The 57671-nt window shown below is 70.5% G+C and carries 43 protein-coding genes and 1 pseudogene (2 of these 44 running past the window's edge); 27 read left to right on the forward strand and 17 right to left on the reverse strand.

Annotated features, from left to right (window positions below; all coding sequences use genetic code 11):
• Positions 1-624: the start of an ABC transporter substrate-binding protein gene (locus tag FBZ33_RS07145; RefSeq protein ID WP_088946925.1), read on the reverse strand. Its footprint begins 705 nt before the window's first position; the window shows 624 of its 1329 coding nt (coding positions 1-624); it begins with the start codon at positions 622-624; the stop codon falls past the left edge of the window.
• Positions 625-906: 282 nt separating this feature from the next.
• Here FBZ33_RS07145 and FBZ33_RS07150 point away from each other — a divergent pair, with 282 nt between their 5' ends.
• The 3 genes from FBZ33_RS07150 (at position 907) to FBZ33_RS07160 (ending at position 4815) form a co-directional block, all read left to right on the forward strand.
• Positions 907-2910, forward strand: coding sequence for a beta-galactosidase (locus FBZ33_RS07150; protein ID WP_141908431.1), 2004 nt, complete (start codon positions 907-909; stop codon positions 2908-2910).
• Positions 2911-2947: 37 nt separating this feature from the next.
• Positions 2948-3724: a DeoR/GlpR family DNA-binding transcription regulator gene (locus tag FBZ33_RS07155; RefSeq protein WP_141908432.1), complete on the forward strand. Its 777-nt coding sequence runs from the start codon at positions 2948-2950 to the stop codon at positions 3722-3724.
• A 146-nt stretch (positions 3725-3870) separates the two neighbouring features.
• Positions 3871-4815 carry a sporulation protein gene (locus tag FBZ33_RS07160; protein WP_141908433.1) on the forward strand — a complete coding sequence of 315 codons (945 nt, stop codon included), beginning with the start codon at positions 3871-3873 and terminating at the stop codon, positions 4813-4815.
• Positions 4816-4887: 72 nt separating this feature from the next.
• Here FBZ33_RS07160 and FBZ33_RS07165 read toward each other — a convergent pair whose 3' ends face one another.
• Positions 4888-5265: a hypothetical protein gene (locus FBZ33_RS07165; protein ID WP_141908434.1), complete on the reverse strand. Its 378-nt coding sequence runs from the start codon at positions 5263-5265 to the stop codon at positions 4888-4890.
• 179 nt (positions 5266-5444) lie between these two features.
• Positions 5445-7487: a glycerophosphodiester phosphodiesterase family protein gene (locus tag FBZ33_RS33265; RefSeq protein ID WP_185755228.1), complete on the reverse strand. Its 2043-nt coding sequence runs from the start codon at positions 7485-7487 to the stop codon at positions 5445-5447.
• Between the two features lie 190 nt (positions 7488-7677).
• Between FBZ33_RS33265 and FBZ33_RS07180 the strand changes: the two genes are divergently transcribed.
• Positions 7678-8097 (forward strand): hypothetical protein, encoded by a 420-nt coding sequence (locus FBZ33_RS07180; protein ID WP_141908436.1) that lies wholly within the window; start codon positions 7678-7680, stop codon positions 8095-8097.
• Between the two features lie 102 nt (positions 8098-8199).
• Here FBZ33_RS07180 and FBZ33_RS07185 read toward each other — a convergent pair whose 3' ends face one another.
• Positions 8200-10494 (reverse strand): ATP-binding domain-containing protein, encoded by a 2295-nt coding sequence (locus FBZ33_RS07185; protein ID WP_141908437.1) that lies wholly within the window; start codon positions 10492-10494, stop codon positions 8200-8202.
• A gap of 146 nt (positions 10495-10640) precedes the next feature.
• Between FBZ33_RS07185 and FBZ33_RS07190 the strand changes: the two genes are divergently transcribed.
• On the forward strand, positions 10641-11276 hold the full coding sequence (locus FBZ33_RS07190; RefSeq protein WP_141908438.1) for an SGNH/GDSL hydrolase family protein: 636 nt from the start codon (positions 10641-10643) through the stop codon (positions 11274-11276).
• A 67-nt stretch (positions 11277-11343) separates the two neighbouring features.
• Here the strand turns inward: FBZ33_RS07190 and FBZ33_RS07195 are convergent, their stop codons facing one another.
• Entirely contained in the window at positions 11344-12483 is a 1140-nt protein-coding gene (locus FBZ33_RS07195) for a sigma-E factor regulatory protein RseB domain-containing protein (protein ID WP_141908439.1), read from the reverse strand.
• Between the two features lie 95 nt (positions 12484-12578).
• Between FBZ33_RS07195 and FBZ33_RS07200 the strand changes: the two genes are divergently transcribed.
• Complete coding sequence (locus tag FBZ33_RS07200; protein WP_088946934.1) at positions 12579-13235, forward strand: response regulator transcription factor; 657 nt, start codon at positions 12579-12581, stop codon at positions 13233-13235.
• Between the two features lie 74 nt (positions 13236-13309).
• Positions 13310-14686, forward strand: coding sequence for an ATP-binding protein (locus FBZ33_RS07205; RefSeq protein WP_141912460.1), 1377 nt, complete (start codon positions 13310-13312; stop codon positions 14684-14686).
• Between the two features lie 309 nt (positions 14687-14995).
• Here FBZ33_RS07205 and FBZ33_RS07210 read toward each other — a convergent pair whose 3' ends face one another.
• Positions 14996-16621: a tetratricopeptide repeat protein gene (locus tag FBZ33_RS07210; protein WP_141908440.1), complete on the reverse strand. Its 1626-nt coding sequence runs from the start codon at positions 16619-16621 to the stop codon at positions 14996-14998.
• 57 nt (positions 16622-16678) lie between these two features.
• Positions 16679-17140 (reverse strand): MarR family winged helix-turn-helix transcriptional regulator, encoded by a 462-nt coding sequence (locus FBZ33_RS07215; RefSeq protein WP_088951553.1) that lies wholly within the window; start codon positions 17138-17140, stop codon positions 16679-16681.
• A 49-nt stretch (positions 17141-17189) separates the two neighbouring features.
• Between FBZ33_RS07215 and FBZ33_RS07220 the strand changes: the two genes are divergently transcribed.
• On the forward strand, positions 17190-17711 hold the full coding sequence (locus FBZ33_RS07220; protein WP_099851601.1) for a VOC family protein: 522 nt from the start codon (positions 17190-17192) through the stop codon (positions 17709-17711).
• 24 nt (positions 17712-17735) lie between these two features.
• Positions 17736-18620 (forward strand): hypothetical protein, encoded by an 885-nt coding sequence (locus FBZ33_RS07225; RefSeq protein ID WP_141908441.1) that lies wholly within the window; start codon positions 17736-17738, stop codon positions 18618-18620.
• Between the two features lie 73 nt (positions 18621-18693).
• Here the strand turns inward: FBZ33_RS07225 and FBZ33_RS07230 are convergent, their stop codons facing one another.
• Positions 18694-18873: a DUF4236 domain-containing protein gene (locus FBZ33_RS07230; RefSeq protein WP_053653605.1), complete on the reverse strand. Its 180-nt coding sequence runs from the start codon at positions 18871-18873 to the stop codon at positions 18694-18696.
• Between the two features lie 334 nt (positions 18874-19207).
• Here FBZ33_RS07230 and FBZ33_RS07235 point away from each other — a divergent pair, with 334 nt between their 5' ends.
• Entirely contained in the window at positions 19208-19768 is a 561-nt protein-coding gene (locus tag FBZ33_RS07235) for a flavin reductase family protein (protein ID WP_141908442.1), read from the forward strand.
• Complete coding sequence (locus FBZ33_RS07240) at positions 19765-20388, forward strand: malonic semialdehyde reductase (protein WP_141908443.1); 624 nt, start codon at positions 19765-19767, stop codon at positions 20386-20388. Before FBZ33_RS07235 ends, FBZ33_RS07240 begins: the two co-directional genes overlap by 4 nt.
• Before the next feature lie 71 nt (positions 20389-20459).
• Here the strand turns inward: FBZ33_RS07240 and FBZ33_RS07245 are convergent, their stop codons facing one another.
• Positions 20460-22184 (reverse strand): exo-alpha-sialidase, encoded by a 1725-nt coding sequence (locus tag FBZ33_RS07245; protein ID WP_141908444.1) that lies wholly within the window; start codon positions 22182-22184, stop codon positions 20460-20462.
• A gap of 358 nt (positions 22185-22542) precedes the next feature.
• Between FBZ33_RS07245 and FBZ33_RS07250 the strand changes: the two genes are divergently transcribed.
• The 3 genes from FBZ33_RS07250 to FBZ33_RS07260 all read left to right on the forward strand — a co-directional run bounded on the left by FBZ33_RS07250 (position 22543) and on the right by FBZ33_RS07260 (position 28834).
• Complete coding sequence (locus tag FBZ33_RS07250) at positions 22543-24885, forward strand: beta-galactosidase (protein ID WP_185755229.1); 2343 nt, start codon at positions 22543-22545, stop codon at positions 24883-24885.
• A gap of 242 nt (positions 24886-25127) precedes the next feature.
• Positions 25128-25907, forward strand: coding sequence for a DeoR/GlpR family DNA-binding transcription regulator (locus FBZ33_RS07255; RefSeq protein ID WP_088946944.1), 780 nt, complete (start codon positions 25128-25130; stop codon positions 25905-25907).
• 149 nt (positions 25908-26056) lie between these two features.
• Positions 26057-28834 (forward strand): TIM-barrel domain-containing protein, encoded by a 2778-nt coding sequence (locus FBZ33_RS07260; RefSeq protein WP_255508742.1) that lies wholly within the window; start codon positions 26057-26059, stop codon positions 28832-28834.
• A gap of 92 nt (positions 28835-28926) precedes the next feature.
• Here FBZ33_RS07260 and FBZ33_RS33270 read toward each other — a convergent pair.
• Positions 28927-29439 (reverse strand): annotated as a pseudogene (locus tag FBZ33_RS33270) (hypothetical protein); the annotation flags it as partial.
• 418 nt (positions 29440-29857) lie between these two features.
• Between FBZ33_RS33270 and FBZ33_RS07270 the strand changes: the two are divergent.
• Genes FBZ33_RS07270 through FBZ33_RS07280 form a run of 3 tightly spaced genes read left to right on the forward strand, consistent with a single transcriptional unit; the run spans position 29858 to position 32601 of the window.
• Entirely contained in the window at positions 29858-30877 is a 1020-nt protein-coding gene (locus FBZ33_RS07270) for a 1-phosphofructokinase family hexose kinase (RefSeq protein ID WP_255508743.1), read from the forward strand.
• Entirely contained in the window at positions 30853-31749 is an 897-nt protein-coding gene (locus FBZ33_RS07275; RefSeq protein WP_099851612.1) for an SIS domain-containing protein, read from the forward strand. The genes FBZ33_RS07270 and FBZ33_RS07275 overlap by 25 nt, the downstream gene beginning before the upstream one ends.
• Positions 31750-31758: 9 nt before the next feature.
• A complete protein-coding gene (locus FBZ33_RS07280; protein WP_141908446.1) occupies positions 31759-32601 on the forward strand; it encodes a class II fructose-bisphosphate aldolase in 843 nt (280 codons plus the stop codon).
• Positions 32602-32696: 95 nt separating this feature from the next.
• Here FBZ33_RS07280 and FBZ33_RS07285 read toward each other — a convergent pair whose 3' ends face one another.
• Together FBZ33_RS07285 and FBZ33_RS07290 are read right to left on the reverse strand one after the other, a co-directional pair.
• Positions 32697-33893 (reverse strand): ROK family transcriptional regulator, encoded by a 1197-nt coding sequence (locus FBZ33_RS07285; protein WP_210927640.1) that lies wholly within the window; start codon positions 33891-33893, stop codon positions 32697-32699.
• 103 nt (positions 33894-33996) lie between these two features.
• Complete coding sequence (locus tag FBZ33_RS07290; RefSeq protein ID WP_141908447.1) at positions 33997-36429, reverse strand: family 20 glycosylhydrolase; 2433 nt, start codon at positions 36427-36429, stop codon at positions 33997-33999.
• Positions 36430-36765: 336 nt separating this feature from the next.
• Here FBZ33_RS07290 and FBZ33_RS07295 point away from each other — a divergent pair, with 336 nt between their 5' ends.
• From FBZ33_RS07295 to FBZ33_RS07320, 6 genes are read left to right on the forward strand one after another with little or no spacing between them, the layout of a single operon-like run.
• Positions 36766-37581: an ABC transporter permease gene (locus FBZ33_RS07295; protein ID WP_210794293.1), complete on the forward strand. Its 816-nt coding sequence runs from the start codon at positions 36766-36768 to the stop codon at positions 37579-37581.
• Positions 37578-38360: an ABC transporter ATP-binding protein gene (locus FBZ33_RS07300; RefSeq protein WP_088946950.1), complete on the forward strand. Its 783-nt coding sequence runs from the start codon at positions 37578-37580 to the stop codon at positions 38358-38360. Before FBZ33_RS07295 ends, FBZ33_RS07300 begins: the two co-directional genes overlap by 4 nt.
• Positions 38357-39358 (forward strand): aliphatic sulfonate ABC transporter substrate-binding protein, encoded by a 1002-nt coding sequence (locus FBZ33_RS07305; protein WP_141908448.1) that lies wholly within the window; start codon positions 38357-38359, stop codon positions 39356-39358. Before FBZ33_RS07300 ends, FBZ33_RS07305 begins: the two co-directional genes overlap by 4 nt.
• A 28-nt stretch (positions 39359-39386) precedes the next feature.
• Positions 39387-40799, forward strand: a complete 1413-nt coding sequence (locus FBZ33_RS07310) for a sulfatase (RefSeq protein ID WP_221629436.1) — start codon at positions 39387-39389, stop codon at positions 40797-40799.
• A complete protein-coding gene (locus FBZ33_RS07315; RefSeq protein ID WP_141908449.1) occupies positions 40796-41182 on the forward strand; it encodes a YidH family protein in 387 nt (128 codons plus the stop codon). Before FBZ33_RS07310 ends, FBZ33_RS07315 begins: the two co-directional genes overlap by 4 nt.
• 32 nt (positions 41183-41214) lie before the next feature.
• Positions 41215-41538, forward strand: a complete 324-nt coding sequence (locus FBZ33_RS07320) for a DUF202 domain-containing protein (protein WP_141908450.1) — start codon at positions 41215-41217, stop codon at positions 41536-41538.
• A 69-nt stretch (positions 41539-41607) separates the two neighbouring features.
• On the opposite strand, the gene FBZ33_RS07325 is transcribed toward FBZ33_RS07320, so the two are convergent.
• The 4 genes from FBZ33_RS07325 to FBZ33_RS07340 all read right to left on the reverse strand — a co-directional run bounded on the left by FBZ33_RS07325 (position 41608) and on the right by FBZ33_RS07340 (position 52279).
• Positions 41608-44241 carry a discoidin domain-containing protein gene (locus FBZ33_RS07325; RefSeq protein WP_185755230.1) on the reverse strand — a complete coding sequence of 878 codons (2634 nt, stop codon included), beginning with the start codon at positions 44239-44241 and terminating at the stop codon, positions 41608-41610.
• Between the two features lie 75 nt (positions 44242-44316).
• The gene (locus FBZ33_RS07330; RefSeq protein WP_141908452.1) at positions 44317-46587 is read right to left on the reverse strand and encodes a family 20 glycosylhydrolase; all 2271 of its coding nucleotides are present in this window, start codon (positions 46585-46587) and stop codon (positions 44317-44319) included.
• Positions 46588-46615: 28 nt separating this feature from the next.
• A complete protein-coding gene (locus FBZ33_RS07335; RefSeq protein WP_141908453.1) occupies positions 46616-49399 on the reverse strand; it encodes an alpha-L-fucosidase in 2784 nt (927 codons plus the stop codon).
• 90 nt (positions 49400-49489) lie between these two features.
• Complete coding sequence (locus FBZ33_RS07340) at positions 49490-52279, reverse strand: glycoside hydrolase N-terminal domain-containing protein (RefSeq protein ID WP_141908454.1); 2790 nt, start codon at positions 52277-52279, stop codon at positions 49490-49492.
• Positions 52280-52571: 292 nt separating this feature from the next.
• On the opposite strand from FBZ33_RS07340, the gene FBZ33_RS07345 reads away from it, so the two are divergent.
• Both FBZ33_RS07345 and FBZ33_RS07350 read left to right on the forward strand, forming a co-directional pair.
• Positions 52572-53426, forward strand: a complete 855-nt coding sequence (locus FBZ33_RS07345) for an amidohydrolase (RefSeq protein ID WP_255508744.1) — start codon at positions 52572-52574, stop codon at positions 53424-53426.
• A gap of 50 nt (positions 53427-53476) precedes the next feature.
• A complete protein-coding gene (locus FBZ33_RS07350) occupies positions 53477-54148 on the forward strand; it encodes a FadR/GntR family transcriptional regulator (protein WP_141908455.1) in 672 nt (223 codons plus the stop codon).
• 53 nt (positions 54149-54201) lie between these two features.
• Here the strand turns inward: FBZ33_RS07350 and FBZ33_RS07355 are convergent, their stop codons facing one another.
• A complete protein-coding gene (locus tag FBZ33_RS07355; RefSeq protein ID WP_141908456.1) occupies positions 54202-54933 on the reverse strand; it encodes a FadR/GntR family transcriptional regulator in 732 nt (243 codons plus the stop codon).
• Between the two features lie 137 nt (positions 54934-55070).
• On the opposite strand from FBZ33_RS07355, the gene FBZ33_RS07360 reads away from it, so the two are divergent.
• The gene (locus FBZ33_RS07360) at positions 55071-56696 is read left to right on the forward strand and encodes an ABC transporter substrate-binding protein (protein ID WP_141908457.1); all 1626 of its coding nucleotides are present in this window, start codon (positions 55071-55073) and stop codon (positions 56694-56696) included.
• 102 nt (positions 56697-56798) lie between these two features.
• Positions 56799-57671 carry the 5' portion of an ABC transporter permease gene (locus FBZ33_RS07365; protein WP_088946961.1) on the forward strand. Its footprint extends 84 nt past the window's final position, so 873 of the gene's 957 nt are visible here — the first part of the coding sequence; the start codon lies at positions 56799-56801; its stop codon lies off the right edge, out of view.

A 57671-nucleotide genomic window follows, 5' to 3' on the forward strand; every position in this document is an offset into this window, starting at 1 on the left:
GATCGGGGTGAGGCCGTCCCTCTTCATCTGCGCGCTGAGCGCGGTGAGCTGGTCCAGGGTCGTGGGCACCTGGTAGCCGTACTGCTGCCACACCGACTTGCGGTAGAACATCGCCCACGGGTAGTACGACGAGGGCACGAAGTACTGCTTGTCGTCGTCCCCCGTGGACGCCTTCTTGAATGCGTCGGAAAAGCCGGAGAGCTTGCCCCACACGTCGCTGATGTCGCTGGCCAGGCCCTTGGCGGCGAAGAAGCGCATGCGGTAGCCGGCGAACCACATGTAGACGTCGTCCGGCTTGCCCTGCAGGTAGTTGTTGATGTTTTCCTGGTACGTGTTGTGGTCGACCGTGTTGATCGCTGGCGTGATGCCGGACGCGGTCTTGAACCCGTCCATGACCTTGGCGGTGACGTCCTTGGGCTTTGGGTCGGACTGGTTCGAGCCGACTGACACGTCCTTCGAGTCCGACCCGGAACCGGAGTCGTCGCCGCAGCCGGCGAGCAGGCCGGTGCCGAGCAGCGCGCCGGTGCCGGCAGCGCCGGCCAGCAGCGAGCGTCGGTTGAGGCCTGCGACCGAGGGTGGTACGAGCCGAGCCAGGTACTCGGCTTGGGATTGGGGACGGGACATCTGTGCCTCCTGCGGGTGAAGAGGTGCTACGCCCAAGGGTCATCAGGGTGGTGAAGGCAGAGCGGCCGTCGTGGTCAGCGAGCGGGATTCACCGAGAACCCACATTGACGAACACGAACGGCCATTGGGGGCTCAAAGTACCGCTCCGACGGGCGCTGTCAAGAGGGCGTTCCGCCTCCGCTAACCCAGTTGTGACATGGCCGTTACGAGGTAAACGTTGGAAAAAAATCCATGTTGGAACCTGTTGACTTGCGTGTCCGGGCCGGGGCACCCTCAGCTCTCATGCGGCGATGGCAGGGTGACGGCATCTATTTCGGCGGCGACTACAACCCCGAGCAGTGGCCCCAGCAGACCTGGTCCGAGGACATCGAGCTGATGCGCCGGGCCGGGGTCAACCTGGTCTCGGTCGGCATCTTCTCCTGGGCCCTGCTGGAGCCCACACCGGGCCGGTTCGAGTTCGGATGGTTGGACCGGGTGCTGGACCTGCTGCACGACGGCGGCATCCAGGTCGACCTCGCCACCGCCACCGCCAGCCCACCGCCGTGGCTGGCCCGCGCCCACCCGGAGACGTTGCCCCGCCGCGCCGACGGCGCGATCCTCTGGCCCGGCGGACGACAGGCGTACTGCCCCAGCTCGCCGGTGTTCCGGGAGCGGTCGCTGGAGCTGGTGCGAGCGGTCGCCGGCCGGTACGCCGAGCATCCGGCCGTGGTGATGTGGCACATCTCCAACGAGTTGGGCTGCCACAACGTGCACTGCTACTGCGACGTCAGCGCCGAGGCGTTCCGCGGCTGGCTGCGGGCGCGCTACGGCGACCTGGACCAGCTCAACGACGCCTGGGGCACCGCCTTCTGGAGCCAACGCTACGGCGACTGGGCCGAGATCAACCCGCCGCGTACCGCGCCGACCTTCGCCAACCCCACGCAGCAACTCGACTTCCTGCGCTTCTCCTCCGACGAGCAGCGCGCCCAGCTGCGCGCCGAACGGGAGGTGCTGCGGACGTTGGTCCAGCAGCCGGTCACCACCAACTTCATGATCGGCATGGGCGTCAAGCACATGGACTACCACTCCTGGGCCGACGATGTGGACCTCGTCTCCAACGACCACTACCTGACCGCCGCCGACCCGCAGGGACATCTCGGGCTGGCGCTCGCCGCCGACCACACCCGGGGCGTCGCCGGCGGCGACCCGTGGCTGCTCATGGAGCACTCCACCAGCGCGGTCAACTGGCAGCCGCGCAACGTGGCCAAACTTCCCGGACAGCTGCGCCGCAACAGCCTGGCGCACGTCGCCCGGGGCGCGGACGGCGTGCTGTTCTTCCAGTGGCGCGCCTCCCGGGCCGGCGCCGAGAAGTTCCACTCCGCGCTGGTGCCGCACGCCGGGCCGGACACCAAGGTGTTCCGCGAGGTCTGCCAGCTCGGCGCGGACCTGAAGGCGCTGGCCGAGGTGCGCGGCAGTCGGGTGGACGCCGAGGTGGCGATCCTGTTCGACTGGGACGCGTGGTGGGCGGTCGAGTTGGATTCGCACCCCAGCGCCGACGTCACCTACGCCGACCGGCTGGGCGCCCTCCACGGGGCGCTGTGGCGGGCCGGCGTGACCGCCGAAATCGTGCACCCGTCGGCGGACCTCAGCGGCTACCGACTGGTCCTGGCACCGACCCTCTACCTGGTGCGGGACGCCGACGTCGAGGCGCTGCACCGCTACGTCGAGGGCGGTGGCACCGCCGCCGTCACCTACTTCAGCGGCATCGTCGACGCGAACGATCACATCCGGCTGGGCGGTTACCCGGGCGCGTTCCGTGAGCTGCTCGGCGTACGGACCGAGGAGTTCTTCCCCCTGCGGGAGGGCGAACAGGTCCGGCTCGACGACGGGAGCACCGCGGACGTGTGGACCGAGTGGCTGCACCCCGAGGGCGCCGAGGTGCTGGCGTCGTACACCGATGGGCCCTTGCCGGGTGTGCCGGCGCTGACCCGCCACCGGGTCGGCGACGGCGCCGCGTGGTACGTCGGCACCCGGCTGGACGAGCCGGCCACCGACCGGTTGGTCGCCCGACTCGTCGACGAGGCAGGTGTCCGCCCGGCCGCGTCGGCACCGTCCGGTGTGGAGGTTGTCCGTCGACGCGACGGCGACCGGAGCTGGCTGTTCGTCATCAACCACACCGATGCCGAGGTGCGGCTCCCGGTGCGCGGCACGGAGTTGCTGACCGGGGCGCACTGCGCCGGTGAGCTGACCCTGCCGGCCGGTGAGGTGGCGGTCGTCCGGGAGGATCGGGCCGACGACCCGGCCTGACCCCGGCGACAGCCACGGCACGAAGGAGGTTCCCCAGATGCTCGCCCAGCAGCGGCAGACCGCCATCCTCGATCTGATCCGCCAACGCGGCGGCGTGCGCGTCAGCCACCTGGTCAGCCGGTTCGGTGTCTCCGACATGACGATCCGGCGCGACCTGGAGGCGCTGGCCGAGCGCGGTCTGGTGGACAAGGTGCACGGCGGGGCGACGCTCGCCGGGCCGGGTTCGGCCGAGGAGCCAGGCTTCGCGGCGAAGTCGATCCGCCAGCAGGCGGAGAAGCGGGCCATCGCCGAGCGCGCGGCAAGAATGGTGGAGCCGGGGATGGCCATCGCGCTCTCCGCCGGCACCACCACCGCCGCGCTGGCCACCCTGCTCTCCGACGTACGCGGGCTGACAGTGGTGACCAACTCCATCCCGGTGGCCGACGCGCTCTACCAGAACCCGCGCGCCGACCAGACCGTCGTGTTGACCGGTGGCATCCGCACCCCGTCGGACGCGTTGACCGGGCCGGTGGCCGAGGCGGCGATCAGCGCGCTCAACGTCGACCTGCTCTTCCTCGGTGTGCACGGGCTCAGCCCTCGCACCGGGCTCACCACGCCGAACCTGCTGGAGGCCGGTGTCAACCGCTGCCTGATCGGCGCGGCGCGTCGGCTCGTGGTGCTCGCCGACCACACCAAGTGGGAGATCATCGGTATCGCCACCATCGCCCCGCTGGAGGCCGCCGACGTGCTGATCACCGACCGCGGCCTGCCGGCGGAGGCGCGTGCCGCGATCGGCGAGCAGGTCGGCGAGCTGGTGATCGTGGAACCCGACTAGGCGGCGCGCAGGCAGGGTCATCCGGGCAGCGGACGCCGCGAGGGGCCCCGCGCTTCACAGCCACCTCACAGGGGTGCTGGATAGGGTGCCGTTCGAGTCAACGTCCGACTCCAGCCTGGAGCGGTCGGCGTCGCACAGGAGTTTCGATGGTCTTCAAGAAGATGTTGAGCGCGTTCGGTGTCGGCGGTCCCAGTGTGGACACCGTGCTGACCAACCCCAACACCCGGCCCGGCCTGACCCTCGACGGGCAGGTCAACCTCGTCGGCGGCGACGCCGAGGCAGCCATCGAGCAGGTGGTCATCGGGCTGGTCACCCGGGTCGAGGTCGAAGGACACGACACCGAGTACGCGGGCACGATGGAGTTCCACCGGATGGCGGTCAGCGGTGCGCTCAAGCTCGCCCCGAAACAGCAGCTCTCCATCCCGTTCCAACTGCCGGTGCCGTGGGAGACCCCGATCACCGACGTGTACGGCCAGCGCCTGCGCGGGATGACGATGGGCCTGCGCACCGAACTGGCGATCGCCCGCGCCGTCGACAAGAGCGACCTGGACCAGGTGGCCGTGCACCCGTTGCCGGTGCACGAGCGGATCCTGGAGGCGTTCCAGCGGCTCGGCTTCCGGTTCAAGCACGCCGACCTGGAGCGGGGCCACATCCGTGGTGTCCAGCAGACGTTGCCGTTCTACCAGGAGATCGAGTTCTTCGCCTCCCCGCAGTACGCGAGCACGATCAGGGAGGCCGAGCTGACCTTCGTGACCAGTCAGCGCGGCGTGGAGGTCATCCTGGAGTGCGACAAGCGCGGCGGGTTCCTCAGCGCCGGGCACGACGCCTTCGGCCGCTACCAGGTGTCGCACACCGACGCCGACCGGGTGGACTGGGCGCAGGTCGTCGACGGCTGGCTGCGCGAGACCACCTCCCGCTACGGCAGCCTCCGCTCCCAGTACGGCCCGAGCCACGGTCACAGCCGGGGGCACGGGATGGGCGGCATGGTGGCCGGTGCGGCACTCGGCGTCGCGGGCGGCATGATCGCCGGCGAGATGATCGAGGATGCGTTCGAGGGTGACTTCGGCGGCGACTTCGGCGGCGACGAGTAGTCGTCCAGACACGACGATGGCCTCCGGGAGGTACTCCCGGAGGCCATCGTGCGCTGTGCTCGCGCTACCCGCTTAGTGGCGGGCCTTGCGCTCCTCGCTGCTGCGCCAGTTGCTGCCGGCCTTGGCCAGGCCCCGGCTACCGAGGTAGCCGAGCGTCAGCAGGGTGATCAGGAACCAGGCGTTGTCGGCCCGGAAGATGTCCACCCCGGCGGAGTTCTTTCCGACGACCTGCGACGCGCCCAGTACGGCGGCCACCGCGATCAGGTAGATCCAGAACTCGGTGGTCTTGAACGCCTGCTTGGTCTCCGTACCAGGTGCCTGCATGTCGTTGCGATGCCCGTCGCGCATGACCGGCATCTGCTGGGTGGGCATGTCCCGCGTCGAGGCGGGGTTCTGCGGGTCGTTCATCGGCCGGTTCATCGGCCGGGTGGAAGCAGCCTGCGTGCTCATCTGGTCCTCCTCAGGATGCGATGAGTCGTACCTGCATTCCCTCGCCCCGCTACCGCGTTTCGGCCACGGCACGGTTCGCTTTCGTGGCGGGGACAACCCCCGACTACCCGAGGCCGGTGAGCAGGTAACACCGATCGCCGGCCGGAAAAATCCGGCCGGCGATCAGGTGGGCCTGCGTGTCAGCGCAGGCCGTTGCGGATCGCGACGCTCACCAACAGGTCCGGGTCGTCGGTGATGATGCCGTCGACACCGAGGTCGATCACCCGCTGCATGACCGCGGCGTCATCAACGGTGTACGGGATCACCTTCAGGTCGTCCCGCGTCTGGAGGGTCCGGACGTCCGGTCCGTGGAAGTACGCCGGGTTCTGCCGCAGGTACCAGTCCGCCGAGGCGACAGTGTCCTGCTTGGGGTCGTGCACCTGCCAGTTGGCCGAGACCGTGCCCGCACCGGCGGCCCGGGTCAGCTTGCCCAGGTCCGGGTGCTTCCACCAGTCCAGTCCACCGGTCCACGGGCTCTTCACCGACGGGTTCCCGTACACCGCCTGCAACGAGCACTCGTCGGCGAGGGACGTGCACTCGGCCGGGCCGTACTGCCAGACCAGCGCGACAGTACCGATCCGCCGGTCGAGCTGCCGCGCGTACGTGATGGTGCGCCAGTCGAACGACTGGATGGTGGCCCGGTCGGTGAAGCCGGCGCGCTGGATGGCGTCGACGAGCTTGCGGGTGAAGCTGCGGTACGGCTCGGTGTCGTTCACCACCGGGCTGATCTTCGTCTCGATGTTCATTCCGATGTCGGTGCGACCACTCGCCTTCACCAGGGCGAAGACCTCGTCCAGGGTCGGGATCCGGGCACCCGGTGCGGGCACCTGCGCGGGCAGCTCGGGCAGCGTCCTCGTGCCGCAGTCGACGGTCTTGAGCTGCGCCAGGGTCAGTTCGTGCACCGGCTTGCCGACGTACGGGAATTTCCGGTCTCCGGGGCGCAGCGGGGCCGTGTCGACGCAGTGCGACCCGTTGACGGTGCGGTCGTGCAGCACCACGAGCCTGCCGTCGGCGGTCACGCCGGTGTCCAGCTCCAGCGTGGAGATGGCCCGGTTGGACAACGCGTTCGAGAAGGCCGGCAGGGTGTTCTCCGGCCGGGTGGCCCGACCGCCGCGGTGCGCCTGGATGTCGAACGGCGCCGTGTACGCCTTCGGCAGCCGGTAGCCGCGCTGCGCCAGCAGGCCACGCAACCGGTCCGGGTAGTCGGTGATCATGCCGTCCACGCCGTCGTCGATCAGCTTCGCCATGGTCGGCACGTCGTCGACGGTCCACGGGATCACCTTGATCCCGTAGCGGTGCGCCTGGGCGACCATCTCCCTGGTGACGTACGGCTGGTAGCCCGGGTCGGTGACAGTGCCGTTCTGCGGGAAGCCGTGCACCGGTGAGAAGGCACTCGCGCCGAAGCTGCGGATCGCCCTGATCGGGTCGCCGCCGAAGTCGTCGATGTCCAGCCCGCCCAGCCACGGCGAGGCGCCCGGCTGTCCGGTCTGGAGGAAGTCGTAGTTGGTCAGGGCGACCAGCGGCAACTTCGGTTCGACCTGGCGCATGCGCATCAGCGCGCCCCAGTCGAAGCTCTGGATGGTGACCTGCTTGAGCAGCCCGGCGGCGCGGATCTCGGCTGCGGTGACCCGGACGAACTGGTCGCGGGGCGCGGTCTCGGTCGGTGCGCCCGCCTCCACCTTGGTCTCGACGTTGAGCTTCACGTCCTTCGCCCGGTAGCGGTTGACGAGTGCGAAGACCTCACGCAGCAACGGCATCCGGGCACCCGGGACGGCGAGCTGGCCGGGCTTGTCCGGCAGGGTCTTCGAGCCGCAGTCCAGCGAGCGCACCTGGGCCACGGTGAGCGTGTTGACGTACTTCCCGACGTACGGGAACTCCGGGTCGCCGGGCGTCACCGCGGCGGTGTCGACGCACTTGGCGCCACTGATCTTCCGGTCGTGGGTGACGACGGCCTGACCGTCCTCGGTGATCTGCACGTCCAGTTCGAGGGTGGTCACCCCGAGCTGGAGGGCGTTGCCGAAGGAGGCGAGGGTGTTCTCCACCCGCAGCCCGAGGCCGCCCCGGTGGGCCTGCACGTCGAATGTCCGGTCCGGTCGCGGTTTCGCCTGGGCGGGCACCGCGAACCCGGTCGTCACCGTCGCGGCCACCAGGGCCGCGACGGCGGTACGGCGTACTGTGCGCACGCTGTCATCCCCTCTGCCGGCGGGCATCTCCCACCGGTCGCCGGACAGCATGGACATCTCGGACTGCGGGCAGGCGGCCAGTGGGCGGCGCGACGGTGAACCGCCGTGGACGACCTCCCGGTCACGCCGGGTTTGGTCGGCGGGTGGCCGGGCACGCAGTCAGTTCCACAGCTTCTGCGAGGTGATGATCGTGCGTGAGGACGACATGCGGCAGGACGCCGCCCGCCAGGCCGAGGATCGGATCGCCGGAGGCGTGTACGGCAAGGGAGCCGTCGAAGAGGTGACGGTGCCCCGCACCGATGTGCTGAGCGAGATTCAGCGCGAAGACCCGCTCGACCCGGCGCACGAACGGATCGATCCGCAGGTGCTGCGCGACGGCGGCCCGGTCGGCGGGCAGGGCGCGGTGACCACCACCGGTGGCACCGCCGGTCCGGCGAGCGTACGCAGGGTGGCCCGGCAGCCGGAGCGACACAGGGGCAAGGTCGCACCGACCACGACCGGCGACGCCACCACCGGCGGTCTGAGCACCCCGATGGGCGGGAGCACCAGCGACCAGTCCACGTCCGCGACCGGACCCGCCAAGTCCACCCAGGATCACGCCGGCGACTAGAGCGGAACCCCACCGTGATCATGAGGTTGGCGTGGCTGTCCGAGATCACAGTCCACGCCAACCTCATGATCGACGCAGGGGTCGGCCGGAGGCCGTGCGGGATCAGCTTGTGGGGCGCAGGATGCCCAGGCGTTGGGTGGCTCGGGTGAGCGCGACGTACAGGTCGCTGCGCCCACGCGGCGACTCGGCCACCATCCGGTCCGGGTCGACGACCAGCACCGAGTCGAACTCCAACCCCTTGGCCTGCGCCACGGTCAGCACCACGACCCGGCTCTCCAGCTCCGGGTGCTCGCCCACGGCGGCCTCCGGCAGGGCCGCTGTCACGGCCGCGCCCAACTCACCCACCCGGCCGGCCGGCACCAGCACGCCGAGCCGACCCTCGGTCAACCGGGCCGCCTCGCGGGCGGCTTCGGCGACCAGTTCCGCCGCCAACCGCTCGTCGGGCACCGCGCGGTCCCACGGGGGTACGCCGCTCTCCCGCACCGAGCGCGGCGGACGCAGCGCCGGGTCGATCTCCGCCAGCACCTCGGCGGCGACCGCCATGATCTCGGCCGGGGTGCGGTAGCTGACCGTCAACTCGGTCAGCCGCCACCGCTGGGCGACGTACGGGGCCAGGGCGTCAGCCCAGGAGGGCGTGCCGCTGAGCGCGCCAGTCTGTGCGACGTCCCCGACGATCGTCATCGACCGGCTCGGGCAGCGGCGCATCAGCAGCCGCCACGCCATCGGCGAGAGCTCCTGTGCCTCGTCCACGATGACGTGGCCGAACGCCCACGTCCGGTCGGCGGCGGCCCGCTGCGCGGTGGTGAGGCGGTCGGCCTCCTCCTGCCGCTCCAGCAGCCGGTCCGCGTCGATCAGGTCGGTGACGCCGAGGATCTCACCGCCCTCGGCCTCGTCCTCGACGTCGATCGAGCGGGAACCCCGGGCGATCTCCAGCACGCCCTCGGCGTACTCCCGTTCCATCATCCGGATGCGGTCCCGCCGGGCCGCCGCGGCCCGTTCGTCTTCGCCGAGCAGTTCGGCGGCTTCGTCGAGCAGTGGCACGTCGGCCGGCGTCCACCCACCCGGCTCCCGCCGCAGCAGCGCCCGCTCGTCCTCGGTCAGCATCGGCGTGGCGGCGGCGATGCGCTCCGGGTCGGCATACAGGTCGGCGAGCAGCCGCTGCGGGGTGAGCACCGGCCACAGCCGGTCCAGGGCGGCCTGGATCTCCGTCTCCTCGCGCAGCTCGCGGCGGATCTCGGCCCGGTCCGCCTCGTCGAGCAGGTTGTCCCCGCCCAGCGGGTCTGCGCCGATCCGCTCGGCCACCTGGTCGGCGATGGCGTGCACGATCTCCACGTCGAACAGCGCGCGGGCCAGGTTGTGCGGCCGGTCGACGCGGCGTACCCGGTCCCGGGCGGCCCGCACGATCTCCGGGTCGAGGGTCAGCGTCTCCCGCTCGACCTCGATCTCCAGCGGCTCGTCCGGCACCCACTGCCGGTCCCGCACGGCCAGGGCCAGGACCTCGGCGAGCACCGCCCGGCCCTTCAGCGCCGCGGTCTCGGCCGGTTCGGTCCGTTGGGCGCTCACGCCCGGGAAGAGATCAGCCTGGGTACGCAGCAGCACGCCGGTCTCCGCCAGCGTCGGCAGTACCTGGGAGATGTAGCGCAGGAAGGTCGCGTTCGGCCCGACCAGCAGCACGCCCCGGCTGGAGAGTTCGCGTCGGTGGGTGTAGAGCAGGTACGCCGCCCGGTGCAACGCGACAGCGGTCTTGCCGGTGCCGGGGCCGCCCTGGACCACCATGACGCCCGGCAGCTCCGCACGGATGATCTGGTCCTGTTCGGCCTGGATGGTCTCGACAATGTCGCGCATCCGGCCGGTCCGGCCCGCGTTGAGCGCGGCGAGCAGGGATGCCTCGCCGGTCAGCTCCTCGTGGCCGCCGGGCGCGGCGGTGTCGATGTCGAGCACCTCGTCGTTCAGGCCGGTGACCTTGCGCTGCCGGGTGCGCAGGTGCCGGCGCCGGCGTACGCCCTGCGGGTTGGCGGCGGTGGCGAGGTAGAACGGGCGCGCTGCCGGAGCCCGCCAGTCCATCAGCAGCGGGTCGTAGTCACCGCTGGTGTCGAAGATGCCGATCCGGCCGATGTAGCGGCTGGAGTCGTCGTCACCGTCGAGGCGGCCAAAGCAGAGCCCATTCTCCACGGCGGAGAACTGCTCGACCTGATCGGCGTACATCGCTACCGAGCTGTCGCGCTGCGAGCGGTCCTGGAGTGTGCCGCCGGTGTTGCGCAGCTCGGCGGTGAGCCGGTGGGCGGCCTGCTCACGCAGCCCGTCCAGCCGGTCGTAGAGCATCGAGACGTACTCCTGCTCGCGACCGATCTCGTCGTCGAGCGGCAATTCGCCGGAACCGCCGGAGTGCCTTGACAAGCCGTCTCCCTAAAGATTAGAATCCTTTGCAGGAACGGCTTTTAGCCGTTCTTTTTTGTGTCCTCGAACTGTTGAAGATAGCGCGTTGCGTCGGCTCTCACCAAGCCGGACGGGTCGGCGCGCCGGTGATCGCGAGGTGGCGGCGGATGATCCTGCGGACCGGGCAACGGGTGGTCTTCATCGGGGACAGCATCACCGATTGTGGTCGACGCGACGTCGCCGCGCCCTACGGCAGCGGATACGTGAGCCTCGTGCGCGCCCTGGTCGACGCACGGCACCCCGAGTTGGAGTTGGAGTGGGTCAACCGGGGTGTGGGCGGCGACACGGTCCGGGACCTGGCCGCCCGCTGGGACGACGACGCCATCGGCGAGCGCCCCGACTGGCTCGCGGTGCTGGTCGGCATCAACGACATCTGGCGGCACTACGGCGACCGGCCGGATGAGGCAGTCGGCATCGAGGAGTACGAGCGCACCCTGCGTGACCTGCTTCGGCGGGCGGTCGCCGCCACCGGCTGCCGACTGATCCTCGGTGACCCGTTCTTCATCGAGGCGGACCGCAGCGTCCCGCAACGCGCCGACACCGACCGGTACGCGGCGGTCGTGGCGGGGCTGGCCACCGAGTTCGATGCGGTGCACGTGGCCAACCAGGCGGCGTTCGACCGGGTGCTGGCGGTGAGCCCGGCGACGCGCTGGGCCGACGACCGGGTCCACCCGCACCTGCCCGGCCACGCGGTCCTCGCCGACGCCTACCTCACGGCACTCGGCGTGACCTCCGCCCGCTGACCGGGCGTCCACCGCAGCGAAGCGCCGGGCCGACCGTCAGGTCGACCCGGCGCGAACACCGCGTGGATCAGCCGCGCGCGGCCTGGTAGAGCCGCTCCGGCGTGACGGCTCCGGCGAGGACGCGGCCGTCATCGGTGAGCAGCACGCTGAACAGCTTGCTGCTGAAGAGCCGACCGCTGCCCCAGTCACCACTGACCGCCGGCAGCCCACCGAGCAGCTTCGACATGTCCACGTCCGGCGAGCCGGCGGGTGGCGTAGCCGGCTTCGCGGAGGTCTTCGGGCCGCCTTCCAGCCCGTCGAGGCGGCCGACCAGCACGGTCGTCCAGCCGGCGCCCACCGTACGCACCTGCGGGTCACCCGAGGGTGCGGCGTGGCCAGGCTTGCCGGCACCCGGGCCGGCGGCCTGCCGCTCCGCCTTCTCCTCGGTGACCGTCACACCGGGCGGCGGGTTGAACGTGAACTGGTCGGCGTCCGGGCGGCGGTAGTCGACCTGGGTGAAGGCCATCTCGAACGCCGGCCGGTCGCTGCCCTTCGCGAGCACCTCGAAGCGCAGCGGCACGTGCTGCTTGGCGTCGATGGCGATCCGCAACTGGTGCACCAGTGAGTCCTTGTCGCGCGGCTGGAGCACCAACTCGTAGGCGTCCTGGCCGGCGACCGTGGCCGACCGGCCGACGCTGACCTCGGTGCTCGGGTCGATTGCGCCCAACGCCAGGTCGGCGGCCTGCTGCGGGGTGGCCGGCATGGTCGCCGCCGCGTCGGGGACCGGCTTTCCGGCGCCGGCGTCGCCGCCCAGGGTGAGGTGCTTGGCGGTGTTGCTGCGACTCTGCCAGGTCCAGACGTCCCGGCCGTTGCGGATCACGTCCTGCTCGCCCAGGGTGTCCAGCAGCGCGACCCGCTGCTGATCCGGGCCGGAATACCAGACCCGCAGGGTGTGCGTGCCGGTCAGCATGGTGGTCAGCTCGTTGCCGGAGACCAGCCCGACGAGTGGCGGCAGGCCGAGATCGGCGCGCTGCACGACGGTCCCGGACAACCCCTCCAGCCGGGAGGTCTGCAGATCGACCAGAAGCTGGGCCGCGGTACGCGGTGGCAGGCTCGGCTCCGCCTCGGCGGCGAACGTGCCGATCGCCGCGCCCCCGCCGATGACGGCGACGGCAGCCGCGGCCGGGACCAGCCAACGAAGGACGGGACGGCTTCTCAGAACGGACATGGTGACACCTCCTCCGCACATCCTCCCCCCTGTGCCCTGTGAGTGTGCTGAGGACGCCGGACCAGCACGTTTGACCCGGGTGGCACCCTTGGACCGTGCGCTTGCTGGTGGTGGAGGACGAAGCCCGGTTGGCGGCCGCCCTGCAACGCGGCCTCCAGGCGGAGGGGTTCGCGGTGGATGTGGCGGGGACCGGTCCGGCCGGCCTGGACGCGGCCCGGCACGGCGGGTACGACGCCATGATCCTCGACGTGATGCTGCCCGGCCTCTCCGGCTACGAGCTGGTCCGGCGGCTGCGGGCCGAGCAGCACTGGTTGCCGGTGCTGATGCTCTCCGCCAAGGACGGCGAGTACGACCAGGCCGACGGCCTCGACTGCGGGGCCGACGACTACCTGACGAAACCCTTCTCGTACGTGGTGCTGCTGGCCCGGTTGCGGGCGCTGCTGCGCCGGGGCGCGCCGGAACGCCCGGCGGTGCTGGCGGTCGGTGACCTGCGACTGGACCCGGCTCGCCGACGGGTGACCCGGGCCGACGACGAGGTGACCCTGACCGCGCGGGAGTTCGCGCTGCTGGACTACCTGATGCGCCGGCCCGGCCAGGTCGTCTCCAAGACCGAGCTGCTGGACCACGTCTGGGACGCGAGCGTGGAGACCGCGCCGAACGCCGTCGAGGTGTATGTCGGTTACCTGCGCCGCAAGCTCGGCCGCGACCGGCTGGAGACGGTCCGGGGCGCCGGTTACCGGCTGGCGACGTGACCGCCGAAGCCCCGGCGGGTGCCCGCCGGGCGTGGCTCGGCTGGATGCCGGTGCTCGGGCTGCGGGGGCGGCTCATGGCGCTCGGAGTGTTCGGCCTCACCATCGGGCTCGCCCTGGGCGGGGTGGTGCTGCTCGGCGCGCTCGGCTTCGTGCTCCAGCGGACGGTCGACACCGAGGCGTTCCGGACCGCCGACGCGGTCGCCCTGCTCGCCGCCGAGGACGCGCTGCCCGACCCGCTGCCGGTGGCCGGTGGCCAGGTGCGCGTCCAGGTCGTCGACGCGCAGGGGCGGATCAGGGCCGCCTCGATCGATGCCGACCGGCTGGTGCCGATGGTCCGCCCGGAGCGGCTGGACCGGGACCGCCGCCAGCGCCTGGACGTGCCGGCCGAGCGGGTCGGGCTCGCCGGTCCGGTCCGGGTGGTCACCGTGCCCGCCGGCACCGCGGCCGACCCGCTCACCGTGCTGGTCGCCCGCTCGATGGCCGACGTGCGGCACAGCGCGCACGTCGTCCGGACCATCCTGCTGGTGGCGTTCCCCCTGCTGGTGGCCGTGCTGGCCGCCGTGGCGTGGCGGGTGGTGGGCGCGACCCTGCGCCCGGTCGAGGCGCTCCGCCGAGGCGCCGAGGAGATCACCGGGCGGGCCGGCGCCGGCCGGTTGCCGGTGCCCGCGTCGGCCGACGAGATCCACCGGTTGGCGGTCACCCTCAACGGCATGCTTGACCGGCTGGAATCGGCCCGGATCCGCCAGCGGGCGTTCGTCTCCGACGCCGCACACGAGCTGCGCAGTCCGTTGACCAACATCCGGACCGAGCTGGAGGTGGCCCAGCGTCTCGCCGACCGGACGGACTGGACGGCCGTCACCACCAACCTGCTCACCGACACCGAGCGACTGAGCCGGCTGGTCGACGACCTCCTGCTGCTGGCCCGCCTGGACGAAGCGCCGCCGACCCGGGGCGTCGGCCCGGTGGAGCTGGGCGCGCTGCTGGCCGAGGTCGCCGCCCGTTACCCGTCGCCGCCGGTTCGGTTGACGCCGCCGCCGGGCCCGCTCTGGACGACCGGCAACGCCGACGAGCTGCGGCGCGTGCTGGCCAACCTGGTCGACAACGCGGTCCGGCACGCGTACGGCAGTGTGGTGCTCGCCGCCGAGGCGGCGTCGACGGACGGGCCTGGCTCCGGGGCGTACCACCTGGTGACGGTGACCGACGACGGCCCGGGGATCCCGGTCGCGGACCGGGAGCGGGTCTTTGATCGGTTCACCCGGCTGGATGACGGACGGGCCCGCGACGACGGGGGCGCCGGCCTGGGGCTGGCCATCGTCCGGGAGTTGGTGCGACGTGCGGGCGGCAGCATCAGCCTGACCGACGCGCCGGAGCAGTGCGGGCTGCGAGTTTGTCTGCTGCTGCCGGCGTTTCCGGGCGAGGACGGCCGTGAGCCACAGATTGACGGTCCGTGACGGCGAGCCTGCCCCACCCACCCACCGATGACCCCTTTGCTCTGCACCCGCGGACGCGACAGCTACATAGCGTGATACCTCGCCGATGCCTGCCGAAGCGGCTGCCGTGACGTCTCAGCTGCTCGTCCGCAGTGGTGCATCGAGGTAAGCAGAGCAAAGGCGGGGTGGGATGTCTGGCTGGGTGCGCCGGAGGTAACGCAATGTCACGGCGGGCTCGTCAGTGGGCAAGCCACGCTGAGTGAGGTCGGCAGGGCGGGGCCGGCGGGGCTTGGCCGGCGAGGGCGTGTTCGGCGGGGCGTGCCTGGCGGGTCAGCGGCGGCGGGTGCAGACCTGCTCGGAGCTGGCGACGGTGTCGGTGGACCAGACGACGGCGACCGTGAAGCAGTAGTCGTTGGTGCGGTTGAGCGCGTAGATGACGTAGCTGGTGGTGCCGGCGGGCAGCGTCGCGAAGACGTTGCGGTCCTGGCCGGTCCGACCACCCGCGATGACCACCGGGCCCTCGCTGCCGGCAGGGTAGGTCCAGTTCAGCGCGATGCTGTCCCGGCTGTCGCGCAGCGTCACCGCGCCGGGCGGGCTGCCGGGCGGTGCCGCGGGGCCAATCGACGGCGGCAGGGTGCCGGTGGAGGCGGGCGCGGTGCTGGCCGGTGAGGCGGTGCTGGCCGGTGAGGTGGCGCTGGGGGAGCCGCTCGCCGGGGGCGGGGCCGGCTCGTCGTCGCCGTCGACCTGGGCCACCCCGGCGATCACGGCGGCCGCGCCGAGCAGGACCACGACCACGCCGGCTACCAGCACCGGCACCAGCCGCTTGCGCTGCGCCGACGGCACCCGGTGCACGGGCACCGGCAGCAGCCGGGACGGTGTGTACGGCTCAAGTGGCGCGTACGGGTCGGACGGCTCGTACGGGTCGGACGGCGGGTGCGCGTCGGCCCGGCGCAGCCTGTAAACCCCGGACTGCTCCTCCGTGCCGCCGGCCAGCCCGACCACGGACGGGGGCACCGGGGTGTCGGTGGTGTACGACGAGGGTTCGCTCGTCGGCTCCGGTGGCCATCTGGTGCCCGCCGGCCCGACCGGTTCGTCGGCGGGCACCCGGGGGCTCGGAACGGATCCGCCGCCCGCCGCCGCCCCGGTGTGGTGCGGGGGAGGCGCGGGCGGGTGGTAGTCGGAGTCGGCCGGGCCGTCGTGGTGCGGAGGGACACGGGCGGCCGGCACCACCGGCGTGTCCCGGGCCGTGGGCGGGTCGTCGGCGCAGGCATGGTCGGGGTTGGCCGCCGCCCGGGCCAGCGTCGCCACCTGTGCCGCCAGCGGGTCGTCGGCGGGCAGGTGCTGCCGGCACAGCTCGCGGGCCAGCGCCAGGTTGTCGTGCGCCTCGGCGAACTGCCCGCAGTCCCGCTGCATCGCCCCGAGCCGCGCCAGCATCTTGATGCCGCTGGGGTGCCCGTCGCCGTACACCTCGCGGTGCAGCTCCCAGGCATCCTGGAGCCGGTCACGGGCCACCGTGCACTGCCCGCGGGCGTACTCGACGGTGGCCAGGTCGGCGTGCGCCGCGAGCACCCGCAGCGACTCCGGACCGTCCTGTGCGGTCAGCTCGATGATGACTTCCTGGTAGAGCCGGGCGGCCCTCGAATGGCTGCCGACCCGGTGCAGCACCGCGGCCAGGGTCGCCGCGGCGGCCACGGTGCGCGGGTCGGAGCGGCCGTGCAGTCGGGTGGTGGCCGCGTACGCGAACGCGGCCCATCCCCGGGCCGAGTGCGGCTCACCGAGAGCCACCAGCACCCGGGCCTGGAGGCTGGCCGCCTCGGCCAGCTCTCCGGTGGCGTTGGCCGGGCGGGGGTCGGCGTCGGTGAGCGCGTCGGAGAGCAACTGCTGCGCGCCGGCCAGATCACCGGCCGACACGAGGTGGTGCGCCTGATCAGTCAGTTCGCCGAAGCCGGAAGACACGCCCCATCGTGCTCATCCGACGACGGTAAGTACAAGACCCGCGCCGGTGTCGATTGGTCAGGATCCGGTCAGGTGCTCGGCCAACGTCTCGCTGATCCGGCGCAGCTGGTCGACCTGGGCGGGGCTCAACGCGTCGAACAGGTGCCGTCGTACCCCCTCGACGTGGCCGGGCGCGGCGGCCGCGAGGGTGGCGAAACCCTCGTCGGTGAGCACCGCGATCTGCCCTCGTCGGTCGGTGGGGCACTCCTCGCGGCGCACCCAGCCGGCGGCCTCCAGCCGGGCCACGGCGTGCGACAGCCGGCTGCGCGACGAGCCGGCGGCCTGGGCCAGCTCGCTCATCCGCAGTTGGCGGCCGGGGGCCTCGGAGAGTTGGACCAGGATCTCGTAGTACGCGTGCGGCATGCCCGCCTCGCGTTGCAGCTCGCGGTCGAGCGTGTCCATCAGCACCCGGGAGGCGGTGAGGTACGCGCGCCAGGTGCGTTGCTCGTCGGGGTCCAGCCAGCGGGTCATGACAGCCATCATATCCCCTGTAGTTGAACGTTCAACCAAACCGCGCTAGTCTCGGGTCATGGGTATCCACCGGCTCAACCACGCGGTCCTCTACGTCAGTGACCTCGCCCGCAGTGTCGCGTTCTACAGCGACGTGCTGGGCTTCCGCCCGGTGGCGATGACCCCGGACGGCTTCCGGGGTGCCACCTTCCTCCAGGCCCCCGACTCCACCAACGACCACGACCTCGGCCTGTTCGAGATCGGTGCCGCCGCCGGGCGGTCGACCGCCGGTCGGGCCACCGTCGGCCTCTACCACCTCGCCTGGGAGGTGGACACTCTCGACGAGTTGGCCGCCACCGCCGAGCGACTCGCCGCCGCCGGCGCACTGGCCGGTACCTCCGACCACGGCACGACCAAGAGCCTCTACGGCAAGGACCCGGACGGTCTGGAGTTCGAGATCGTCTGGCTGATCCCCGCCGACCTGCTCGACGACAGCGCGCTGGCCGCCCGCAAGCAGATCGGTCGGCTCGACCTGGACGCCGAGCGGCAGCGCTACGGCGGGCAGACCAGGGGCGGAGTGGGGATCTCCGTCCCGGCCTGATCGGTCGTACGGTAGAACGGACCGATGCCGACCGACCGGACCACTGATTTCCTCCGCGAGCTGCTGGTCCGCCAGTTGACGACCTGGCTGCCCGCGGCCCTGCACCGTTCCCGGCGGGCCACCGTCGCACTCGCGGGCACGACCGCGGGCAGCGCGGAGGCCGCGCTGCGCCTGGTCGCCGCGCACGGTGACCAGGTGCGCGGCCGGCAGGTGACGGTGCTGGTGCTGGCCGACGGCGCCGCCGACCTGCCGGCCCGACTCGGCCCGATCGAGGCGGAGCTGCCCGCCGAGGTCACCGTGCACCTGCTGCCCGGTGACCCATACCGGCTTCCGGTCGCCGTGAAGGCCGCCGGGGCCGCTGGCGCCCCGCTGTTCTCCTTCGTGGACCTGCCCGGCGCCGTGACGCCGAAACTGCTCACCGCCGCGACCAACGGTCGCACCGGAGAGTTGCTGCTGCACACCGGCGACAGCGCCCGTGACGCGCTCGTCTCCGCCGGCTTCCCCCTGGTCGCCGAGGTGGCGCCGGTGCTGCCGGACGGCGACGGGGCCGGCGTGATCGCATTCGGCAGCCGCTCCGACCGGAGCCTGGAGGCGGTCCGCGACGCGCTCTGGGCGATCGGCGCGGATCTCGACGTGCGTTACCGCGACCCGGCCGACCCGATGGGCGCGACTGTCGACGTGGCCGGCGATCCCGACCTCGAACCACTGATCCGCGAGCTGCTGGCCGAGCTGCGCGAGGGCGGGTCGCGGCCGGTCACCGAACTGCGCCGGCACACCCTCACCGCGACCGTCTACCGTGCCGTCGACGCCAACCGGGCGCTCGCCGACCTGCTCGACGCGGGTGAGGTGCGGCGCGACCGCGAGGCCGGCAAGCTGGCCGGTGACGAGATCATCGCCCTGGCGCGCTGAGCATTCCGCACCCCCGCAGACGCCGAGCGGGGTGCCGGTGAATCACCGGCACCCCGCTCGACTCCCGGGATGATTACGACCGGGACTTGTCCTGCTTCCAGGACAGCGGACCCGGCAGGTCGACCCGGTGCGCCTTGGCCTTCGAGTTCCAGGACCAGCGGCCGATCTTGATGCTCCACGAGGAGAAGCCGTTCTCGGTGAAGTTCAGGATGATCGGACCGTACTTCTTGCGCTTGCGAAACATGAGGCCCATCGGAGGTCTCCCCTCGTCACCGTTCCCTGCCGTGTCGAGATCGAACATGCCCGAACCGACAACTTTTGAAACCCTCTCAATGTCCGTCCTCGACAGTGCTCCGCCGCGTACCCGAATCTCTATCCAACAGATAGGTGTTGCGGCACGGTAAACGCTGTTGAGGGCACTCCGTAACATCGGCAGCGCCGAAAATCTCATCTGCTGGAAGACCGTTGACCGCTCGATCCCGTGCCCGGCAACATGAGGTCATGTCGCAGGGGGATGAGCTTCTCCTCACCGCTCGTGTGCACGTCGATCTGGTCCGGCACGCGAGGCGCGTCACCCTGGTGTCGGCGTGACCACGGTCGAGCGTCCGACGACGGACGCCGCCGAGCTGCGGCCGGTGAGCCGGGACCTGTTCCGTGCCCTGCTGCGTCGGCAGGCCACCAGCGTCACAGTGGTCACCGCTGTTGCCCGCGCCAACGACCCCGCCTGCCTGGGTGGGAATGGCGCACCGGTCCGGGCGGGGTTCACCGCCACGTCGTTCACCTCGGTGTCGCTGGATCCGCCGCTCGTCTCGTTCTGCCTCGGGACGGCGTCGTCGAGCTGGCCGGTGCTGGCCCGAGCCGAGCACGTCGCGGTGCACCTGCTGGCCGCCGGGCAACGGGATGCCGCCGCCGTCTTCGCCACCAGCGGCATCGACAGGTTCGCCGCGTACCCGGACTGGACGCCCGGGCCCTTCGGGGTGCCGTTGCTGACCGGAGTGCTGGCCCGGCTGCTCTGCCGGGTGGTGCACCGGGTGCCGGCCGGCGACCACACGCTGGTGATCGCCGAGCCGCTCGCGTTGGGCGACGGCGGGAACGGCGCACCGCTGGTGCACCACCAGGGCCGCTACACCACGGCGGTCGAGGTGTGAGCGCACCGACCACGCCGGACCTGCTCGCGTTGGACCGGGCCGCCCAGGACCTGCTGTTCCGGGCGGCCCACACGGCCAGCACGTTCACCGACGAGCCGGTCACCGACGCCCAGATCGCGGCGATCCACGACCTGATCCGGTACGGGCCGACCGCCTACAACGGCCAGCCCCTGCGGGTGCTGCTGCTCCGCTCACCGGCGGCGCGCGCCCGACTGCTGCCGTACGTCTCCAGCAGCAACCGGGCCAAGACGGCCGCCGCTCCGTTGACAGCGGTCCTCGCCGCCGACGTGGACTTCCACCAGCGGCTGCCCGAGCTGTATCCGCACCGTCCGCAGGCGCGGCACTGGCTGGCCGACCGGGCGGCGCGGGTCGAGCAGGCCCGGTTCAACGCCACCCTGCAGATCGGCTACCTGATCGTCGGTGTCCGCGCGGCGGGTCTCGCCGCCGGGCCGATGGCGGGCTTCGACGCCGCAGGCGTGCGGCGGGAGTTCTTCCCCGACGGTTGCCACGAAGTGCTGCTCCTGCTCAATCTCGGGCATCCCGGCCCCGAGACCTCGCACGAACGTCTGCCCCGGCTGGACACCGGTGAGGTGATCCGCACCCTCGACGATGCCGGCTGAGCGGTGGCCGGGGAAAAGAGCCGTCCCCGGTGTCGGCGTGGTGCCGGCACCGGGGACGGGAGTTTCGCGGATCAGGCGCCCTTGACCCAGTCCACTGTGAAGCGGGCGAAGAAGATGCCTCCGGTGTTGCCCACCTCGTACAGGTTGCCGATCGTGCCGTCGTTCAGCACGGCCATCGTGGAGTAGCCCGCACCGCCGGGCTTGACCAGTGCCCGCGCCGGCCAGCTGGCACCGTCGTCAGTGGACAGCCGGACGGTGAGGTCGTTGCGCGCGGCCGGGGCCGCGTTGTTGCTGAACAGCGCGGTACGGGTCCGCACCGGCGCGCCGTTCGTGCCCAGCTCCGACGGACGCAGGTAGGAGATCTCGTCGGCGTTGCAGAGCGGATCGGTCAGCAGGGCGCTGGCCGTGGCCGGGCCGAACGTCGCGCCGCCGTCGGTGGAGGTGGAGTAGAACCGGCTACGGGTGCTGTTGTGCCGCATGTTCTGCACGATCGCCCCGGTGCCACGCTCGATCGCCTTGCTCTCGTTGATGTTGCCGCCGGCGGGTCCACCGCGCTGCCACGTCGCGCCGTTGTCGTCGCTGTAGATGTTTCCGGTCTGGGTGAGACCCGCGCCGTCCCGGTAGACGAACGGCTGGATCAGGCGCCCGGTGCTGCTCTGGATGCCGTGACCGGAGGAGAAGAACGCCTGCTGCCACGTCGGTACCTTGATGGTCGGGTTCAGCTCGACCGGAGCACTCCAGGTGGCGCCGTTGTCCCTGCTGGTGATGTATTGCAGGTGCAGGCTGTTCGGGTCGTTCGCGGTGTTGAGACCGGATGAGCCGGACCAGAAGCTGATGCCCGGCTTGGGGGAGTAGGTGTAGAAGCAGTAGACGACGCCGGTCTTGCGGTCCACCAGCAGGCTGGGGTCGCCCGCTCCCTCGCTCGTGGTGGCGGGGGCGTGGATGATGCGCGGCTGGTCGAAGGTGCGACCGCCGTCGGTGCTGCGGGTCATGGCGATCTGGATGTTGTTGGTGCCGCCACCCAGGTCGTACGAGCCGTTGATCCGGGCGTCTGCGACGGCGATGACGGTGCCGTTGTTGGTGACGGCCATGCCCGGGATGCGGACCGAGGCGGAGGTGCCGTCGTAGCGGCCGTTGGGCCCGTTGAGGTTGCGGATGACGGACTGCGTGCTGATGACCGTCGTGGCGTTCATCTGCGGGGTGCCGGCGGCCAGGCCGCACCCGGCGGTTCCCCGCAGGGTGCTGTCGAAACCGGGGGCGGTGACCCGCAGGGTGTACGCGGTACCGGCGCCGACCGTCCAGTAGTGCAGGTAGTTCCCGCCGGCGGCGATGGTGCGCGTCCACGGGGATCCGGTGCGCCCGGGCCAGGCGACTGTGAAGTCCCGGGCGGTGGTGGTGCGGTTCTCCACCGCGAGCTGGAGCCGGCCTGCCGTGCAGTCGTAGCTGGCGACCGCGGACATGCCGGTGCCGCAGTGGAAGATGCCGGCGGAGGTGTCGTCCAGTCCGGTCGGCGTGGTCGTGCGCAGCGTGTACGCCGTGCCCGCCGGCAGGGTCCAGTACAGCTCGTTACTGCTGCTGCCGGCGGCAACCGTGCGGGTCCAGGGGGAGTTGGTGCGGCCCGGCCAGGTGACGGTGAAGGTCTGCGAGGTGGTGCTGCCGTTGGTGAGCCGCAGGTTGAGCCGGCCGGTCGTGCAGTCGGCGCTGGCGGTCGCGCTCACACCGGCGGGGGCGGCGTGAGCTGGCGTGGCGGGCAGGATCGCGGCCACGCCGAGGACGGCGACCACGACCGCCGTCACTCGGCGCGTCAGTACTCGGACAGGAGACACGGGGGATGTCCTTCCGGGGACGGGGGTGAGGAACGGAGAAGTTAGCCATAAGACGTCGGATATCTGACGTCCAAGACGCTAAGGGGCGCCGGGCGGGTCGTCAATAGATCGACGCTCGGGTACCCGTGGCGGCTACCAAATGCGGGCGTGCGGGCTCGATCGCGGACGCAGATGATCGAAGATGCAAAACGAGCTTAGATATTTACATCATGTTGCATCGTCTGGCAGGCTCGCTCTACATCGATCATTGTCGACACGCTGGCAACCCGGCCCGTCCGGCCCTCGGCCGCCGCCGGCGTGCCAACGATGCCTGTCCGAAGGAGACACCATGCAACGGCGCCAACTCCTCACCCTGGGTGTGCTCAGTCCGTTCGCGGCGATGCTGGCGTCGGGCGGCCCGGCCGGTGCTGCGGCCGCGGCGCAGGTCTTCGGGTTCTCCGCCGATGGCAGCAACTTCCTGCTCAACGGTCAGCCGTTCCAGATCCGCAGCGGGGAGATGCACCCGTCCCGCATCCCTGTGCAGTACTGGCGTCACCGGATCCAGATGGCCAAGGCGATGGGCATGAACACGATCGCCATCTACGTGATGTGGAACCACATCGAGGAACGGCCGGGCGTCTTCGACTTCACCACCGACCGGAGGGACATCGCCGGCTTCATCCGGCTGTGTCAGGCCGAGGGCATGTACGTGCTGCTGCGTCCCGGCCCCTACGTCTGCGCCGAGTGGGACCTCGGTGGCCTGCCGCCGTACCTGCTGCGCAACCCGAACATCAGGTTGCGAGTGCGCACCGCCTCCGACCTCAACTACATGGCGGCCGTCATGCGCTACGTCAACGCGCTCGCCGCGCAGGTCAGGCCGCTCATGGTGGCCAACGGTGGGCCGATCCTGATGGTCCAGATCGAGAACGAGTACGGGTCGTACGGCAGCGACGCCGTCTATCTCGAGGAACTGCGGCAACTGTGGCTGGCCGCCGGGATCACCGGGCCGTTCTACACCGAGGACGGGCTCGGCCAGGTGCAGGGCAACCGAACGGTCGTGGCCGGCGGTGCGATCGCACTCAGCGGTGGTGACGCGGCGGCCATCGCCGCGGCCCGGCAGTCCTTCCCGACCGTCCCGGCCATGTCCGGCGAGCTCTACACGGGCTGGTTGACGCACTGGAGCGACGGTGGCTTCGCCGGGTCGAACACCGACATCTCCATCCAGCTGCGGGGCCTGATGGCCGGCAGGCTGTCGTTCAACCTCTACATGATCCACGGCGGGACGAACTTCGGGTACTCCGCGGGCGCGAACGCCGCCGACAACGGGACCGGCTACCAGGCGGACATCACCAGCTACGACTACGGCGCGCCGATCAACGAACAGGGCGGCCCGTCGCGGCTGTACCCCACCTACCGCGAGATCATCGGCACGGCCCTCGGGGTGACGCTGCCGGCCGTGCCCGCGCCGAACCCCACCATCGTGCGTACCGGCGGTCAGGCGGTGGTGCCGACGCCGTACGCCTCGCTGTGGGACAACCTGCCCGCCGCGCTGTCGACGCAGACGAACCCCCAACCGATGGAGATGTACGGCCAGAACTCCGGCTTCATGCTGTACCGCCGGGTCCTGCCCGGCTACACCCGGGCGACGCTGGACATCAGGTCGGTGCGCGACTACGCGACGGTGTTCCTCGACGGCGTCTACCAGGGCGGTCTGTCCCGAAGCAACCTCCCGGCGGCCTACACGACCCCGCTCGGGGTGACCGTGCAGGACGCGCCGCTGGCGTTGAAGACCTCGGCCAGTGGCAGTCCCACGCTCGACATCCTGGTGGAGGGCATGGGCCGCAACAACTTCGGTCAGGCCCTGGTCGACCGCAAGGGCATCACGGAACGGGTGTCGCTCGTCGACGCGGGCACCCTGACCGGCACGCTGACCAACTGGCAGACCCACCTGCTCCCCGGCGACGAGGCGTTCGTGGCCGGCCTCCGTCCGGTGATCACCAACAGCTCGCGGCCCGGCATCTTCTTCAAGGCCACGGTGAATCTCGCCCAGACCGGCGACACGTACCTCGACATGTCCCGGTGGACCAAGGGTGTGGTCTGGGTCAATGGTCGTAACCTCGGCCGCTACTGGAAGGTGGGGCCACAGCAGCGGCTCTACTGCCCGGCGCCGTGGCTGCGGGTGGGGGCCAACGAGATCGTCGTCTTCGACCTGCACCAGGTGCAGGCGCAGCCGATCTCCTTCGAGGCAACATTGAGCGGCCAGTCGGGCGCCGTCCGCCACACGGTGGTCAACCGGGCCAGCGGCAAGGCCCTCGACGTGCCGGACCTGTCCCGGGTCACCGGCGTGCAGTTGATCCAGTGGACCCCCAACGGCGGGACCAACCAGGCGTGGTTGATGGCTGGCGCGGTGGGTGGCGTCACCACGATGACCAGCGTCAACTCCGGACTGCTGGCGGACGTCGAGGCCGGCTCCACGGCTGAGGGGGCGCGGGTCATCCAGTGGAGCGCGACCGGCGGCGGCAACCAGCAGTGGCGGGTCGTCACCGCCACCGGCGACTTCGTGAAACTCGTCAACGTGCAGACCGGCAAGGTCCTCGCCGTGGCCGGCGGGGCCACCACCAACGGTGCCGCCATCGTGCAGCAGAGCGACACCGGCAGCGCCTCCCAGCAGTGGCGGCTCACCCCGAGCTGATGCCCCGGGCCACATGACACCGGCCGGACCAGCGGTTCGGCCGGGACGGTGAGGGCCGGGCAGGCGACCGGCTGCGGTGCGGCGACCGCAGAGGTCACCTACCGGCCCTCACCGGCACTGGCTCGCCGACGCGTGATGTCCACCCCGCGCTCCCGGGCCCGCTCCGCCGTGGTGCGGTACGGAACTTTGCATCAGGGATGCAAGGATGGGCGCATGGGCGGGCCGAGCGACCGGAGTGAGACGTGAACCAGCGCGAGCGGTGGCACCGGCTCCTGGAGATGGTCGCGGTCGAGGGTCAGCTCGACATCGAGTCCACCGCCCGCGAGCTGGGCGTGAGCACGGCGACCGTCCGACGTGACTTCGACGAGCTCGCCACGCAGCAGTTGGTGACGCGTACCCGGGGCGGCGTGGTCGTCACGAACGTGTCCTACGACCTGCCGCTGCGATACAAGGCGGTCCGGCAGGCATCGGAGAAGCAGCGCATCGCCGCGGCAGCCGTCGCACTGATTCCGCCGGGGAGCACGGTGGGACTCAACGGGGGCACCACGACGACCGAGGTGGGCCGGGCTCTCGCGCTGCGCACCGACCCGAACGGGCAGACGACGGCGAACACGGTGGTGACCAACGCGCTGAACATCGCCCACGAACTCATCGTGCGGCCGCACATCCGGGTGGTGCTCACCGGTGGGACGGCCCGCCCGCAGTCGTACGAGCTGGTCGGCCGAATCGCGGAGACGATGCTCGCGTCCGTGGCGCTGGACGTGGTCGTGTTGGGGGTGGATGCGATCGACCACCAGCACGGCGCCAGCGCGCACAACGACGGCGAGGCGGCGGTCAACCACGTCATGGTGACCAGCGCCGCGCGGACGATCGTCGTGGCGGACGCCTCGAAGCTGGGCCGCCGGAGCTTCAACCGGATCTGTCCGTTGGGCAACATCGACACCCTGATCACGGACAGGGCGGCGGATCCGGAGCAGGTGAGCCTCGTCGAGCAGGCCGGGGTGAAGGTGGTGCGGGTCTGACGCGCGTCTCTCGACGGCAAAGATGGAACTCGATGCGAAATCGTCGCCGATTTCTTGCATCTTGAGTCAAGTGGGTGCAGCATCCCTGCTTATCGGCCCTCGTGAATGTCTGGAGCCGCGTCGACCCCTCACCACACCGGGAGAAAACGATGATCTGGTCATCGCTGCCCGCGTTCCGTCGCCCCCGCACCGCCGTCCGGGCCGCCGTCGTGGCCCTCATCCTGCTCGCCGCGATGCTGCAAGCCGTACCCGCTCATGCCGGCACACCGGGAAGCGCCACCGGCCTCACGCGGGCCGGGAACACGTACACCATCGCCACCAACACGGCCGCCCGCATCCGGGTGACGCTGACACGCGCGGACATCTTCCGCGTCTGGGCGGCACCCAACGGCACATTCACCGAACCGGCGGCGAACGAGATCACCGTACGGACCGACTTCGGCGGGGTCGCCAGCACGGTGACCGACGACGGCACCGCCTTCCGCATCACCACCGCGGCGGTGGTCATCCGGATCAACAAGAACCCCCTGACCATGCAGGTCCTCCGCCCGGACGGGCGGCCGGTCTGGCGAGAGGCACAACCGCTGGACTGGTCCGCCGGCCGGACCACGCAGCGGCTGGTACGCGACGCGGACGAGCAGTTCTACGGCACCGGCCTGCGGCTGGGCGAGTGGGCGCTCCGCGACAAGACGGTGCCCATCGCCGTGGACAACCAGTGGCGGGAGAACACGAACGCCAGCCCGGCGCCCTTCTACCTGTCCACCAACGGCTACGGCGTCCTGCGCAACACCTGGGCAGCCGGCTCCTACGGCTTCACCGCACCGGTGACCACCACCCACAACGAGGAACGCTTCGACGCGTACTACTTCGTGGGTGATTCGCTCAAGGCGGTGCTCGGCGCGTACACCGACGTGACCGGCAAGCCGTTCCTGAGCCCGATGTGGGGCCTCGAACTCGGCAACGCGGACTGCTTCAACGCGTCCAACCCCACCTACCAGGGCGACCACAACCGGGCCGGGCACCAGCGAACTCCCGACGTGCTGGCGTACGCGCGGGAAGCCCGGGCCAGGAACATGCCGTCCGGGTGGCTCCTGCCCAACGACGGGTACGGCTGCGGCTACACCGACCTGCCGTCGACAGTGGCGGGCGCCAAGGCACTCGGCTTCCAGACCGGTCTGTGGACATCCACCGGGCTCGGGTCCATCGACTCGGAGGTCGGCACCGCCGGCTCGCGCGGCGTGAAGACCGACGTCGCCTGGGTGGGCGGCGGTTACCGCGACGCGTTCCGTGGTGTGCAACAGGCTGTGGACGGCATCGAGCGGAACTCCGACGCGCGCCGCTACGTGTGGACCGTCGACGGCTGGGCCGGTAGCCAGCGCAACGCCGTTGTCTGGACCGGTGACACGTACGGCCGGTGGGACGACATGCGGTGGACCGTGCCGGCCGTAGCCGGCGCGGGGCTGTCCGGCTTCAACTACGCCACCGGCGACGTCGACGGAATCTTCGGTGGCAGCCCGAACACCTACGTGCGGGACCTGCAGTGGAAGTCGTTCACGCCGGCCTTCATGACGATGTCCGGCTGGGGCGCGACCAACCCGGCGCCCGGCTACCAGGACAAGCAGCCATGGCGCTATGCCGAGCCGTACCTGTCGATCAACCGCAGGTACCTCCAGCTCAAGATGCGGCTGATGCCGTACCACTACACGATGAGTCGCGTGGCCAGCGTGACCGGCGTGCCGGCGACCCGGGCCCTGGTGCTGGAATATCCCAACGACCCGGTCGCCCACGGCAACGCCACCGCCGGGGAGTTCATGGCGGGCGACGCCTTCCTCGTGGCGCCGGTGGTCTCCGACACCGAGTTGCGCGACGGCATCTACCTGCCGGCCGGCACCTGGACCGACTACTGGACCGGGCGGGTGTACCAGGGGCCACTCACGCTGAACGGGTACGCCGCACCGCTCGACCGGCTGCCCCTGTTCGTCAAGGGCGGTTCCATCGTGCCGATGTGGCCGCAGATGAATTACACCGGCGAGAAACCGGTCTCCACACTCACCTACGACCTGTATCCGCGCGGCGCGTCGAGCTTCACGCTCTACGAGGACGACGGCATCACCCGCGCCTACCGGAACGGGGCCTATGCCACCCAGCAGGTCCAGATGACGGCCCCGGCGTCCGGCACCGGAACGGTCACCGTGGACGTGGGCGCCTCCACCGGCACGTACGCCGGTAAGCCGTCGTCGCGGTCCTACGAGTTCAGCGTGCACCTGGCGGGTGCTCCGCAGGCGGTCACGGTCGCCGGCCGGACGCTGCCGCCGCTGAGCACGCGCGCCGCCTACGACTCGGCCAGCAGCGGATGGTTCTACGCGGACGGAGTTCTGTGGATCAAGGCCGGTGCGCGGAACACCGCGTTCCAGACCCGGATCGACGGCGCCGTGCTGCCGGTCGCCGGCACCAGTACGACGCCGCCGCCGATCCCGAGGGACGGCTGGCGCCTCGTGTACGCCGACAGCGAGGAGACCAGCGCGGAGAACGGCGCTGCCACCAACGCCTTCGACAATAACCCGGCCACCTTCTGGCACACCGCCTGGTCGTCGACGGCCGCACCCCTGCCGCACGAGATCCAGATCGATCTGGGTGCCACGTACCGGATGGATGGACTGCGGTACCTGCCACGGCAGGACGGGGGAGTGAACGGCCGGATCGGCCGCTACGAGGTGTACGTCTCGGACAGCCCGAGCAACTGGGGCACCCCGGTGGCGTCGGGGACGTTCGCCGACACGTCGACGCAGAAGGTGGTGCCGTTCGGCGCTTTCCGCAGCGGCCGGTACGTGCGGCTGCGGGCACTGAGCGAGGCTGGCGCCCGGGGTCCGTGGACGACGATGGCCGACCTGGCGATCACCGGAACCGCGGCGGCGTCGGGGAGCTGATCCCCGCGCGGTCCGTCGGACAGGGTTGCCGCCCTGTCCGACGGGCCACGGCCAGAACCGGGACCGAAGACGGGACTAGGACAGTCCGCCATCGAGACACCGAAGTAGCAGCGGTGGAAGGCGTTGCCGCTCACCTTGAGCCGGTAGCCGAAGTAGTCGTCCGCCGTCGACCCGGTGACCGCCAGGCCGGCACCGCGCCAGTTCGTGAAGTCGCAGTCCAGGATCCGGACGCCGGTGCTGCGGCTGATCCGTATGCCGACGTGCGCGAACTGCGGTGCTGAGTCGACCGGGCTGGCCTGGCGTCCGAGGAAGTGGACTCCGCTGATGGTGACACTGCTGCGACCCGCGATGGACAGGGCGCCGGTCTGATCGTTGGCGACGGTGACCGTCGCGCCGTTGCCGACGATGACGCAGCGATCGGGCAGCGCGACAGAAGCGGTAAGGGTGTACGTGGCACCGGGTGTGAGCTGCACCTGGGGCGTGCGGGCGAGGACGGCGTTCCAGTCGTCGGTGACGCCGAGGACCGGGAGGGACGTCGAAACGATCGCGGCGTCGGCCCGGCCGGGCGGCGCGACGGCGGCGAGGGCACCGGCGGCACCCGCCACAGCGACCGCGCGGCGGGATTCCTGTGGTCATGGTTGTCCTTCGGACAGCGGGGGAATTGTCCTACGTCAGATGTCGGACGAACTTACGAGCCTTATCGATAGTCGTCAAGGGCTCCCGACGCCGGGGTGGGCCGTCCGTGCGGGCGTCTGAGGTGTGAGATCTGTGCAACTTTCTGCAATATCCGTGTCGTCCGCGTGGCAGCTCACCAACCTGCTCCGACGCCTCGCCACCCCTCGCTGATCCTCGTGCCTGTGGGATGGCCCAACGGCGTGCACCAGGTCCAAGCCGGTTGGGAGACCTTGACGGCAGTAGGCGCAGATCCTAGGGTCTGCAACATCCTGATTGATACAGGCGCTCGGATGTCACGAAAGATCATGCGTGCTCGTGTAGCCGGCATCCGCCGGAGGAGGCGGCCAGATGACGATCGAAGACCCGCCGCGGGTCCGGGGTCGGGGCGACCTGATCATCTCGGTGGCGCTCAATCCGGCCCTGGACATCACCTACACCGTTCCCGAGCTGGTCCCGGACACGTCGCACCGGGTCACCGGCGTGGTCGCCCGTGCCGGGGGCAAGGGCCTGAACGTCGCCCGGGTGCTGCGTCAACTGGGCGCCGAGGCAGTGGTCCTGGGTCTGCTCGGCGGTGCCTCCGGCGAGCACATCGAAGCGGAACTGGCGGCGGCCGGCGTGCCGGCGCAGTTCACCCGCCTCGGCGCGGAGACCCGTCGGACGGTGACCGTCCTCGCGCAGGGCACGGCGACCGTCCTCAACGAACCTGGCCCGCACGTCACCGAGGCGCAGTGGGCGGCGTTCCGGGACGCGTTCGCCGAGCGGGTGCGGGCCGCACGGGTGGTGGTGCTGTCCGGCAGCCGGCCGCCGGGCGTACCCGAGACCGCGTACGCCGATCTCGTCACCATCGCGCGAGCCGCCGGGGCCGAGACCATCGTGGACGCCGACGGCCCCGCACTGCGGCATGCCCTGGCCGCTGGACCGGCGTTGGCGAAACCGAACGCCCACGAGGCGGCCGACCTGCTCGGCCGCTCGGTACGCACCCGCGAGGACGCCGTGGCGGTGGCGCACCGGCTCGTTCGAAGCGGCGCCACCGCCGGCGTGGTGTCCCGCGGCGCGGACGGATTCGTGGCGGTCACCGGCGGGGCCGCCTACAGCGTCCGTGCGCCCGAACGGGTGTCCGGCAACCCGACCGGCGCGGGCGATGCCCTCGCGGCCGTGCTCGCGTACGGGCTCCTCACCCGCGCGCCCTGGCGGGACGTCCTCGCCCAGGGCGCGGCCGTCTCGGCGGCAGCCGTCGCCTGCCCGTGGGCGGGCGAGTACGACGAGGACGTGGCTTCCCGGCTGCTGCCCGGAACCACAGTGGAAAAGCTGGAAGAACACCGCACCGACAGAGAGCAGGAACCGTGTCGCACGTCGCCTCCGAGATAGCCTCCCAACCCGAGACGTGGCGTCGCGCCGCGGACCTGGTCGCCCAGCCGGGCGTGGCGCGGGCGCTGCCCCAGCCCGGTGAGCGCGTCGCCGTCGTCGGCTGCGGCACGTCGTACTTCATGGCGCAGAGTTTCGCGACGCTGCGCGAGTCGGCGGGCCAGGGGGAGACCGACGCCTTCGCCGCCTCGGAGTTTCCCTCCGGGCGGCGGTACGACCGCGTCGTCGCCATCACCCGCTCCGGCACCACCACCGAGGTGATCCGGCTCCTTGAGCAGCTGCCGCGCGGCAGCCGCTCGACCGTGATCACGACCGATGCCGACCGGCCGGTGAGCCGGCTCGTGAGTGACTGCGTCGTCCTCGACTTCGCCGACGAACAGTCAGTGGTGCAGACCCGCTTCGCCACGACCGCGCTCGCCGCTTGGCGCGCCGGCCTCGGAGAGGACCTGACCGAGCCGATCGAACAGGCGCGCGCCCAGCTGAACACGCCGGTCGACCCGGACGTCGTCGGTCGGAGCCAGTTCACCTTCCTCGGCACCGGCTGGACCGTGGGGTTGGCGCACGAGGCGGCCCTCAAGCTGCGGGAGGCCGCACAGATGTGGGCCGAGTCGTACCCGGCGATGGAGTTCCGGCACGGCCCGATCAGCGTGGTGGACCACCGGTCCGTGGTCTGGATCTTCGGGCCGGTGGTCCCCGGCCTCCGCGATGATCTGGCCGCCACGGGCGCGATCGTCGTGCACGAGGACGTCGACGCCATGGCGCACCTCACCACCGCGCAGCGGCTCGCGGTCGAGCTCGCGAACCGCCGCGGCCTGCACCCGGACCAGCCCCGGCTGCTCACCCGGTCCGTCGTCCTGACCGCGCCGGTTGCCTGAGGACCACTGATGACCCTCGTGCCCACCGCCGACCTGGTGGCGGCGGCCCGAGCCGCCGGCACCGGCGTACTCGCCTTCAACGTGATCACGATCGAGTACGCCCAGGCGATCGCCGCCGCGGCGGAGCGTGCCGGCCGGCCGGCGATCCTGCAGATCAGCCAGAACGCTGCGCGCTACCACTCGGGCCTGTCGGCCATCGCCGCGGCGACGGCCGAGGTCGCCTGGAGGTCCAGCGCGACCCTGTCGCTGCACCTGGACCACGTCGACGACATCAGTCTGCTGGAGCAGGCTCCCGACTCGGGCTTCAGCTCCGTGATGGTCGACGCGTCCGCGCTGGCGTACGCCGCCAACGTGGCGACCACCCGCAAGGCGACCGAGTGGGCGCACGACCGCCGGCTGTGGGTGGAGGCCGAACTCGGCTACGTCGGCGGTAAGCCGGACGCTCCGGCGAGCGCCCACACCGCCGGCGTCCGCACCGACCCGTCCGAGGCCGCCCGGTACGTGGCCGAGACCGGCGTCGACGCTCTCGCCGTCGCGGTGGGCAGCTCGCACGCGATGGCCGACCGCACCGCCTCGTTGGATCTCGACCTGGTGGCCGCCATCCGCGAAGCCGTACCCGTGCCTCTGGTCCTGCACGGTTCCTCCGGGGTACCGCTGGACCAGATCCGCGCCGCGGTCGGTCATGGCATGGTGAAGATCAACGTCGGTACGGCCCTCAACGTGGCGTTCACCGATGCGGTCCGTGAGGCCCTGCCGCAGTCCCGGGACCCGCGCCGCTACCTCGCAGCAGGACGCAGCGCGGTGACCGGGGTTGTCGAACGACTGCTCACGCTCCTGCCCGCGGCACCGTAGCCAGCCGCCGCGCTGCCGGGTCGTGCGCTGGTCCTGTCCCGCGCTGCCGGGCCGTGCGCTGCTCCTGTGCCGCGTTGCCGGGCCGTGCGCTGCTCCTATGCCGTGGGGAGGGCCGGCAGGGGCTCGGACATGTTGAGCCGCAGGGCTGCCGCGACGGCGCCCAGGGCGCCGCCCTCGTCGCCGAACTGGGCCGTCACGACGTCCAGGCGGCGGGTGTGTCCGGGGATCGCCAGCTGACCGATGGCCGTCCGGACCGGTTCGAGCACCGTTTCGCCGGCATGGGCGAGGGTCCCACCGATGGCCACCTTGCCCGGGTCCAACTGCACCACCATTCCCGACAGGACTCGGCCGAGCAGCGTCGCGGCGTGCCGCACCACGTCGGAGACGATCGGCTCGCCGGCGATTGCCCGCGCGACCAGATCGGCCGGATCCGCGACTGTGACACCGCGCCGGGCGCACTGCTCGATCAGCGCCGACGGGCGGATCAGCAGCTCAAGGCAGCCGCGGCCACCGCACGGACAGGGGTCGCCGTCGGGCTCGACGCTGACGTGACCGATCTCGCCGGCCGCGCCGTGCGCGCCTCGGGCGAGCCGGCCGTCGACGATGAGCCCGCCGCCCACGCCGTCACTCCACCGGACGTAGATGGCGTCCCGTACGTCACGGGTCGCCCCCCAGGTGCCTTCGGCCAGCGCGGCCAGTCGGGAGTTGTTGTCGGTGACGACGGCTACGCCGTACCGGTCCTGAATTCGGGTGCTGACCTGCTTCGCGGCCACCGAGGGGCTGCTGCCGCTGTCGCCGGCCGAACGGCTCCGACCCGCCACCAGGCCGGGCAGGCCGAGGCCGATCGCCTCCAGGGCCCGCAGGTCGATGTCGTGCTGCTGCACGAGGTCGTCGATCAGCTTGATCGCGGCGTTGGCTCGTCGGGCCGGCCCCGCCGTCAGCGTGATGGGGCGGCTGCCCCGGGCCAGGATGTCGTGGCCCAGGGTGGCGACGATGACGGTGATCGTCGCCCGGCCGAGGTCGATGCCGACGATCCGGCCGGCGGACGGGTTGAGGCTGACGGTCGTGGACGGCCGTCCCCGGCCCCGGTGGCCGGACAGCGCGGGCTCGCGCTCGACGACCACCCCGCGGGCGATGAGGTCGCCGATGATGTCGAACAGCGTGGTACGCGAGAGCCCGGTCAGCCGGATGAGCTCGGCCCGGCTGAGCGGGCCGGCGCTGCGGAGCTGAGCCAGCAGGACCTCGGTGTGTGCCAGCCGCACACGCTGCATGGCATCCGGGCGTTCGATCACCGGACCATCATGACCGATGCCTCGTTTCCAATGTCGTTGCGGCAGCGTACGGGCGCGGTGACCGGCGCCGTCACCAGCGCGAGGTGACGGCACCGGCCGGTGGTCAGGGTGCTCGGACCGTGACGGTCAGCGCCGCCTCGACGGGGGAAGCCCCGGCCGAGCGCGCCGACAGTCTCCCGGTGTACGTGCCCGGTGCGCCGAACGTGCGTCGGGACACCACGGTGAACGCGCTGTTGATCTGCATCGCGGGGATGCTCGGGTCGCGCGTGGCGGTCGGTGTGAGCGCCTCCACCCGCCCGTCGCTCCAGGTGACCGTGGTGGCCAGGTCGGCGGACCGGAGTCCGGGGGCGGTGACCGTCCAGGTGGCGCCGGCCGGTGCGCCGACGACCGCGGTGGCCGGACGACCGATCGCCTGCTTGCGCCACGCCACGTCCGCGGTGGGGAAGAAGTTGACGCCCTGGACCGTCAACCGGCCCCCGGCCACCGACAGGCGGGTGGTGAAGTCGGCGTAGCTGCGCTGCGCCTGCGGCGTCCATCCGACCTCGGCGGTGGCGACGAGGCGCGGGAAGCTGTAGTACTGCGCCTGACCGATGCGGCGGATGAACTCGCCCCAGAGCGCCGATTCGACCCCGAGCACGCTGGTCTCGGCGATGTTCGGGATGAAGGTGCCGGGGTCCCAGTTGTAGTGCCGGTCCAGCCCGCACGGTCCGCCGCACGCCCAGGTGCCACCGAGCGGCTGACGGGAGTCCTGCTTCTGCGGCACGTACGTGTGGGGGGCGGGGGAGAGGACGACCTGGGCGCCGCGGCCGGTCACCGCGTTGGCCACCGCGGTGCGGTCGCCGTTCCAGTACTGCACGACGGCCCTGTTCTGGGGCAGCGTCGTGCCGGCGTACTCGTTCCAGCCGACCACCGTCTTACCGAGCGAGGCGACAGTCGAGGTGAAGGCGTTCACCATCATGGTGTAGTTCGCGTGGTTGGTCACGTGGGCCTCGTCGCCGCCGATGTGCAGGTACGGCCCCGGCGTCATGGCGGCGATCTGGGTCAGGACCTGAGTGACGAACTCGTACGTCGTCGTGCTGGCCGAGTCGAACGTCGAGTAGCCGACGTTGCCGGTGCCGTTGGCCGGGGCGGTCCGCTGTCCGGCGGCCGGTTTCGGCTGGGCGCCGGTGGTGTTCAGCTGGGGGATGGCGTGCAGCGCGGCGTTGGTGTGCCCCGGCATGTCGATCTCCGGGATGACCGTCATGCCGTTCACACCGGCGTAGCGCACGATCTCGGCGTAGTCGGCCATGGTGTAGAAGCCGGTGACACCCAGCTCGGTGCCCATCAGCTGGCCGCTGTCGTTGTAGGTCATGGCGGTACGGCCACTGACCGTGGTGAGCAGACCGTAGTCGATGCCCGCCGGGTTGCTCGCCGGGTTGTCGAGGGCGATCCGCCAGCCCTGGTCGTCGGTCAGGTGCAGGTGCAGACGATTGATCTTGTATTGGGCGGCGCCGTCGATGTACGCCTTGATCTCGTTCATCGGGTAGAAGCTGCGAGCGACGTCGAGCATCATCCCGCGGTGGGCGAAGCGTGGGTAGTCGGAGATCGTCACCGCCGGCACGGTCCACGTGGCGTCGACGACGGTGTCGGACTCCACCCACTGGGGGAGGAGTTGGCGCAGCGTCTGCACCCCGTTGAGTGCGCCGTTCGCCGTGTCGGCGCTGATCTGGACCTTCGTGGTCGTGACGACGAGCCGGTACCCCTCGGCTGCCTGCCCGGCGGGGCCCTTGCCGGCGCCGACCTCGACGACGATGGGCGCGGGCGCGCTGCTCTGGGTGACCACCGGCAGGCCGTACCCGGTGGCCGGTCGTAGCAGGCCGGCGAGGTAGGTCGCGGGCGCTGTCGCTTGCGCCCCGACCGCGACGATGGGCGTGTTCCGGTTCAGCGTGTACGGCGTGCCGCCGTTCTCCGTCATCGACACGGGTTTGGGCAGCAGGCCCAGCGAGGGCGCGGGTGCGGGCGCCGTCTCGTTCCAGATCTCGAATTCGGAGATGGAGTAGCCGTAACCCGCCCACCGCTGGTGCCCCTGCATGCGCACGTGGGACACGGGCTGCGCCGAGTTCACCGCGATGACGTCCGTCCGGGGGCAGGTGTCGCGTTGGACGCGGGCGACGTCCGTCCAGGTGGTGCCGTTGGTCGAGGTCTGCAGTGTGAAGTCACGGGCGCACGCGTTGGGCCAGGCGAGCACGACGTGGTCGACAGTGGCAGGGGTCGCCAGCCGTACCTGCACCCAGTTGGCGTCCTGGTACTTCGACGACCACCGGGTGTTGCGGTCGCCGTCGTTGACGTGGGCGGCGACGAAGTCGGCCCGGTCGAGCTCGACGCTCGACGCGGTGGCGGTGCCGGTCCGGGCCAGGTTCACCGGCGCGGCGGCGGCCGCGGCCGGCGTGCCGGAGGTGACCGGCGCGACGAGCGTCGCGGCGATCAGCAGGGCGAGGGGGGCGGCGGTGCGCCGGCGTCCCGATCCGGTGCTGTGGCGGGAGCGTGGAATCGACATGGGACTCCTTGGGCCGTCGCCCGGAGCGTCGGGCGGCTGGGGTGGCTCGGTACGCCGCAGTCTGACGAGAGTCGTCAATTTAGTCAATGCGTCGCACAATATCCGGCGCCCACGGCGGGGGGGGGGGGGGGGGGGCGTTGTCACGGCAGCGCCGTCACCCTAGGGTTGCTGGTCACCAGACATCGGATGTCTTATGAATCGAGGCAGTGCTGCCAGCTCGGCAATTTTAGTCCGAAGGGTTGACATGATTAGTCCGGTCACCAAAGATTCCCTTACCTTGAGCGCCGCCCACCCGGAAGGCGCGCTCCAATCCGACCTGGGCTACGGAGGGCCACCGTGCCGATAGACGTTCAACCGCCCCGGACCCGCGGGTCGGAGACCACCCGCACGGCGTCGCCACCACGCCGCGCCGTACCACTGCTGGCGTGGAACGTGATCGCCGTCGTGCTCGGCATCGGCATCTGGACCGTGCTCGCGCGGGTCGGGGTGTCGGGCCTTCCCGGGCCGCAGGCGGTCGCCGTCCGCGCCGGTGAACTCGCCATGGACGGCACCCTGCTCGACGACAGCCTCGCCAGCCTGCGCCGGGTGCTCATCGGATTCGCGCTCGGCACCGCCCTCGCGATTCCGGTCGGCTTCCTGATGGGGTGGTACCGGACGGCACGTGGCCTGATCGAGCCCTACGTGCAGTTCTTCCGCACGATCCCGCCCCTGGCCGTCATCCCGTTGGCCATCCTGCTCATGGGCATCGGGGAGACGCCGAAGATCTTCGTCATCTTCCTGGCCGCGTTCCTGTCCTGCGTCGTGTCGACGTTCCAGGGCGTGGTGAGCGTCGAACGCACCATGATCAACGCAGCCCGGGTGCTCGGCGCGAACGACGCCGTGGTGTTCCGCCGGGTCATCGTCCCCGCGTCCACCCCGTTCATCCTGGTCGGCATGCGCGTCGGCCTCGGCGCGGCGTGGGCGACCCTGGTGGCCGCCGAGCTGATCGCCGCGCAGGAGGGCCTCGGCTACCGCATGCAGCAGGCGCAGATCTACTACGACCTGCCGAGCATCTTCGTCGGCCTGATCACCATCGGTGTGCTCGGCCTGATCATGGACCGGCTCCTGCTCACCGCGGAGAAGCGCCTCACCGGATGGCAGGAACGTCGATGACCGAGAAAATCTCCTTCCGCTCCACCAGCCGCACGTTCGAGGTGGGCGGCAAACCGTTCCACGCGCTGCAGAACGTCGACCTGGACATCGCCGACTGCGAGTTCGTCACAGTGGTCGGCCCGTCCGGCTGCGGCAAGTCGACACTGCTGAACATCGCGGCCGGCCTGGTCGAACCCACCGGCGGTGAGGTGCTCGTCGACTCGCGACCGGTGCGTGGGCCCGGCCCGGAACGCGGCGTCATCTTCCAGCAGTACGCGCTGTTCCCCTGGCTGACCGTGCGCCAGAACGTCGAGTTCGGTCTCCAGATCGCCAAGGTCGGGCGGGCCGAGCGGCGGCGACGGGCGCAGCACTTCATCGACCTGGTGGGCCTCACCGACTTCGCCGACGCGCTGCCCCGGATGCTGTCCGGCGGTATGCGGCAGCGGTGCGCCATCGCCCGCGCGTACGCCGTCGACCCCGGCGTCCTGCTCATGGACGAACCCTTCGGCGCCCTGGACGCCCTCACCCGGGTGCAGATGCAGGATCAGCTGCTGGCCACCTGGGGCTCCGAGCGACGCACCGTCATGTTCATCACCCACGACGTCGACGAGGCCGTCTACCTCGCCAACCGGGTCGTCGTCATGGCTGCCCGGCCCGGCCGGGTGCACGAGGTCATCGACGTCGACCTGCCGTACCCACGCACCGAAGCCGTTCGCCTGTCACCGGAATTCTCCCGGATCCGCAATCGGGTCTGGCGCGCCGTCTACCACCAGACCCCTCAGGAAGGTGCATCGCAATGAGCTCTCTCTCCCGTCGATCCCTGCTCTCCGGCATCGCCGGCCTCGGCACCGCCGCAGCCCTCGCCGCCTGCGGCGACGACGACCAGTCCGGATCCGGCGGCTCCGGCAGCGAGCCGGTGAAGCTGGGCTACATCGCCGACTTCACCGGCGCGAGCCTCATGGCGATCGCCGACGACAGGAAACTGTGGGCCGAACACGGTCTCAAGCCGGACCTCAAGGTCTTCACCAACGGCCCCCTGCAGGTGCAGGCGCTCGGCGCTGGCGACCTCGACTTCGGCTACCTGGGCCCGGGCGCGATGTGGCTGCCGGCCTCCGGCAAGGCCCGGGTCATCGCCATCAACTCGCTCGGTTTCGCCGACCGGGTCATCGCCCAGCCGGGCATCACCTCCATGGCCGCGCTCAAGGGCAAGAAGGTCGGCGTGCCGGAAGGCACCTCCGGCGACATGATCGTGCGGCTGGCCCTGCGGAGCGCCGGCCTCTCCATCGACGACGTCCAGAAGGTCGCGATGGACCCGAGCACTGTCGTCACCGCGTTCGGGTCGGGCCAGATCGACGCGGCCGGCATCTGGTACCCGCTCATCGGCACCATCAGTAAGCGGGTGCCGAAGCTGACCGAGCTGGCCAAGAACGACGACTTCTACCCGGCCATCAGCTTCCCGTCCGCCTACGTGGGCCGCAACGACGTGGTGACCGGCAAGCCGGAACTGGTGAAGAAGGTGCTCGCGGTGCTGCGTGCCGCCAACGACGAGCGGGCCGCCAACCTGGACCGCGCTGTCGAGGTCACCGCGAAGTTCCTCAAGTCGGCCCCGATCGACCAACTGCGCGCCGAAGCCGCCAACGCCCGGTTCCTGCCGTCCGCCGAGCTCGCCGCCAAGTCCACCGACGGCACCGTCGCGGGTTGGCTCACCGGCCTCAACGGCCTCTTCAAGGACCTGGGGAAGCTGCCGAACGCTGTCGACCCGAACACCTACTACGACGCCGCCGCGTACGCGTCCTGAGGCGGGTCGCGTGAGAAAGGATCAGCACGTGCGGCCCAACATCGTCTTCATCATGGCCGACGACCACGCCGCGCACGCGGTGGGCGCCTACGGAAGCAAGATCAACGAGACGCCGCACATCGACCGCATCGCGGCCGGCGGTGCTCTCCTGGAGAACTGCTTCTGCACCAACTCGCTGTGCGCGCCCAGCCGGGCCACCATCCTCACCGGCACCTACAACCACGTCAACGGCGTGCAGACGTTGTCGACCGAGTTCGACAACAGGCAGCTCGTCTTCCCGGAGCTGCTGCGCCGCGCCGGCTACCAGACCGCCCTGGTCGGTAAGTGGCACCTCGGACACGGCCCGGAGCACGACCCCCGGGGGTTCGACTACTGGGAGGTCGTGCCCGGCCAGGGGCGGTACCGCGATCCCGTCTTCATCGGTATGGACGGCACCGAGCAGGTCCGTCCCGGCTACTGCACGAACATCATCACCGACCTGGCCGTCGACTGGCTCGACCAGCGCGACCCGCAACAACCCTTCTGCCTGCTGGTGCACCACAAGGCGCCACACCGCAACTGGGAGCCCGACGACAAGCACCGCGACATGTACGTCGACGACGTGGCCGTGCCGGGCTCGTTCGACGACGACCACTCGGGGCACGCCGCCGCCGCCCGGGCCGCCCGGATGCGGGTGGACCGGGACCTGACCGCCAACGACATCAAGGAGATGCTGCCACCACACCTGGACCCCGACGAGGCCGCCCTCTGGACCTACCAGCGCTACATCAAGGACTATCTGCGCTGCGTCGCCAGCGTCGACGACAACGTCGGCCGCCTGCTCGACTATCTCGACGAGCACGGGCTGACCGACGACACCATCGTCGTCTACACGTCCGACCAGGGCTTCTTCCTCGGTGACCACGGCTGGTACGACAAGCGGTTCATGTACGAGGAGTCGCTGCGGATGCCGTTCCTGATCCGCTACCCGGCGGAGATCCCGGCCGGCTCCACCACCAACGCGCTCGCCATGAACGTCGACTTCGCCCAGACGTTCCTCGACTACGCCGACGTGCCGGCCGACTCCCGCATGCAGGGACGCTCACTGCGACCGCTGCTGCGCGGTGAGGACGTCGACGACTGGCGGCAGTCGGTGTACTACCGCTACTGGGAACACGACGACGACGAGCACCACGTGTGGGCGCACTACGGCGTACGCACCCACGACCACAAACTGGTCTACTACTACGCCGACGGGCTGGGTCTGCCCGGCACCTCCGCCACGGCGCAGGAGCCGGAGTGGGAGCTGTTCGACCTGCGCGCCGACCCGTGGGAGATGCGCAGCGTCTACGACGACCCGGCGTACGCGAGGATCAGGGCGGCGCTCGTCGAGGAACTCGCCCGCGTCCAGCGGGAGTGTGGCGACCTCCCGTGGCAGCCTCCGGCACCGGTCAGCGGGTGACGGACGAGGCACCTCCCGCGCCGGCCGGCCCGGGCCGCCCCGACCGTCGCTGGCCACGCCGCGTCTACGGGGTCGGCACAGAGCCGGACCCCCGGTTCACCCTCGCCAACGAGCGCACCTTCCTCGCGTGGCTGCGGACCGCGCTGGGCCTCATGGTGGCCGCCGCGGCGGTCAAGGCCTTCGGCGCGGAAGGCTCGCAGTGGGCGGCGGCCGTGCTGGCGGTGCTCGCCGTCGGGGTGGCCGTCGAGGCGTTCCCTCGTTGGAGCCGCAACGAACGGGCGCTGCGGCTCCAACTGCCGTTGCCGTCCACTCCCGTCGCGGTCATGGCGGCGGCGGGGGTGGTCGTGGCCGGCCTGACCATCCTCGTCGTGGTGCTGATCTGATGTCGGTGCTGATCTGATGTCGTGGTGCTGATGTGACGGAGCCACCACGGCTCGCCGACCGAGGAGCACAGGCCGAACGCACCCTGCTGGCGTGGCTTCGTACGGCGTTGGCGACGGCCACCGTGCTGGTGGCCGTCGGACGGGAACTGGTGCCGCGTCATCCCTTCGCGGCGGGACTTGTGCTGGCCTGCGCTCCGCTCGCCGTCGTGGTTGCCGTCCTGGCGCGGCGTCGGTATCGGACCGTCCGACTGCCCACCCACCTGGGTCAGCCGGAGGGTGCCGCACTGCTGGCCGCCGGCAGCGCGCTGGTCGTGACGGGCGGCGTGGCGGTCCTCGCCCATGTTCTCGCCCGATAGGGCGGACTGCCGTCGATCCTGCCGTTCCGGGGCGACACCAGCGTCGCCCCGGAACGGCAGAGAGACCGGTCAGGCCGTCGAGCCGTACAGGTTGATCTCGGCGGCGGAGGCGTACCCGGCGCCGTTGGCGGCGCGGGTGGTGCGCAGGCGTACGTGCCGGGCCGTGGTGGGCGCGAAGACCGCCGACTTCACTGTGCTGCCGGAGCCGAAGGTGCCGGCGGCGATCTGGGTCCAGGTGGTGCCGTCGGTGCTGGTCTGGATCTGGTAGTCGGCGATGGTGCCGTTGGTGCCACCGTCCTGGCGTGGCAGGTAGTCGAGTCTGTCGATGCGGAAGGTGCCGCCGAGGTCGATGGTGATCTGGTGCGGCATGGCGGCGACAGCGCCGACGTAGCGGGTGTGCCAGATGGTGGCGGGGTTGCCGTCGATGGCATTGGCGGCGGCGCCGTTCTCGCCGACCGTCTCGACGCTGTCCGCCGTCGCGGTCCAGCGGACGCGCGACAGCTGTGGGCTGTCTCCGCCGCCGATCGCCTCGTCCGTCGGTGCGGCCTGGAAGACGGCCACCTCGAACGGCGCCAGCGTGATGCTCACCGGTGCGGCGGGACCGGACACGAAGCTGGATCGGCGTCCGTCGCGTTCGGTGAACCTGTACCGCTGGTGGGTCCCGCCGGGCAGCTCGAAGACCGTCTGCGGGTTGACCGTGAAGCTCTGCGCGGACGCCGACGGGTTACGCAGCATCAGCATGCCTCTGGACGCCCCGGCCGAGGAGTTCCAGGCGGCCGTGCCGTAGACGGCGCCCACCGCCGGATCACCGCCGACCCAGTGCACGTCGCTGAGCAGTCCCTGGTTGGCGCGGGCCCACTTGGCGTTGGCCGCCACGGTGTCCCAGAACCAGGCCGCGCCCGGCCTGGTGGCGTCGACGAGCGTGTTGCGCACGTACAGCTCCTGCAGGCTCAGGCCGAGCGCGAAGTAGGCGCGGATGTCCTGCGACACCTCCGCCTGCACGCTGGCCTTGGTCAGGTCGTAGTCGGCGGTGAACTGTGGTGTGCGGTCGGAGAAGAGCACCCCGTGGTTCATCAGGCTCGGGATCGGGAACAGCGGGTTCTGGGTGGCGACGTTGCGGAACGTCTCCGAGTCGCGATAGTTGACGTAGCGCTGTTGTGCGCTGCCCGCACCGGTCAGCGACGCGTCGTGCCCGTCGCGCCAGATGGAGTCGGCGTACCACAACCAGTAGGGCGAGCCCCAGGTGCCGACTGTGGCGTTGACGAACACGTCCTTCTGGTGCGCCCGCAGATCCCCCGTCAGCCCGAGCAGCGCCTCGTAGTCGGCGATGTAACTCGCGTTCGGGCCGGACTGGTAGAGCCCGCCGCCGATTCCGTCGAGCTTGAAGCCGCGTACCCCCTGGTTGTCCATCATGTCGAAGGCGACCGACCGGAACCGGTCGTAGTAGCGGCTGCCGCCGAGTTTGAACTGACCGCCGCTGTGGGTCTCCAGCCGCTGGTCGGCCGGCTTGCTCGCGTTGATGGCCTGCCGGGTGGCGGCGCTGGTGCCGTACCCGCCGAACGGCGACATCCACACCGACATCGATGCGCCGTACTGCGCGGCCGCGGCCTTCTGCGGTGCGAAACCGGTGGGGAACTGGGTCGGGTCGAACGACCAGACGTTCAGGTTCGTCTCGTCGACCCGTGGTGAACGCAGATAGTCCCAGCCGTCGTCGACCCAGAAGCTGTCGATGGTGGCGCCGCGGTTGCGCAGCTGGGTGCCGAACAGGTTGACGGCCCGGGTCAGCTCGGCGCTGTTGATGACCTCGCCGGGTGGCTTGAGGTCCAGCCAGCTCTGGTAGTGCAGGAACGTCCGGCGGTCGTGAGCGCGTTCGCGTTGCAGGTAGTACTGGAACGAGCGGCGTAGCTGCCCGGCGGGCGAGACACCGGTGGAGGCGGTGTACACCCACGAAGCGCCCGCGGTGAGATCCCCGGCACGGGGCACCGCGATTTCGACGGTCGACCCGGTCACTGTGGCCTTCGCCATCGGGTTCTCGATGCCGACGAACACCGTCTCGCCACCGGCCGCGCCGTGCACCACCGGGCTGCCGTCGTCGTTGCCACGCACCCGTGCGTTCGCCAGGTTGAGCTCCACCAGGCGCAGCGACGTCACGTCGAACGTGCCGGCCACCGAGCGCACGGTGAAGCTGTGCTGCACGGAGTTGGCACCGCCGCGCAGCCGTACCTGCCACTGCACGTCGAGGGTCCGCGCCCCGCTGCCGTACCGGAAGGTGGTGGTGACCGCCTTGCCGGCGAAACGTTCCGCGAGCCGTGCCGACACCGCGTTCGCCGGCAGGTCGCTGACCACCGGGCCGGCTGAGACCGTCGTGTTCGCTGTCGTGATGGTGCTGCCGTCTGTGAGGGTGAGGGTGAAGAGCCCACGGAGGCTCATCGGCACCGTGGTGTTCGCTGCCCGGTTGTCGAACCGGGTCAGCGACACCGTGCTGCCGAGCACGCTCCACGTTGTCGACAGCGCCGCGTTGGCCAGGGTGAAGGTGCCGCCGGACAGCGACGCCGTGGCCGCGCCCGGTTGGGGGCCGGGGAAGACCAGGCCGGCGGCATCGGTGTAGGTCGGGTCGGCTGGGACCGCCGCCCCGGCCGGGGCCGGATGGCCCCCGACCGTGGCGACGGCAGCGGCGATCAACGCCAGAACGATGGTGGGCACGACGAGTCGCCGGGGCCGTGCTGCCGATGAGAATGGCGGGGGGATGGCGTGCTGCATCGTGCCTCCATCGGTGGTTCAGGCGGTGGGGGTGCTCCAGCGCTGGTTGGCGCCGTTGGTGCAGGGCCAGAGGATGAGGCGGGTGCCGTTGGCGGTCGCGCCGCCGTTGGCGTCGAGACACTTGCCGCCGGTGCGGTAGGTGCTCGTGGCGGTGTCGTAGGTCCACCGCTGGGTCGTGGCGGTGGTGCAGGTGCCGATCACGATCGTGGTGCCGTCGGTGAGGCTCCCGTTCGCCGGCCACAGGCACTTGCCCAGCGCGGTGAGGGTGCCGTCGTTGCGGTGGGTCCACGTCTGGTTGGCGCCGCTGTTGCAGTCCCAGAGGTTGACCGCGGTGCCGTCGGTGGTGTTGCTGCCGGGGATGTCGACGCAACGGCCGCTGGCAGCGCCGGTGATGACGCCCTTCTTCGGGCCGTAGACCTCGAACTCCCAGAGGGAGTAGCCGAAGGTGGTGGCGCGCGCGGTGCCCTGCATGCGGACGTACCGGGCGGTGGTGTTGACGAGGTGCTCGTCGGTGCCGCCGTCCCCGGCGGTGACGGTCACCGCGGTGCTCCAGGTGGTGCCGTTGGTGGACGTCTGGATCTGGTACGCCCGGGCGTAGGCGGCCTCCCAGCGCAGTGCGACGCGGGACAACTCCTGACTGCTGCCGAGGTCGACCTGGATCCAGCTCGGGTCGGTGTAGGCCGAGGACCAGCGGGTGCTGATGTCGCCGTCCACCGCGGCCGTGGCCGGGAAGCTGGCCGTCTCGGTCGACGACGCGGTCACCGGGCGGTTGGTCGCCAGGTTGCTGGTCGCCACCGCCGGGCCGCCGGGAGCCCGGCCGATGCGGTCGATGATCGCCCCGAAGGCGGTGTACGTGGCGACCGGCTTCGGTGACCCCCAGGTCTGCTGGGCGATCACACGCAGGATGGTCCGGATGCCCGCCGCGATCTGGTCCTCGGTCTCCGCGTCCGGGTAGTCACACCAGATGTGCAGCACAGTGCCGAGGTTGCGGGACGTGTCGCCGACGGTGGTGTTGCCCTGGAACCGGTCCGGGGTCCAGGTCTCGTAGGCCCACGTCACGTTCGGCTTGCTGATGGCGGGAACGTAGTAGGTCGGATCCCACGCCTGGTTGGAGATGGTGTGCCCACGGTCCAGCAGGGCCTGCGGGGTGATGCCGTAGTTGTACCAGACCTCGACGTGGATGTTGGACGCCGGCCGGATGGTGCCGTCGGTGCCGATGCCGTCGTTCCACATGCGGGTGGTCTTGCCGCCGGCGCGGACGATGTCGTTGGCCCAGTTGATGAAGCCGTAGTAGGCGTCCTTCGCTGTGGCGTTCGCCCCGTAGGTCGCGCGTGCGTAGGTCAGCAGCTGCGGGTAGGCCGCGTAGTTGCCGATGTACTCGTCCGCGCCGATGTGCCAGTACCGGCCGGGAAACAGCGGCAGGAACTCGGTGATGAGGTCCCGAGCGAGGGTGTAGGCACCCGGCTTGGACAGGTCGAGGTAGTAGGGGTTGCGGTTGCCGTTGGTGTCGGTGAGTTGCAGGTCCGGGTGGTCGGCCAGAATGGCGTTCATGTGGCCCGGCATGTCGATCTCGGGGATGACCTCGATGTGGTACTGGGCCGCCAGGGCGATGAGGTCGCGGATCTGCTGTTTGGTGTAGAACTGCTCCGACACCACCTCCGGGTGGGTGGTGCTCTCCAGCCGGAATCCGAACGTGTCGGACAGGTGCAGGTGCAACCGGTTCATCTTCAGGTAGGCGAGCTCCTTGACGTGCCGACGGAGCCAGTCGACGGTGAAGTACTTGCGACCAACGTCGACCATCATGCCGCGTTCGGACTTGGTCGGGGCGTCGGTGGTCGTGCCCGCCGGGACCGTGCTGGACTGCTTGAGCAGTTGCAGCACCGTCCGGGTGCCGTAGAAGGCGCCAGCGTCGGTTGAGCCCTGGATGGCGATGCTCGACCCGACAGTCATCGTGTAGCCCTCGGCGGGTTGGCTGCCGCCCAGGGTCAGCCGGATGTCGCCGGTGGCGGCCGTGCCGGTGGTGACCGGGATGGTGCGGCCGGTCAGGTCCCGCAGGTCCGCGGCGAAGGTGGCAGCGTCGTCGTTGAGCTGGGCGGTGTAGGCGGGATCGACCACGATCCGGGTCGTGGTGCCGAAGGTGTAACTGCCGGTGCCCGCCGTCCACTGCTTCAGCGCCGGGATCACCTGCAGATCACCCGGTACGGCCGAGGCCGGCGTGGCCGGCACTGTCAACAGTGCGGCGGCGAGTACCCCCACCGCGCCGGTGACACTGATACGTCGAAGACGCATTGTTCACTCCTCTCAAAAGGCTGGGAAATCAGCAGGACGCCGGGTTGGCGGTGCTGTCGGTGGCGTACGCGGTGAGAGTCGCGACCTGCGGGACACCACGCGCGGCGGTGACCCGCAGCCGCAGCCGGTCGCTGTTCACGGCGGCGGTCAGCGGCACGATCCGCTTGTGTCCGACCGTTCCGGCGGCGGCGACCTGTTGCCAGCCACCGTTGATCCAGGCGTCCACGGCGAACGCCTCGATGCGCTGGCCGTTGCCGACCGACTCCTGCAACAGGAGCCGGTCGAACGTGCGGGCCCGGCAGGCGGTCAGTTCGACAGCTCCGGTGGTGGCACCACCCGAGGGCGACCAGTACGTGCCCAGGGCCGTGTCGGTGAGGGCGGCGTGGGTGCCGGTCGCACCCGCCGTGGCGAACAGCTCCCGGCCGTACCGCGAGCGTTGGGCGGTGCCGAACCCGTCGAGGGCGGTGACGTCCGGCGCGTCGATCACGCCGGCCCGGTTCGGCGGGACGTTGAGCAGCAGGTTGGCGTTGCGGCCCACCGCGTTCTCGTAGAGCTGCATCAGCGCGGCCGGCTGCTTGACCGAGCCGTTCTGGCCGGCGTGCCAGAACCAGCCGGGTCGGATGGACACGTCCGCCTCGGCCGGATACCAGGACAGGTACGTGACAGTCCCCAGGTTGCGTCCGATCAGCGCGCTGGATCCCAGGTCACCCGACGCGGCGCCACTGAGCATGTCGTCGTCACGGTTCAACGCGCCGGGATCGGCGCCCTTGAACGGCAGTGCGCTCCACTCGTCGGCCCGGAACGCCCCGGACTCGGAGCCGACCCAGCGCACGTCCGGGCCGTTGATCGCGATCGTGGCGCCTGGTTGCAGGGCCCGGATCAGCCGGTACCAGTCACCGACCTGGTACGGCTGCGGGTACGCGGTGTACGGGTTGGCGCCGTCGAACCACACCTCGGCCATCGGCCCGTACTCGGTGAGCAGCTCGTAGAGTTGGTTGAGGAAGTAGGCGTTGTAGTCGTCGGCCTGGTACGTGTACGTCTGCGTGGGGGCGCGGGTGTCCCCGGCGACGAGCGTCGGGATGGTGATGCTCCGCTTGGCACTGCCGTTGCCGAACCGGTCGCCGCCGCGCCGGCCGGGGATCTCCGCGCCGTCGGCGGGGGAGAGGTAGAAGCCCACGGCGAGACCCGCCGAGCGGGCCGCGTCGACTGTGGCGCGAAGGATGTCGCTCTGGCTGGTCCGGCCCCACCAGGGGCTGCTGCGCACCGAGTGGGTGCTGTATCGCGACGGGTAGAGCAGGAACCCGTCGTGGTGCTTGACGGTGAGGATGACCTGCTTGAAACCGTTGCGCTTGAGTACGTCGATCCACTGCGTTGGGTTCACCACAGTGGGGTTGAACTGGGCCGGGTCCTCGTTTCCGCTGCCCCATTCGACGTCGGTGAAGGTGTTCATGCCGTAGTGCAGGAACGCCGTCAACTCGCGTTGTTGCCAGGCCAGTTGGGCGGCTGACGGCGTGACCTGGGCTGCCTTCTGCCGGATCCGGTCGAGGGTGTCGCACCGGTCGACGGTGATGACGGTGGCCGACGTGACCGGGCCGCTGCTGCCGGGATCGCCCGCGCAGCCGGGGGGCGGCGGGGTGCCACCACAGACCGGCGCGTCGAGTTGGAAGTCGGCCGGACCGGCGGCGCCGGTCATCGACGCGAGGGCGATGGCGTCCAGCGTGCCGTGCCAGCCGCGGTTGCGAGCGCCGGCGTCGTTGCCGAAGGCCAGCAGACCCTGCGACGCGTTGGCCGCCGCCACCGGTGTGGTGACTGTGGTGCCCACCTGGCAGCCGTTGACGTACGCGACGAGCCGTGCCGCGGTGTCACTCACGTACTCGTAGGCCAACGCCACGTGGGTGTCCTGCGTGTCGGCCAGGTTCGGCCCGCTCTGCCGGGTGTCGTGGTACGGCGCGTCCGGCCCGTACATGCCGAACTCGGTAGTGGTCTGGGAGCCGCTCGCGTAGCGGTAGTAGCCGCCGCCGGCGAGGCTCAGCAGCGTGTCGAAGGTGATCGTGGCACCGCTCTGTCGGCGTACGACCGCCTCGGCCAGCAGGCTCCTGTTGACGTACTTCGCGCTGGTCACCGGGATCCGTGGGGTGAACCCGATGCCGGTGCCCCCTCCGGTGAGCGTGACGGTCGTACCGCTGATCACCTCACTGCCGGCCAGCCGGGTGAGCTGCCCGTCGACCAGTTCCCCGGTCGAGGGGGTGTAGCCGGTGGTGGAGGTGAACGTGCCGCTGAAGCCGACCTCAAGCAGCGGTTGATAGTCAGCCGCCGCGACGCGCCACTGCTGGTTGGTGGCGGTGGCGCAGGGCCAGAGGATGACTCTGGTGTTGTTGGCGGTGGCACCGCCGTTGGCGTCGAGGCAGGTGCCGGTGGCCTGGTTGCGCAGGGTTTTGGCGGTGGTGTCGTAGGTCCAGCGTTGGTTGGTGGCGGTGCCGCAGGTGGTGATGGTGGCGGCGGCGCCGGCTGTGGTGCTGGCGGGGGCGAGGCATTTGCCGCGGCTGCGGATGGTGTTGTCGGCTTGGCGGGTCCAGATCTGGTTGGTCGCGCCGGTGCAGTCCCAGAGGATCAGGGCGGTGCCGTCGGTGGTGGCGGCGCCGGGTACGTCGACACAACGTCCGCTGGCCACCCCGGCGATCGTGCCGTCCCCCGGGGCCGCGGCGGCCGGTGCCGCCCGTGGGGTGAGCTGGACCAGGCAGGTGGCGAGCAGGGCCAGGGCGGCCAGTGATGCGCCGCTTGCGCGCGCGCGGCGGCGCAGGGTGCGGGTCATGGGGGTGTCCTCTCCGGGAACGGGTCAGGGAGGGGTGGCGCAGAGGTGAGGTGACCTACGGGTACGGCCAGCCGGCGGTGAGGGCCGGCGTCACACCAGCCACTGCTGGTTGGTGGCGGTGGTGCAGGGCCAGAGGATGAGTCTGGTGTTGTTGGCGGTGGCACCGCCGTTGGCGTCGAGGCAGGTGCCGGTGGCCTGGTTGCGCAGGGTTTTGGTGGTGGTGTCGTAGGTCCAGCGTTGGTTGGTGGCGGTGCCGCAGGTGGTGATGGTGGCGGCGGCGCCGGCTGTGGTGCTGGCGGGGGCGAGGCATTTGCCGCGGTTGCGGATGGTGTTGTCGGCTTGGCGGGTCCAGATCTGGTTGGTCGCTGCGGTGCAGTCCCAGAGGATCAGGGCGGTGCCGTCGGTGGTGGCGGCGCCGGGTACGTCGACACAACGTCCGCTGGCCACCCCGGCGATCGTGCCGGTCGCGGCGTCGGAGACCGCCTGGTAGCGGTGCCCGGCTTCGGCCGTGAACGTCACCCGGTCACCCGTCCGGTTCACCGGCACGGCCTGGTTCGTGGTCAGGTCCACCAGCGACGCGGTGGCCAGCATCGGATTCCGTACGGTGAGGGAGCCGCTGTTGCCTGCGGTCAGCGTGATCCGGCTGGCCAGCCGGTTGCGCCACTCGGTGTCCACAGTGACGTTCCCGCGGGCCCGCAGACCGCTGACCGAGCCGGTGGGCCAGGCCGCCGGCACGGCGGGCAGCACGTCGACGACGCCGTTCTGGCTCTGCAGCAGCATTTCCGCCATTCCGGCGGTGGCCCCGAAGTTGCCGTCGATCTGGAACGGCGGGTGGGTGTCGAACAGGTTGGCGAGGGTGCTGCTCTTGAGCTGCTCGCTGAGCATCTTGTGGGCGTGGTCGCCGTCGAGCAGCCGGGCCCAGAAGTTGATTTTCCAGGCCTTGCTCCAGCCGGTGCCGCCGTCGCCTCGCGCCGTGAGGGAGACGCGGGCGGCGTTGGCGAGAGCGGGGGTGGTCGACGGTGATATCTGCCGCCCCGGGTGCAGGGCGTACAGGTGCGAGACGTGCCGGTGGTCGTTGGTCGGGCTGTCCCAGTCCGCCTTCCACTCCTGCAACTGACCCCAGGAGCCGACCCGCAGGCCGGGGTCGAGCTTGTTCAGCGTGGTCTGCCACTGCCCGCGCAGAGTGGCGTCGACGCCGAGCGTGGCGCTCGCCTCGATGGTGTTGGTGAGCAGGTCCCACACGATCTGCTCGCTCATCGACGCGCCGGCCGAGAAGTCACCCTGCTCGGGTGAGTAGCTGGGCGAGACGACCAGCCTGCCGTCGCGCGGATCGACGTGCAGGTTGGCCCGCCAGAACTCCGCGGCCTCCTTCATCGCCGGGTACGCCTGGTCGCGGAGGAACGTCGTGTCGCGGGTGAAGCGGTAGTGCTCGTAGAGGTGCTGGCACAACCACGCGGCCGCCTCCGGGAACCAGAAGGCGGTGGCCCAGTCCTGGACGCCGGTGAAGCCGTACGGGTTGGTGCTGAGGTGCGTGACCCAGCCGCTCGTACCGTAGATGTTCTGCGCGGTGACCCGGCCTGGCGCGCGCAGGGCGTCGATGAAGTCGAACAGCGGCGTGGCGGTCTCGGTCAGGTTCGTGGTCTCCGCCGGCCAGTAGTTCATCTGGACGTTGATGTTGGTGTGGTAGTCGGCCTGCCAGGGCGGGGTGTTGGAGTTGTTCCAGATGCCCTGCAGGTTGGCTGGCAGGGAGCCGCCGCGGGAGGACGAGATGAGCAGGTACCGGCCGAAGGAGAAGTACAACGACTCCAGCGCGCGGTCCTGGGCTCGCCCAGCGGCACCGGTGTAGGCCGACCGCAGCTCGTCGGTGGGAACGTTCGGCATCTGCCCGCCCACGTTGAGCCGGACGCGGTCGAAGAGACTCTTGTAGTCGGCGAGGTGGGCCGCGCGCAGCGCCGCCACCGTCGAGGCCGCCGCGCCGTCGACCGCCTGGGTGACCTGGGCGTGGGGGTCGGCGCCGCGATAGCTGGGGTAGGTGTCGGCGTACGACGTCGCGGCGGACAGCACGATGAACGCCGAGTCGGCGCCGGTGACGGTGATCCGGTCGGTGCCGTCGGTCCGGGTGCCACCGGTGGTCACCACCCGGTACTGGGTCTCGTGGGTCAGCCCGTTGCCGGGCAGCGCGCCCCGCACGGTGATCCGGCCGTTCGCCACCGTGACGGTGCTGCCGGGCTGGGCCGAGGCGGTACGCAGGACGAAGGAGACCTTGCCGGCCTGGCTGGCCGACAGCCGGGTGACGATCACGTTGCGGGGGTGGCTGGCGAAGTACTCGCGCTGGTAGGACACCCCGCCGTAGGAGTACCCGACGCGAGCGGTGGCCTCGGCGAGATCCAGCTCGCGCCGATAGTCGCTCACGGTCGCCGGGGTGCCGGTCATGTCGAGGTACATGTCGGCGAGGTTCTGGTACGAGCCGAATCCGGTCGCCGGCTGGCCGAGTGCCGTGGCGACCGCGCCAGGTGCCATCCGTGTGTCCCGGTCGATCTGAGCCTGCACGCCGGTCAGGGCTCCGGGCCGTGGTGACGTCCAGTTGCCGTGGTTGTAGCCGCTGGTGCCGGGACCGCCCGTCCACAGTGTCTTCTCGTTGAGTTGCAGGCGTTCGGTCTGGATGCCACCGAAGACCATGGCGCCGAGCGCACCGTTGCCCAGCGGAAGCGCGTTGCTCTCCCAGTTGGCGGCGGGCTCGTCGTACCAGAGCGCCAGCCCGGGGTCGGCGGCTGCTTCGGCCGGAGCGGAGTTCGCGGACGCGGCGGTCAGGGCCGCGGCCACGAGAAGAGCCGCTGCTGCGGCTCGCAGGATCGTCTGGGTACGGCCGATGACAGGCATAGGGCCTCCTCTATGCCATGGGAGTTAACGTGGGATGTATATTTTTGTCAATGGGCCGAACTGGAAACCCTGGTGAGGTTGCCTGCGATGAAGATCGCGACCTGAATGGTGGATCGCCAGCCCATCTCGGCCTATTGCCTGAACCATCGACAGCTGTTAGACATCAGATGTCCGAGCTCTCAAACCCGGAGACATCCGATGTATGCGGGGTGGTGTTGGTGAAGCTTCTGCGATCACGGCATCGCGGTGCGGACGTGGCCAGCCCCGCGGCGTCAGCCGCGGTGGGGCCTGCGTGCTGACTGTCGACGCGCACCATCACCTCTGGGGGAAACCGCCCGCCTGCGCCTGGCTCGACGACGACCGGATGCGGTCGGTCCGGCGTCCGTTCACAGTGGCCCAGTGGCAGGCGCAACTGCGCGCGGCCGAGGTCGATCGCTCCATCCTCGTGGAGAGTGGGCGATGCGACGAGGCGGAGTCGGAGGACCTGCTCCGGTGGGCGACCGAGGCGCCGCAGATCGCCGGTGTGGTGCTGTGGGCTGACCTGACCGGCCCCGGCTTGGAGGCCCGCATCGCCAGACACCTCCGGCGCTCCGGTGGCGATCGGGTGGTCGGTGTCCGCGCCCAGATCCAGGCCGAGCCGGATCCGGACCATCTGGACCGCCCGGACGTGCGCCATGGCCTCCGTGTCGTTGCGGCAGCCGGGCTGGCCTTCGACCTGTTGGTCCGGGTGGACCAGCTGCCCGCCGCGGCGCGGGCAGCCGCGGCGCTGCCGCACGTCCGCTTCGTCCTCGATCATCTTGGCAAGCCGGAGATCCGGGCGGGTGCGACCGGACTGGCCCGGTGGCGCGGGCCATTCGCGGCGCTGGCCGAGCAGCCCAACGTCACGGCCAAGATGTCCGGCCTGGTGACGGAGGCCGACTGGGTCTCGTGGCGGGCCGACGACCTGCGACCGTTCGTCCGCGAGGCGCTCGATCGTTTCGGGCCGGATCGTTTGATGTTCGGTTCCGACTGGCCACTGTGCCTGCTCGCGGGCAGCTACGGCCGGGTGCGGGCCGCGCTGCACCAGGTGTTGCCGGCGCTGTCCGAGGCGGCCTCACACGCGATCTTCGGAGGCACCGCCGCGCGGGTCTACCGGCTGGCCGTCTGACCCGGCGATCATGGGAACGGGTCCAACCCCGAACATGTGCGGAGGCGGCGATGGCTCTCACCGACGAGGCGATCGGCAAGATCAAGATGATGATCACGTCGGGCGAGCTCGGCCCGGGCGATCGACTGCCGAAGGAGGCGGACCTGGCCCGGCGGCTCGGTCTGTCCCGCAACTCCCTGCGTGAAGCGGTGAAGGCCCTGTCCATCATCCGCATCCTGGATGTCCGCCAGGGTGACGGCACCTACGTCACCAGCCTTGCCCCACAGTTGCTGCTCGACATGCTCAATTTCGTCGTGGACTTCCACCGCGACGACACAGTGCTGGAGTTCCTTGAGGTGCGGCGCATCCTTGAGCCGGCCGCCACGGCGCTGGCCGCGCAGCGGATGGCCGCCGAGGACGTCGCCGGCCTCCAGGCCGTGCTCGACAGCCTCGGCGACACCGACGACGTGGAGGCCCTGGTCGCCAACGATCTGCAGTTCCACCGCCTGATCGCCGTCGGCTCCGGAAACACGGTGCTGTGCTCGCTGCTCGACGGGCTCTCCGGGCCCACCACCCGGGCCCGCATCTGGCGCGGTGTCACCCAGCAGGGCGTCATCAGCCGGACCCGGGAGCAGCATCAGGCGATTGTCGACGCGATCACGATCGGGCACGCCGACCTTGCGCGTTCCTGGGCGACAGTGCACATCGCCGGCGTCGAGGAGTGGCTCCGCAGAGCACTGTGACCGACCATGGCCGCTGACCGGCTTGCGAGTCGTACGGCGATGGCGGTGTCGATTCAGGCCGGCACGACGCGGGCGATGCTCGCCCGGATGGGCGCGTAGTGGTCGGCGATGGCGGCTTGCAGGCCGGCCACGTTGCCGGCCGCGATCGCGTCCACGATTGCCCGGTGACGGTGGGCGGTGATCAGCCGGTCCTCCGGCTCGGTGCGCAGCGTGGGAGCGACGATGGCCTGGACCTGCCAGAACGCCTCGGTCAACTGGAGGATCAGGTCGTTGCCGAGGGGCTCCAGCAACTTCACGTGGAAGGCCCGGTCGACGTCGAGGAAGTCCTTCCCCTGGCCTGCCAGGCTCTCCATCTCGTCGACGAGCGCGGAGAGGGCCACCCGGTGCTCGCCGTCGAGGACGGCGATGACCTGGGCTGCGAGCCCCTGCTCGAGGGTCTGGCGGACATCGACGACCTGCCCCAGCACGTGGTGATCTTCCTCGCCGCTCAGGAGGCCGCGGAAGGTCAGGCCCTCCACGAGGGCGGCGAGGGACATGCGGCCGACGAACGTGCCGTGACCGTGCCGCACCTCGACGATGTCGAGGGCGGAGAGGATCTTGACCGCCTCGCGCACGCTGGACCGGCTGGCGCCGACCGCCTCGCAGAGCTCCGCCTCGGTGGGCAGGATGTTTCCCGGCTTGAGGCGGTTGCGGAGGATGTACTCCTTGATCTTGGTCGCGACTTCCTGCCGGCGGGGACCTGGGCGCTCCGCACCGCGTAGCGGAGTGGCGTCAATGGTCGTCATCTGGCACTTGCCCTTCCCTCACGAATCTGACACGCTCACCCTATCGGCATCAGATGTCAGACGTCAGACCCCATTATCTTCGAATCCCTCAGCGCGAGCGTCACGCGAGCGCATGAAGAGCCTATGGAGGCAGCTACGTGAGCACCACCGTTAAGCCATCGGGGAGTTGGCGCGTCCCCCAGCGTCGGCTCCGCTCGCTGGCCGTCGCTTCCACTGCGGCAACCCTCGCTCTCGGACTGGTCGCGTGCAGCGGCGGGCCGGCTTCGACCAACGCCGTCGAGGGAGGCGGGGGGAAGACCTCCATCGAGACCACCCTGGCGTTCACCCTCTCCAGCGGGTTCGACCCGGGTAACGCCTCGTCGGCGGTGGCGACCGCGGTCAACCAGCACATCTTCGAGGGTCTGATCGATCTAGACCCGGTCACGCGGGAACCCTACCGTGCTCTCGCCAAGGAAGACCCGGTGGCCAGCGCCGACGGGCTCACCTACACCGTCGCGGTGCGTGACGGCGCGAAGTTCTCCGACGGCACCCCGGTCACCGCCGAGGACGTCGCCTGGTCCTTCACCCGGGTCCTCAAGCCGGCGGACCCCAAGGCCCCGCCGCTGATGCAGGGCTTCGTGTCGTTCATCGACTCGGTGACCGCCAAGGACGCGACGACCGCCGAGTTCAAGCTGAAGTACCCGTTCGCCCTGTTCTCCGAGCGGATCTCGGTCATCAAGATCCTGCCGAAGGCGAAGACCGCGGACGCGGCCGCGTCGAAGGCCTTCGACACGGCACCGATCGGCTCCGGCCCCTTCAAGATGGACAGCGCGTCCAAGGAGTCGGGTATCAAGCTCAGCAAGAACCCGAACTACAGCGGGCCCCGTCCGGCCAAGGTCGAGACGATGACCTGGAACACCACCTCCGAGGCCTCCGCGCGGGTGTCGGACCTGCAGGGCGGCCGGGTCCAGGCCATCGAGTCGGTGCCGTACCTGAACGTCGACTCGCTCAAGGACAAGTACACGGTCGACGTGAAGCAGGCCTTCAACCAGGTCTTCCTCATGTTCAACTCGTCTGCGGCGCCGTTCAACGACAAGCGGGTGCGCCAGGCCCTGCACTACGCGATCAACAAGGACGAGGTCATCAAGACCGCGCTCAACGGTTACGGCACGGCGGCGACGAGCTACCTGGACGAGGGCAACAAGGACTACCAGAAGGCCGCCACCGTCTACGACTACAACCTGGAAAAGGCCAAGAGCCTGCTCCAGGAGGCCGGCGTCTCGAACCTGAAGTTCCAGCTCGACACCACGGACAACTCCGCCGTGAAGGATGTCGCCCCGCTGGTCATCGAGCAGTGGAAGAAGATCGGCGTCACCGCCACCCTCAACACCGTGCCGTCCTCGGCCATCTACGGTGACATCGTTCCGAAGGACACCTTCCGGGTCCTGATGGCCACCGGAGACCCCAGCGTCTTCGGCGTCGACACCGACCTGCTGATGCGCTGGTTCTTCTACGGCGAGACCTGGCCGGGCCTGCGCTACCGGTGGAACGCCACCGACCGCAAGGCCATGGCCGACCTGCTCGACAAAGCCGCGCAGACCTCCGACGAGGCGGCCCGCAAGGCCCTGTGGAAGCAGGCTCTGGACAAGGTGGCCGACGAGGTCCCCCTGTACCCGATCCTGCACACCAAGGTCGTCACCGCGTACGACCCCGCGAAGCTCAGCGACTTCTCGGGCGCGGCGACCACCGGCCTGTACTTCCTGGGCAGCAGCCGAAAGGGCTGAGCCCGCTTCGGGGGCCCGGACCCCGGCCCCTAGCGTCCCGCCCAGCCCTGTCCCTTGGGCTGGGCGGGACGTCCCGGCGGCCCTCGACGAAAGAAAGACACCATGCTGAGCGTTCTGAGCCTGGTCACGCGACGACTCCTGACCCTGATACCCCTGGTGCTGGGCATCACGATCTTCGTCTTCGTGATCATGCAGTTCTCCCCGATCGATCCCGCGTTGTCCGTCCTCGGCGACCAGGCAACCGCCGCGCAGGTGGCCGCGTTCAAGGCCGCCAACGGCCTCGACGACCCGCTGCCCCTGCGGTACCTGCACTTCCTGGGCGACCTGCTCCGGGGCGATCTGGGCATGACCTTCCCGCCGTCCGTCCCGGTCGCCGACAAGATCGCCACCGCGCTGCCGCTGACGATCCAGCTGACGGCCCTCGGCATCGTCGGCGCGCTGATCATCGCGTTGGCCCTCGGCATCCCCGCGGCGCTGTACCGCGATCGCTGGCCCGACCAGGTCATCCGGTTCGTCTCGATGGCCGGTATTGCCATGCCGTCGTTCTGGCTGGCCCTCCTGCTCATCCAGGAGTTCTCGGTCCGCCGCCCCGTCTTCCCGACCGGCGGGTACGTCAACCCCGGTGACTCGTTCTCGCTCTGGCTCCAGTCGCTCGCCATGCCGGCGCTCGCTCTCGCCGTCCCGGTCGGCTGCTCACTGGCCAGAATCGTGCGGACGTCGATGGTCGAGGAACTCGACAAGGACTACGTGCGCACCGCCATCGGCGCCGGGCTGCCGCCCCGCGTGGTGGTCGGCCGCAACGTGCTGCGCAACGCGCTCGTCAACCCGCTCACCGTGCTGGGCCTGCGGATCGGCTACCTGCTGGGCGGCACTGTCGTCATCGAGGCCATCTTCTCGCTGCCCGGCATGGGCACCCAGATCATGAGCGCGGTGCAGCAGAACGACACCGCCCTCGCGCAGGGAACCGTGCTGACG

Source organism: Micromonospora sp. A202 (assembly GCF_006715105.1).
GTDB lineage: Bacteria > Actinomycetota > Actinomycetes > Mycobacteriales > Micromonosporaceae > Micromonospora > Micromonospora zamorensis.

What these genes read in the sequence shown, in the direction of transcription:
- FBZ33_RS07150 (WP_141908431.1), top strand. Translation starts at nt 907, where the DNA reads ATGCGGCGATGGCAGGGTGACGGCATCTATTTCGGCGGCGACTACAAC.
- FBZ33_RS07155 (WP_141908432.1), top strand. Translation starts at nt 2,948, where the DNA reads ATGCTCGCCCAGCAGCGGCAGACCGCCATCCTCGATCTGATCCGCCAA.
- FBZ33_RS07160 (WP_141908433.1), top strand. Translation starts at nt 3,871, where the DNA reads ATGGTCTTCAAGAAGATGTTGAGCGCGTTCGGTGTCGGCGGTCCCAGT.
- FBZ33_RS07165 (WP_141908434.1), bottom strand. Translation starts at nt 5,265, where the DNA reads ATGAGCACGCAGGCTGCTTCCACCCGGCCGATGAACCGGCCGATGAAC.
- FBZ33_RS07190 (WP_141908438.1), top strand. Translation starts at nt 10,641, where the DNA reads ATGATCCTGCGGACCGGGCAACGGGTGGTCTTCATCGGGGACAGCATC.
- FBZ33_RS07195 (WP_141908439.1), bottom strand. Translation starts at nt 12,483, where the DNA reads ATGTCCGTTCTGAGAAGCCGTCCCGTCCTTCGTTGGCTGGTCCCGGCC.
- FBZ33_RS07205 (WP_141912460.1), top strand. Translation starts at nt 13,310, where the DNA reads ATGGCGCTCGGAGTGTTCGGCCTCACCATCGGGCTCGCCCTGGGCGGG.
- FBZ33_RS07215 (WP_088951553.1), bottom strand. Translation starts at nt 17,140, where the DNA reads ATGGCTGTCATGACCCGCTGGCTGGACCCCGACGAGCAACGCACCTGG.
- FBZ33_RS07220 (WP_099851601.1), top strand. Translation starts at nt 17,190, where the DNA reads ATGGGTATCCACCGGCTCAACCACGCGGTCCTCTACGTCAGTGACCTC.
- FBZ33_RS07225 (WP_141908441.1), top strand. Translation starts at nt 17,736, where the DNA reads ATGCCGACCGACCGGACCACTGATTTCCTCCGCGAGCTGCTGGTCCGC.
- FBZ33_RS07230 (WP_053653605.1), bottom strand. Translation starts at nt 18,873, where the DNA reads ATGGGCCTCATGTTTCGCAAGCGCAAGAAGTACGGTCCGATCATCCTG.
- FBZ33_RS07250 (WP_185755229.1), top strand. Translation starts at nt 22,543, where the DNA reads ATGCAACGGCGCCAACTCCTCACCCTGGGTGTGCTCAGTCCGTTCGCG.
- FBZ33_RS07260 (WP_255508742.1), top strand. Translation starts at nt 26,057, where the DNA reads ATGATCTGGTCATCGCTGCCCGCGTTCCGTCGCCCCCGCACCGCCGTC.
- FBZ33_RS07270 (WP_255508743.1), top strand. Translation starts at nt 29,858, where the DNA reads ATGACGATCGAAGACCCGCCGCGGGTCCGGGGTCGGGGCGACCTGATC.
- FBZ33_RS07280 (WP_141908446.1), top strand. Translation starts at nt 31,759, where the DNA reads ATGACCCTCGTGCCCACCGCCGACCTGGTGGCGGCGGCCCGAGCCGCC.
- FBZ33_RS07290 (WP_141908447.1), bottom strand. Translation starts at nt 36,429, where the DNA reads ATGTCGATTCCACGCTCCCGCCACAGCACCGGATCGGGACGCCGGCGC.
- FBZ33_RS07300 (WP_088946950.1), top strand. Translation starts at nt 37,578, where the DNA reads ATGACCGAGAAAATCTCCTTCCGCTCCACCAGCCGCACGTTCGAGGTG.
- FBZ33_RS07305 (WP_141908448.1), top strand. Translation starts at nt 38,357, where the DNA reads ATGAGCTCTCTCTCCCGTCGATCCCTGCTCTCCGGCATCGCCGGCCTC.
- FBZ33_RS07330 (WP_141908452.1), bottom strand. Translation starts at nt 46,587, where the DNA reads ATGCGTCTTCGACGTATCAGTGTCACCGGCGCGGTGGGGGTACTCGCC.
- FBZ33_RS07335 (WP_141908453.1), bottom strand. Translation starts at nt 49,399, where the DNA reads ATGACCCGCACCCTGCGCCGCCGCGCGCGCGCAAGCGGCGCATCACTG.
- FBZ33_RS07340 (WP_141908454.1), bottom strand. Translation starts at nt 52,279, where the DNA reads ATGCCTGTCATCGGCCGTACCCAGACGATCCTGCGAGCCGCAGCAGCG.
- FBZ33_RS07350 (WP_141908455.1), top strand. Translation starts at nt 53,477, where the DNA reads ATGGCTCTCACCGACGAGGCGATCGGCAAGATCAAGATGATGATCACG.
- FBZ33_RS07355 (WP_141908456.1), bottom strand. Translation starts at nt 54,933, where the DNA reads ATGACGACCATTGACGCCACTCCGCTACGCGGTGCGGAGCGCCCAGGT.